The organism is Streptomyces sp. E11-3 (assembly GCF_046540415.1).
Classification (GTDB): Bacteria; Actinomycetota; Actinomycetes; order Streptomycetales; family Streptomycetaceae; genus Streptomyces.
The window spans coordinates 1,307,589-1,361,044 of the sequence record NZ_JAZGRL010000002.1; the positions used below are offsets into that span (position 1 = coordinate 1,307,589).

Below are 53,456 nucleotides of genomic sequence, written 5' to 3' on the forward strand. Positions count from 1 at the left end.
GAAGTCTTTTTCGCCGAGCCAGGCGACGAGTTGGCGCAGGGCGGATGCGCCCTTGGCGTAGGAGATGCCGTCGAAGTTGAGTTGTGCGGCGGCGGTGTCGGGGACGAGTTCGGGGTCGGGGGCGACGGGGTGGGTGGAGGGTCGCTGGTCGGCGTCGTAGCCCCAGCCCTTGCGGGTGACTCCGAAGTCGGTCCAGGTGTCGTGGAAGCGGGTGGCTTCGGAGGTGACCTGGTAGCCCATGTATTCGGCGAAGGACTCGTTGAGCCAGATGTCGTCCCACCACTGGAGGGTGACGAGGTCGCCGAACCACATGTGGGCCATTTCGTGGGCGATGACCATGGCGCGGGTCTGGCGTTCGGTGTCGGTGACGGCGGAGCGGTAGACGAATTCGTCGCGGAAGGTGACGAGGCCGGGGTTTTCCATGGCGCCGGCGTTGAATTCGGGGACGAAGGCCTGGTCGTAGGAGTCGAAGGGGTAGGGCTCGTCGAATTTTTCGTGGTAGCGGTCGAAGCAGGCGCGGGTGACGGTGAGGATTTCGTCGGCGTCGGCGTCGAGGTGGGGGGCGAGGGAGCGGCGGCAGTGGAGGGCGAAGGGCAGGCCGCGGTGCTGGGTGCGTACGGAGTGGTAGGGGCCGGCGGCGATGGCGGCGAGGTAGGTGGAGATGCGGGGGGTGTCGGCGATGGTCCATTGGCCGTTGCCGAGGGGGGTGGCGATGCCGTTGCCGAGGACGGTCCACTCGGGTGGTGCGGTGACGGTGAAGGCGAAGACGGCCTTGAGGTCGGGCTGGTCGAAGGCGGCGAAGACGCGTTGGGCGTCGTCCATGCAGAGCTGGGTGTAGAGGTACGTTTCGCCGTCGGTGGGGTCGGTGAAGCGGTGCATGCCTTCGCCGGTGCGGGAGTAGCGCATGTCGGCGTCGATGTGCAGTTCGTGGGGTCCGGCGGTGAGGTTCTTGAGGGGGAGGCGGGCGCCGTCGAGGGTGTGGGGGTCGAGTGGTTGTCCGTCGAGGGTGGCGGAGCGCAGGGTGGCGGGCTTGAGCTCGACGAAGGTGTCGGTGTCCGCGCGGGCCGTGAAGTGGATCGCGGTGCGGGAGGCGAAGGTGTCGTCGCCACCGGTGAGGTCGAGGTCGACCTCGTACCGGTGGATGTCGAGGTGCCGGGCTCGGGTCTGCGCTTCGTCGCGCGTCAGAACGGACATGGGGCCATGCTGCCTGATGGGTGGGGTGCGGCACAGTCCCGGGGCGCTGCTCGGCTACTCGCTGGTGGCCTTGGGTGCTGCTTCGACGGCGATGGTCTCGTGGTGCCGGATGACCTCGGCGATGATGAAGTTCAGGAGTTTTCTGAGGCTGCGTAGTGCGGCAGTTGACCTGGCGTTAGAGTCAAGAGTTCGCAGGTAGGCGACGAGGTATGGGCGATGCCACGAATGTCCGCCCGCTCTGCCTACACAGTGCCTACAGTCCACCGACATACCCCCTGCGGCATTCAATCCCCTAAATCCCTCCTAAACGATCTTCGGATCACCGCAGGTCAGGCAAGCAATGTGCCGCCCCTCCCCCGCACGCGAGGGAGGGGCGGTTAAGCGCCGGGGATCACCAGGGGGCCACCTAGGACACCCCGGCGCGCCTAGGGTGCGCACGAACGTCGAGCACGCTCGGGAACACGCGTTCGAAATTGGAGCCTACGCGGCTCCCTGCGGCGGCACCACATGTGAGGGGCGAGATTCCGGTTACGACTCTCCCCTGGTCTACCACTCGCAGCAACAAGATCACAAAATGTATCGTTGACAGTACAGCCATTCGATCTTGATGCCGCGAGCGTGGACAGGTGCCGCGCTCGTCTTCCTCGCCAGACTGGGTGGTCGCCAGGCGACGACGCATCGGCGATCAGATCCGAGCAACGCGGATACGGGCGAACCTGACTCAGGAAGCCGTCGCTAACCGTGTCCCCATGGAGCGGCCGAACTATGTCCGCATCGAGCAGGGCCATTCCGCAGCGACGATCGACACCCTGATCCGCATTGCCGACGCGCTCGGCGTGCCCCTTCGCGACCTCATTCCGTGAGCCTCGGCACTCGATTGGGCGCCTGCGCCCCAACTCGGGCCGTCACGCAGGCGCCCGCCCCGAGGCTTAACCTCGGGGAGTCTCAGCGGCGCTCCGTCGGGCACACGACGTGTCGGTACACAGTGATGCCACCGCCAGACGCGGAGTCAATCGGGAATGACTGGTATGCCTCACCGGGCTTGATGCCCCGGTCACAGCGGCAGCAGATCACGAGGCGCGCCCCTCGACCCACGCCGTACGCCAGACGCCCTTCAGCCGCTCGCCGTCCGGGCAGAGGACGGGCTCAGTACGGCACGCCGTGCAGCCCGCGCAGTGGTCGAGGTAGACGCGGTACGCGTCTCGGCTGCGGCTGTGTCTGGCGTTGGCGGCGATGCGTTGCAGGTGACCGGGTCCGCTGCCGGTGTCGCGCCATTGCCAGTCGGGGCTTGTCACTTCCGCCTCCGGTGTCGTCGATGGTGGTTGCGGATCTCGGCGTTGCAGTCCGTCACCGCAGACTGGTCGCCGCGGGCGTCGGCCTCGGCGCGCTGCTTGGACAGCGCGGTGCAGACATCGCAGTCAGCTTCGGGCTCGGGTTCCTCGAGTTCCTCGAGTTCCTCGAGGGGCAGGCCGGGGGCGATTGGCTGGTCCATGGCCGTCGTCATCCGAATGCCTCCGCAGGCAGTCGAGGGCCTCGGCCAGGCCCGAACACGGCGCCCAGCGTCGCGGGGTTGGTGAGCCGTCCTGACCCGTCGGGCCGGTCGAGCCAGACCCGGCCGCACACGGGCCAGCCCGTCGGCGGGCAGTGCAGCGGCCAGTCCGGCGGGTGCACGGTCAGGGCCCGGACGTCGGCCAGCTGCTCGGCCGCGTCGAGGGGAACAAGCCACCATGCGGCACCGATCATGGGGTCGGCGAGCAGCGGTCCGCGCCGGGTACGCGGGAGGTCCCGCAGCACGGACATCGCAGCGTCGAGGCGGGCCTCGGCGGCGAGCCAGTGTGTGCCGGTGTGGATGGGCGCGAGCCCGTCCATATCCCAGACGTCGCGGACGAGGTTCGGCCGTAACGAGCAGCTGGCGAGCCACGCATCTCCGGACTCACATCGCGCGGCGTGTGTGTTTGTGGCCATGACCAGCACCGTAAGGAGACCGGAGAATCAACGCGCGGTCTGATTCGCGAATATTCGCTCAGCACCGGGGATGATTCGCCGTGATGTTCACGCGAGGTCGGAGAAGTGAGCGCGGGCCCGCGCTATCAGCCGCCGCGCCTGGGTGCCGTAGACCGCCGACTGATCCAGCGTCTCCCACACGCGCCCGTACAGGGCCACGTTGTCGCCGTCGTTGAGCCACAGCTCAGCGTGCCACTCCTCGACGATCGCGAGCCGGTCGTCGTACAGCCAGAACCCGTTGCCGGGCGGGATAGCGAGAGGCGCGGTGAGAGGGATGATTCCCAGGCGCACACTGTCCAGGCCGATCACGCTAGCCAGGCGGTCCAGTTGAGCCGCGAGGACATCGGGCGGGGCCACCCCGGCGTGCAGGGCGGCCTCTGACAGGAGGATGTGGAACGTCCGGCCCGGTCGGTAGAGCAGCTCCTGGCGGCGCATGCGGGCCCGTACGGCGTCCTCGACATCCCGCGGGGACTGCTGAAGCTCAGCGAACCGGGCGAAGACGTGCCGGGCGTAGTCCGGGGTCTGGAGCAGCCCGACGACCATGGCACCCTGCCACGCGCGCAGCACAGTCGACTGCTCGTACTCGACCATGAGGACGTCCTGAACGGGGCGGTGACCGGAGCTGAGCTGGCGCCGCCAGGACCGCGTCCGGGCCTCCAGCCCCTGGAGACGGGTCACCAGCTCTTCAGCAACCTGAGGATTCCCGGTGGCTGCTGCCCATGCTTTCAGGTCGTCAGGGGTGGCCGTCTGGCGTCCGGTCTCTAGCTTGGACACCTTCGCCTGAGGCCACCCCAGCACCGCGGCCAGGGCCCGTTGAGTCGTTCCGGCGCGCAGCTCACGGAGCCGTCTGCCGAGCGCCTCGCGGGCCTGCTGGAAGTCCGTGGTCACATAGCGAAGTTACCGTCAGACCTGGTCGTAGGGCACGGCATGATGCCACGCCGCCTCGCGGACCCGCGCGTAACGGAGGACGTCCACCGGGTTGGTGATCAGCTCGATGTCACCCATCTCGTCGGCATCGTCGAAGTGGAGCAGGGCGACGACACGGGAATCGAAGATCCAGAAGTCCTCTTCCGGGAGGTTGAGCTCATCGGCCTTGCTGCGGGTCAGGACGCGGATGGTCTCCCCAGCCGCAGTGTTCCTGCGGGCGTTGTCCAGGAGGTACAGCTGTCCGGGCGTGGGCGGTTCGTCGAGGACGCGGACACGCTCGAACCGCTTGCCGAGGGCACTCTGCTCGCGGCGCCCACGGCACCAAGCGTCGTCGAGGTCCCACGCCACGGGCTCACCCGCGGCGAACTGACCGTAGGTGTCCTGGGTCTCGTCCCAGGCGTAGCGGCGACGGGTCTCCAGGCGCCACGCGGAGAACTTCAGCGTGGTGAACATGCGGCCGAACTCTTCGGCGCTGACGGTCTGGCGCACGTGCACGGGCTCCTTCGGGCCGAAGTTGGCGAGCAGTTCACGCGGCACGGTGACGGCGCCCTCGTCGGCGGTGAGGTTCTCCAGCTGGGCGAGTTCAGCGGGGTCGGTGACGCGGTCGCCCTGGACGACGTAGCGGTCTGTGCCGGGGAGTTCGTAGAGGGTTGGGCATCCGTCGTTGCCGCTGTTGGTGCCGACCTTCCATAGCTTGCGGGCCATCTTGGCCCCCCTTCTGGTCGTGGTCGGCGGTGGCCGACGCGCGCACGGTAGCGGGAGGCCCGTACGCCGCAACAGGGCGCCTGGGCTTAGGCATGATGAATGGCCCCCTGCCCGGCCCGAAGGCCAGACAGGGGGCAGGATCGTTTCAGCGGGTGGTTGGGTCACGCGGCCGTGGTGAGTCGGTCGCGGGCGATGGTGGCGTAGGCGGGCGACTGTTCGATGCCAACGAAGTTGCGGCCCTCGGCGAGTGCGGCCGCGCCGGTGGTGCCGGACCCGGTGAACGGGTCGAGCACGGTCCCGCCAGGTGGGCAGATACGGACCAGCTGCCGCATCACTTCCAGGGGCTTCTGGGTGATGTGGCGGCGGTTGTCGCCGCGGGGCTGGCTGCCGGTGAAGTGGCCGGGTAGATACACCGGATCGTTTCCGGGAACCATCGCTCCCCGGCTGCCCCAGACGATGAACTCGCAGTCCTGCTTGAGGCGTCCGGGCTGCGGGCGGGCGGTGGCCTTGTGCCAGACGGCGATGCCGCGCCAGGTGTAGCCAGCGGCCTGGACGGCGTCGGTGGTGGCGGGCAGCTGGCGCCAGTCGGTGAAGACGAGAGCGGCACCACCAGGGCGGGTGAGCCGGTGGCAATGGGCCAGGATCTGGGAGAGCCAGGAGGTGTAGGAGCGCTGGTCTCGGTTGTCACCGGTGAAGTCGCCGAGGTCGAAGCCGTGGTTGCGGCCGCCTTCGGTGAGGTACTTCTGGCGTGCGGTACGGCTGGTGCGTGCGGTCATGGTGCGGCCACCGGAGTTGTACGGCGGATCGCAGATCACTGCGTCGACGGGGTCAGTGAGGTCCGGGAGGAGGGTCAGGGCGTCTCCGGTGTGGAGTGTCCAGGCGGCCATGGTGCTCACAATCCGTGTGGTGGACGGGCAGTCGGTATGGCGCGTGTGCACAGGAAGCCCCCGCCGCCTTCGGGCGGCGGGGGATGTCACGTCAGGATGTGGATCAGAAACCAGGCCGCGAACCCGCACCATGCGACCGCGAAGACCGCGCGGCCCGGCCGGGTGCGGACCCGGAACCAGGCGCGCGTCCGCTCCGACAGGGTGTCTCCCTCCCGGCCGTTGCGCAGCGCGTACACCTCGAACCCGGCGCCCGCGGCGAGCAGGCCGCCCCAGATGATGTCGGCCGTGCTCATGATGTGCTGCGATCGTCGAGTACTGCCCTGACTCCGTCCTCGATGCGCTTAGTCAGGACGCCGTTGGTGTTCTCGTGGATCTCTCCCAGTACCTTGTCCTGCCCGCGCAGGTGCGTCATCAGGAACGCCGCCCCCAGCACCGGCCCGACCAGGGTCACGTACTCGGCGGTCGCCTCGCCCTTGATCGACAACGCTACGTATCCGGCCACGGAGATCGCGAATATCGCGACCTGCGCCATGAGCTGTGCCGCCTTGTCTCCCAAGACTCAGCCCTCCACGTCTGCGGCCAGCGCGATCGCCAGCCGGTCCAGTGCCGCGGTCGCGCCTGCCTCCGCGGCCCGCTGCGCGTCCGCAGCGCTCAACCCGCCGCCCTCAGCGAGCCGGGCCAGCACCGCGTCACGGGCAGCGCCCCGCGCCGCCAGCTCGGTCACCGCGGCCTGCAAGGCGCGCAGTCGGGCGCCGGTGTCGACGAGGATCGACTTGGCCATCCACTGCCCGTTGGTCTCAGTGCCCCAGGGCACGTTGATGAAGTGGTCCTTCTCCCAGACGCGCTGGGCGATCCTCTCGACGTCTTCCTTCGACAGGGCCATGTCGTCGTCCTCCTCGGGGTTCCAGTCGGCGGGGTGGCGCAGGCGTGCGGCGACGTCAGCGCGGAAGGTGTTCATGTCGAAGCTGGGGTCGATCTTGCGGCGGGTGCCTTCCCCGTGGCCGATCACCGAGTGCTCGGTCCAGCCATGGGCGCGGCAGATCGCCGCCGCCCAGCGCACCGCCTGGTCGTACTGGACAGCCGGATACGGGTCGCGGCCGTCGCCGAGGTTCTCGATCTCGATGCCGTACAGATGCCGGTTGCCGTCGATCGGCTCCGCCGCGTCCGGGCGCGGGTGGTTCGGCGACTCGTCGACCATCGCGTCGTAGGCGTTGCGGGCCATCGTGCCGAAGTGGTTGGCTCGGCCCGCGCTGATCATCGTCGCGGTGCCGTTCTTGGCCAGGTGCGTGTGGCACAGCGGGCCCGGGAGCGACGCCATGCCCGACCACACGAAGTTCAGGCTGCTTGCCCCGGCCGTGTGGTGGATGGCGACGCCGTTCACGCCGCCCCATGGGCCCTTGTGGTTACGGTGGTGCGTACGCCAGCCTGAGCGCTCCACCGCGCGTACGCCCTCGGCCCTCAGCGCTGCCAGGAGCGCCGCGGCGGAGAGTGGAGTGGCCATGAGGTCTCCAGACATGAGGAAGGCCCCGGCCGGGCGGCGCGGGGCGTGTGGGGTGCAGAGGGCTATGCGGTCTCGTACTGGCCCTGGAGGCGGATCGAGAAGCCATTGCCCCACGCGGTCGACCCCGACGAGCCCGCACCGAACGGGGTCGCCGCATCGACCAGGCCAGAGGAGTTGCCGGTCATGTTGTTGTACGCCCCGCCCGACAGCTCCAACTCCAGATCCGTGGTCGTGGTCAGGCGGGCCCGGACCGGGAACCGCTCCGCAGAGTTGGCGCCCTGGATCTCTCCGTACCCGGCGATGAGCTGCGACTCGTTCGACGTGACGGGAATCGAGAACCGCCAGTTGTCGGACGCCCCGCCACCGCCGAAGTCGGTCGTTGCACCGAAGGCGATCTGCAGCCGCCAGAGCACAACGTGCGCCGTCTGGGCGTAGCGGGCGATGATCGCGGCGTCCCCGAAGGACGGCGTGTTGGCACCGGTGGAGGTGGTCCACACCGGCGTCCAGTCCTGCCACGTCGGCGAGATTGCAAGCAGCCGGTTCGCGGTGATCCGCAGGCCGGGCTGCCACGGGTCGTACGCCACAGCGATACCTCCTTACAGGGCGACGATGGTCGGCTGCGCGAGCCGCAGATCCGCACCCGCCGCATGCGGCTTGCTGACGCCGTTGATCGAGCGGGTCACGGTGAACGCCTGCTCCGCGTCGGCGGTGAGGCGGATGTCCCACGCGTACCAGGTGTCCGCCAGGGACGGTGTGTCGCCGTGGCGGGCGCGGATCACCGCCCGCGACGCAGACGCCGGAGCGGTGAACGTCGCTTCCACCAACGTCCACACCCCGGCCGACACCGCCGTTCCGCCGAAATCCGCCGAGAGGAACGCGCCGCCCGCGTCGTACCAGCTGACCGCCGGACCCAAGTCCGACCAGCCGCCAGCCGTGTACGCCCACAGTGCGGCGGTGTACGAGGCGCCGGAGGTGACGGTGCCGGTCGCGGACTGATCGGACCGGGCCCCGCCCGCAGACGCGACACCGTCAGGCTCGATGAACAGGCTGGCGATGCCGTCGGGGTGGACCTGCGCCGTCGACCGGCTGATCGTCGCGTCCTCCCCCGTCCAACCGGCCGTGTCGACAACGATCTGCGGATTGGTGTTCAGCAGCCGAGGTTCAATCGCGGTCACCCGCGCCACCTCCCCGCCGAACTTCACGGCGAACGGGAACTCGGCAGGCAGCGCCCCGACGAGCGCGGGGCGCAGGGTCAGCTGATCGCAGATCAGCACGTCCTCGGGCGGCGGGAAATCGGGCACGGTCGGGGCGAGGTTCGCTGTTGTTGCGGTAGCTGGCGCGGTCGCGGTCAGCTCGAAGTAGGTCCAGACCTCTGCTTCTACCGGCTGGTCGTTGGAGCTGGTGGACAGATAGCTCCCTCCGGTGAACCAGTTCAGGTTCAAGGCGACCGAGCGTGTGGTGGTGCAGCGCAGCCATCCGGAGACCGTGTACTGCAGGCCCTCGATGACGGGGACCTGGTCGCTGCCCGCGTTGGGGAACTCGGCGATGCCATCGGGCGTGAGCTCCAACGACCATGCCCCGTCAACCGGGGCGGACTGGGGGGTAGGGACGCGGGCCAGGGTGCACCCGAACCCGGTCCACCCATCCAGGGCGGCCTCGAAGTCCGGATTGGGGTTCATCACTGGCGTCGCGGTGATCCACAGTGGGCCGTCCGTGACCACCACATACAGCGTCGTGTCGTCCGCCCCGGCCGCGTCTGCCAGCTGGGTGCCGTCAGTATCGACGCGCGCCACCTCGCCGGACGTCCCGCCTGCAGGTTCACCGCTGTTGATGCCGGTGACGCCCGTCTGCCACGGCCCGGCTGGGGTGGTGTTGCCGGTGACGGTCCAGCGGGTGGGCGACAGGGTCTCGCTGTAGCCGCGCAGGATCAGGTCCACCGTGTCGACCGGATGCTGCGGCCGCGGCAGATTCCTGACCTGGACGCGGTCCCCGTCGTTCAGCGTCAGCCACTGGGCGATCAGCTGCGGCGCGATCGCCAGCTCGGTCGTTACGGCCGGGTACCGCATGCCGGGCCAGGTGCCCAGGTGCAGCCGCCACCCGGCCAGGCCAGGCAGCTGCTCGTCCGTGTAGGCGTTGACGGTGATCTGTTCGTCGTAGCGGCCGTGCCGGGCCACCGAGGCGTCATCGACCGCAGGCGCCGCCGAGCCGCCGTCACGCGAGACCAGGACGTCGTTGCGGATGCGCTGGTCGTCCAGGACCGGAGAGAACGGGTTGGTGATCTCGTTCGCGCTGGCGTCCAGGACCAGCGCCGGGGCCTGGTTGTAGAGGCTGGCGCGGGTGCGGTAGCGCAGGCCCCGCGCCGAGCGCTGCTCGCCGAGCATGCCGCCGTCCACGGCCGCGGCCTCGGCCAGAAGCGCCAGCAGCGTCGCGGGGCGTTGCGGTCCTACCGGCTGGGTATCGGCCGTGTCGCCGACAACGGCGAGCGGTACGCCCTCTTCCTGGCACAGGCGCACCATGCGCGCGCCAGCGGTCTCCCCGGCCCATGCGTCGATCGCGCCGAGGTAGGCGGTGGTGGTGGCGGTGGGCCACACCGAGATGTGGCCGATGGCCATGCCGTCCAGCAGCGGGCTGTAGCCGTCGGGCGGGGAGGCGACACCGATGGGGCGGCCGAGGGTCCCGGCGACGCTGCCGTTGACCGCCCCGGCGTCGCCGCCGACGTCGGTCCACCGCAGCACCCAATCGACGTTGCCGCCGTTCTGTGTGGCCCGGAACTCCACCAGCATCCACTGGTTGAACAGGTCGTTGCCGGTGCCGATGGGGTGGTCGACGATGGTGGCGCCGTCCTCGTCCCGGCCGAGCAGGCGGCTCAGGTTGTCCTGACTCTGGATGTACCACTCCGCGACCGTGCCGCTCGTACGGATACGCAAGAACGTCCGCAGCGCTGAGGGGATGGAGTCGAGACGGTAGACGTACTGCACACTCCACGACGTCAACGCGCTGGCGGGAGCGGGAACAGTACCGTGCATCATGGGCAGGTCGCTGCCGCTGGAGGCCAGAGCCGGAAGCGCCCTCGAGGAGGCCAGCGAGTCTACGGAGCCCCAGTTGGCATGCGTCAGGGTCAGCGGGGATACGCCCTCGATGGGGCTGTACGCCTGGGTCGCGGACTGGCCGTCTTCCATCGGCCAGTACGCCAACGGGGCGAAGGACGGGATGCGGCGGCGCAGCGTCGACGCCAGCTCGGACTCTCCCTGCCCGAGGCGCTGCAGAACCCCGGAGGCGCGCACGTCGACCTGGGACTCGCCCTGATACCCGGTGTCCTCGTTGGAGAGGTCGCCGTACGGCCACGCGGGTTCCCAGCTGGTGGCGTGTCCGATGAACCGGTGCTGCCAGGGGGTGATCTCGGCGCTGCCCTGGAGAGTCCACGTGCGTCCCGCACTGTCCTCGAAAGACGTGGCTCCGGGCTCCTGTACGCCGAAGTCGGGGTCAGCCACCACGGTGCCGTTGATGCCGTCGCGCAGCTCGAATCCGTGCAGCTGCCCGGAAGGAGTCTGGAAGCCGATCCCGCCCACATCGCCGACGTGAAGCGGCGCGGAACTCGCGAACACCGCACTGGCCCCGGCACCGGTGAACGGGTCCCCGAGCTGGCTCCATGGCCCGGCCAGAGACGGCGCGGTGTAGAAGGTCACGGTGTGGCCACCCTCGCCGTTGTCGACGTCGAGCGTGGCACGCACCGCGAGGCGCCCCGAGCCCGGTACCGACAGCGGCACCGTAGACGACGGGGAGGGAATCGTCACGCCGTCGGGGGACCAGCGGAACGTCAGGTGTCCGTCAGGGCTGGTCAGCAGCAGCCAGGACCGCTGATCTCCCGCGATGACGTACTTGCCTGCCAGCTCCCGGAACGTGCCCTGCCCCGCCCAGGCGTCCAGGGTCGCGTCCAGGCGCACGTCGATGTCGCCGGTGACGTCCAGCGGCGCGGCGTCCGGGGTAGCGGCACGACCGGGGCCGTCGAGCTCCAGGTACGGGGTCGCGCCTTCCACGGAGTACCGCAGCGGCACCCCCAGGTCCACATTCGGGTAGTACGTGCTGAGGGGGTTGTCGGGGGTGTAGTTGCCGTGCTGGTTGTCCAGCGTCAGCGAGATGCTGGTCGGCTGCGCGGCGCTGGCCTCGTTGGCCTGTCCGCGGTTGATCGTGACCTGCTGGGCGTGGATGTCCGCGGTGATATCGGTCCACGTCCAAGTGGACGGGTCCGTGTCCACGTCGGCGCCGAACGCGGCCTGTAGCCGATGCGCGAGCCGGTCGGCGGGGAACGCCACGGGGCACCTCCTCGTCAGCGGGCAGGCTTGAAGAACCGCTCAGCGGAGCCGCCGGCCTCGGTGCGGATCGCGTTGCGCAGCCACTCGACCAGCGCGCGCGGCATGCCGTGCGCGTCCAGGACGACGGTCGGAGTAGCGGCCGCGGCTGAGGTGCGCTGGCCGACGGCCGCAGCGGGCAGCGCGGCGCGCGCGGTGGCGGGCCCCATCGCGGTGACGTCGCCCATGCCGGACTCCCAGCCCTCAGCGATGCCTGCGGGAATCCACCGGCCCACTTGCTTGGCCATCACCTTCGACGGCGAACTGATGCCGAGGGCCTTGGCGATGGGGCCAGGGACGATCCGCTTGGCCCAGCCGACCAGGGTGGACCGCAGCCAGCGACCCATCCCTTTGATGCCGTTCCACAGCCCGCGCACGACATCGCGGCCCTTGTCGTAGAGCAGCCGATGCAGCGACCCAATCGCGCGACCGATCATGCCGGGCAAGCCCTTGACCCACGCGACCGCCTCCAGCGCCTTGGACACGATCGCCTTCTTGATCGCCGACCAGTGTTTGATCATCAGTCCGATGGGCGTGAAGTTCAGGAAGGCGTTGTAGATCATGCGCGGGACGCCCTTGAGCCAGTCGACGATCCCCCGCCAGGCCGCTGACGTCTTCTCTCGGATCGCCGACCAGTGCTTGATCACCAGGCCGACGATCGTCCAGTTCAGGAAGAGATCCAGCAGCATTCGGCCGATGCCCTTGATGAAATCCCAGACAGCGGCCCAGGCGGTCTTCGTGAAAGAGACGATCTCGTCCCAGTAGGTGATGACGAGCACGACCAGGGCGCCGATCGCCAGACCGATCCATCCGATCGGCCCCAGCGCGACCACCCAGGCCGCGGCCATCTGCAGCCCGGTCCACATCGCCCGCCCGGCCAGCAGCAGCAGCGCAGGCACGACCACGGCGGTGATGACCGACGCGAACAGCTTCAGCTCGTCCTGGTTGTCCCGGAGGAACCCGACGAAGGTCTGTACGCGCGGGATGACCTCGGAGCCGAGGAACTCCACGAACCCCTGCTGCAGCGTGCGCTTGAACTGCTCGACCTTCACGCCCGCGTTGTCACGAAGGCTGTCGCCGAGGCCATCAGCAGCCCCTGCGGTCCTGCCCAACTCTGCTGTGGCCTTGGACGGGTCGAGCGCCAGGAGCGCCTTCTGCATGTCCTCGGACTTGGTGCCGAACAACTCGACCGCGGCCGCGTCCCGCTTGACCGGGTCCTCCATGTCCCGCAGCGTGTCCAGCGTGATCTGCAGCGCCTCGGAGGCCTTCGGGCCACCCTCACTGATCATCCCGACCATCTTGTCGGCGTTCAGCCCGATGGCCTTGAACCCGCCAACGATCTTGTCCGAGCCCTGGACGCCCTCGAGGGTGAACTCCTTCAAGGCGTCGGCGACCACGTCCGTGTCACGGGCACCAGCCTTGAGCCCCTGAGAGAGCAGGCCCGTTGCGGTGGTGGCGTCCAGGCCCAGGCGCTGGAACTGCACGCTGTACTCGTTGAACGTGTCGGCCAGGTCATCGGCCCGGGGGCCCATGCCCTGCAGGCCCTTGGCCATGACGTCGAGCGCAGTCTTGGCGTTGGGCGCCAGGCCGGTCTTCATGATCTGGCCGACCGCGTTCGCCGACTGCCCCAGGTCCAGCTCGAACGTGTTGCTGAGGTCGGTGACCTTGGTGGCGATCGACTCGATCTGCTTGTTCGTCGCGCCCGGGGGCACCAGCCCCGCGCGCATCGTCGCCGAGATCGCGTCGGCCGCGCCCTGGAAGTCCTGGGTGACGGCGTTGGAGTAGAGGCTGCCTGCGATCTTGCCGTACTTCTCGGCCTCGGCCGGAGTCGCGCCGAGCTGGGCCCGCAGCTTGCCGATGATGCGCCCCTGGTCCAGGGCCTCCGTGACCCCGCCGATGAGCGCGGCCCCGGCGACGACGCCAGCACCGAGCAGGGCGGTCTTGAACGCCCCGCCGAACCGGCCGCCCGCCTGTTGCCCCGCCGCCGCAGCAGGGCCCCGGGTGGCGTCGTTCAGCGCCCGCTGAGCCTCCGGCCCGAACCCCCGCATGGACGGGACCAGGCGTACGAACGCGACGCCGACTTCCTCGGCCATGACGGGCCCCCTCTATGCAGTTGTGGGTGCGGCCCCCACGGTGTTCAGCAGCCGCATCACGTCGGCCGGGTCCCGGTCGGTACGGCCCGTGCGCACGCCCGGCTTCTTCGCCAGCGGGCTGATGGGCTTGGGCCGGTTGCGGCCCTTCTGACCATCCTTCGACCGCTGCCAGTTGGCCGTCCGCAACTCGTCAACCAGCAGGTACAGCAGGTGCTCGGCGCGAGCGTGTCCGTCCCCGCCAGCGACCTGCGCGGTGATGCTGGACGGGTCGTGACGCAGCGCCTCGTACAGGCCGGAGATGCGGCCTACCGTGAGCGATTCGACCTGGTGCGGCGAGCCGCGGAGGACGAGGTCGAGCGCGAGGGCTTCGCGGGCTTGCGGCGCCCCGATGACCGCGAGGCCGCTTTTCCCGGCTGGCCTCCGTGCTCGACCCAGGCTCGCGACATCTGGCCCTGGACACCGACAGGCATCTCGTCGATGGCGTCCAGGACGTCATCGTCGGCGAGCTCCTCGAGGACGGACTCGTCGCCTTCGCGGAAGCGGCGGGCCTGCTCCCCGGACAGGGTGTTGATGTTGGGCAGTTCGTACTCCTCGCCGTCCATGCCGGTGAAGACGAACGGGTCGGTGTTCTGCTCTGCTGCGATCTTGCGGGCGTCGAAGGCCATGCGCGGATCTCCCTTGCTGGTGCGCGCGGACAGGTGGGTACGCCCCGGGGACACTCCGCGCGAGATGCCCCCGGGACGCGATCAGGTGAGCGTCCCCCACGCAGCGCTGTTGCTGAACTTCTGCATGAGGTTGCCGTTGGCGTCCGGGTAGGCGGTGATCGTCACCGGGTACATGACGGCCTCGCCGTTCTGGTACGGAACTTCACCGCGCTCGGTGAGCTCGCCGTTGCCGATGTAGATCCGGATCAGCTCCGTACCGTCAACGACGTTGAGGACGAAGGCGCGTGGGTCCGCCGTGGCGGGCTTGACGTCGATCTGCCACTCGGCGAGGTTCGCGACCACGCTCGAACCTGGGTAGAAGAGTTCGAGGTTGGAGCCGCGGGTCTGGATCAGCGTGCAGGCGAGGGTGAGCGTCGACTCGGTGCGCGCCGCGCGCACGGTGACGGCGTTCTGCCAGGCCACAATGTTGTCGACGCTGTCGTCCCAGTTCTCGGTCACGCCGTCTTCAGACACGTAGCCGTGCCCGATGAACGCGGCGTCCAGCGCGGTGGCTGCGTCGGTGGGGGCGGTGCTGCCGGGCGGCGCGGAGAACAGCTCCCCCGTGATCGCTACCCGGACTTCGTCGGCCGCAAGTGCCATGGTGATCTCCTTCGCAAGGGCATAGGGGGTCACCCGGGCGCGCGGACATCACCGGGAGAACAAGAGGTCAAGGGGCTGGTTCGATCGCCTCGTCGGCGCGGACCAGGAGTTGGTAGGTGGCCCACGCGCGTGGGCGATTGGTGACGGGGTCCTCGTCGAGACGGGGGCCGAGGAACTCGCTTACGCGGTAGCAGGGAAAGCCCAGCAGGGCGGTGCCGGACAGTGCCCATATGGCGGTGCGGACCTGCAGCGCAAGGGCCATGGCCGACCGGTCGTCGGCCTCCCAGCACCAGATGTCGACGCGGGCCGCATCCCGTACCGGGGGTGTGGCCGGACCGCCGACCCGGCGAACCTGCACCAGCCCGGTCGGGCGCGGGTCGGGCACACGGGACACCACTCGCACCGGCGCCACGATCGAACTCAGGTAGGCGATCAGGGATTCGTTGACGTCAGGGAACGCCATGTCACAAGGCCTCGATCTCAATCGGGCCGGTAACGGTGTGCAGGGGCACCCACAGCAGCCGGTCCGGGGCGGGCTTGAGGATCAGGCAGCCCTCGTCAACCCGCGGCGGCTCGATGACCTCAACCTCTGTGCTGCCGGACCACTTGGGCCAGCGGGCCCGGAACGACGGCGCCGGGGACTTAGTCCCTCGCTGCATCGATGGCACCCCCCAAGATCCGCCGCTCCCGCTCGATCCGCAAAGACGAGGGGTGGATCGCGATGACGGTGGCGCCAGCACGGCCGCTGCCGATGTACGTGTCGGCGATCACCCGCACCGGGTCCGGCGCGTGGCTGTCTGCCGTGGCGTCCTGGAACTGCGGCTCGGCCACGGCCTTGACGTTGTCTGCCCGGCGCTGCAGCTCGGCGCGGACACCGGACGACTTCAGCAGCGCGCGGGCGCCTCGGGAGCTGAGGCGGAAGGATTCGATCGCACGGGCCACGGCCAGCTCCTATCCATCGACGATCTTCAAGGTCAGTTCGGTGTGATGGGGGTCCGTGCTCGCCGCGGCCGCCATGGCGAGCGGGTTGTAGAAGGGGCCCGGCTGCCCGTCCAGCTCGAACACCATCGCCCCAGCCGGACCGCTCCACTCGATGCGGGCCCGACGGTCCACCGGCGAGCGGTTGGTGACCATCAGCCACCGCTCCTGCAGCGGGTCGGCCCCGACCGCGGTGACCAGAGTCCGCTGGTCCTGCTGCAGCCACGCCGCCGCCACGGTCCGGGTCGCCCCTGGCCCGTAGTCGTAGACGGTGTTCCCGTACGAATCCGTCGACGCGGCCGGGGTGACGACGGTGACCAGGTGCGGCAGCAGCCTGCCCGGCACCCCGGCGCTCATCCCGCCTCCACCTGGATCGTGCCGAACCGGCGCGGCCCGTACCGGGCGAGCGCCTTCTCATCGGCCTTCGTCATCGTGACCGTGGCTCCGGCTGCGCCCGCGCCCTGCTGCAGCTGGTAGTTGTAGGCGCCGATCCGCTCGGCCACCATGCCCGCCGTCATCGACGGCGACAGCAGCGTGCGCAGCACCATCGCGCACACCGTGGCCACCACGATCGGCCGGGCCACCGCGTACCCGTGGTCGTAGGTCACCTGGTAGGTGTCCGGCGCCATCCGGTCCCGCCAGGCCGGAGAGGTGAAGTCGACGCTGTACGTGGTGTACGTGAGATCGACCTTGTCCCGGCCGTCCCACGACCAGCCCGACAGTACGGCCGTCGAGGTCCCGTCCGGAGCGATCGCCTCCACCAAGGTGACTGCGGTGACCGGGCGCTGGGGTAGGCGCAGCAGGGAGCCGACCGGCCGCAGCACGATCACGTCACCCGCTACAGCCTCCAGCTGCTGGCCGGTGAACTCCCGTACTAGCGCGGAAGCGTCGGCCAGCAGCGCCGGAGCACGCGCGGCCTCGTCGGCGGTGAGCGACCGGCCAAGCCGGTTCTCCAGGTCGGTTACGGTCGCCAGATCCGCCATCACTCACCCCCCGTACTGGTCGATCAGCTCGGCCTTCGTCATGGCGCTGTGATCGGCCGGGTCCTGGTGGTCGGCGTAGGCCAGCCATTCCGCCTTGGGGGCCTGCGGCGACGGACGCTGCAGGGCGTAGGCGCCCGGTTCCTGCTCGGTGCTGACAGTGATGCCGTGCTTGGCCGACAGGCCAAGGATGCTCTCAGCCTGCTCCGAGGTGGCGTGGGCGAGACCGTCGCGGAACTGGACGGCCCCGGTCGGAGTCACGACGCGTAGTTGGGGATAGCGGGTGCAGTGCAGGGTTGCCACGAGGCCATCTCCTACGGGGCGGTCGTCGTCAGGTTGGTGATCTTCCCGTGGGACATCTCGTTGCCGTACTTCAGGCCGATCTCGCCGTAGATCTGCGCCTTCTGTGACGCGCCGTCCTTGGCGAGCGGCTCGACGAACAGGAAGCCCTTGTCGGGGATGAGCATGAACACTGGCGCGCACTGGTCCAGCGAGACGACCGCGATCGTGTCGGCGGGCATGTACCGGTTGAGCATGATGTTCAGCTCGCCGAAGTCGGTGATGATCGTGGTCACGGCGACGCCGCCGATGTTCCGGGTCATCTCCTGGTAGTTGGCGTCTGTCACGAACAGCTTGGTCAGCTGCCGCTTCTGGAAGCCGTTGCACATCAGGGCCGCGGTCTCGGAGACCTGGATGCCGCCGTTCTCCCACACCATCTGCAGCAGGTCCAGGACCAGCTCCGTGGTGAGCGGACCCGCGGCACCTGCGCCCGCGTCGACGAGGATGGCGTTGGTGGTGATCGCCTCCAGGATGCCGCGCGTCTTGCGCGGGGTGAGGTTGTCCGCCGGGTTCTGGAACGTTCCGGTGATGAACGTCTTCTCCACGTCCCGTGCGATCTGTGTCAGGTGCTGACGGATCTGCCACTGATACTCGTCCATGACCGGGTTGGCCCCGGTGATGCCCACGCTGCCGGGGTGTGTAGAGCCGGTGGAGTTGAACTGCCCGGTCGCCGCGAGCTTGGTGTAGGAGATCGACACGGCCTCCTGGTGGATCTCCACGACGTTGGTCACGTTGAACCGGGTCCGCTCCTCCGCGGTTGGGGCTGCCGCGCCCTCGAGGCGCTGGCGGTCATCGGCCGCGTCGCGCAGGTCGTAGCCCTGCCACTGGACCAGCGTGGCGGCGGACATCTCGCCGCCGGACAGGCCGCCGATCGATGACAGGAACGGCGTGTCGGTCGGGGACTGCGCGAAAAGTTCCCCGACGTAGTTGGGCATGTTGAACGTCGTGCCCATTCCCGTGATACCGGGCATGAGTGTCTCCCTTCAGGGCCTGGGCGCGACGGCCCGGCCGTTACTGATTCGGGTTGGCCAGCTGCATGAGCTGCTGGGCCTTGAGCTGCTGGGCGTCCGCCCACTTGCCCGCCTTCTCCGCGTCGGCGATCCGCTGCGCGAGGCTGGGTTCGGGCGGGTTGGGAGCGCCCCCTGGCCGCAGGTGCTCGACCGGCTTCTTGCCGCCCTTGCCCTTACCGCCGCCGCTGTCCCCGCCGAAGCTGGCCAGGAGCTCGTCGGCGTCAGCCTCCAACTCCTCCTTCGACGCGCCGACCAGCCGCTTGGCCTGAGCTGGTGTGAGCCCCTTCGCGGTGGCCACCTCCAGGCGCAGCGCACGCTCCTCGGACGCAGCAGCGCGCTTCTCGGCCGCGGTGAGCTTCTCCGTGAGCTTCTCGGACTCGGACTTCTTCGAGTCCTCAAGCTGCTTCGCCTTCGCGGCGAGCGGCTCCAGCTCCTTGAGCCGGGCCTCCAGCTCCTTGCGCGTCTTCTCGGCCGCGCGCCGTGCCTCGCGTTCCTCGGCGATCGCCTTCTTCCCGGCGTCGCCCAGCTCGCTGCCGCCTTGATCACCCGTGGGCGTGCTGGCAGGCGGCTCGTTGTTCGGCTCGCCCGTCGCGGGCGGCTGGGGGTTCTGGTCGTCGTCAGCCATCGCGGCCGACCTCCTTCGGATGGAACATCCGCCGTCGCGGCGGCACCCCCGCACAAGCGCGGGGAAGTCATGAAGTCGCCCGGCCGTCGACGAATCGGCGCCAGGCCTCGATCGCGGCCGCGCCAGAATGCCCGGCCGTCGCCGTAGCCCACTGCTCCTGGAGTCGCCGAACCTCGGGTGGTTCCGGCTCGCGTCGGTAGAGCAGTTCCGGCTTGCAGCTGCACCGGTCGTGCGACTGGAACCGCACGGTCTCCTTGGAGTACACGCCGCCGCGGCCGATCAGCATCTGGCAGAACGCACACGGCCTCGACCGCCCGGCCTTACGCCGGTACCCGGCGACCTCGTCCCGCTCGCGGAAGGTGCGCATCGTCGTCTGCCGGTCGCCCTCCAGTACCAGGCGCGCCGCCGAGCCCTGCAGCTGCGAGGCCATCACCCGCGTGGCCGCGGTCTCGCTGCCAGAGATGGCCATCTGCGTCTTGAACGCCACCGGGCCGGTCACCCGCAGTGCTGTGGCGATCTGCTGCGGGTCTGGCTCGATGACGACCGGCGCCAGCCGTACGCCCTCCAACAGCGCGTGTTGGCGCAGGTAGCCGCGGGCCATCCGCGCGAGCGCGGACTGGCCGGTGAGGATCTCCTGCTGAATCTGCGGGGAGATCTGGTCCCACCAGCCGTCGATGTCGTTCACGTCCGCGCGCAGCGCCGTGACCCGCAGGCGACGGGCCAGCAGCGTGGCGACGTTAAGTACCTGCTGCTGGTACTCCCTCGTCAGGGCCTCCGCCTGTGGGCTCGGCATCCGGGTCCCCTTCCTCTGCGCCCGGCACCTGCGGCGCCTCGGCGCCCGGCTCCGGTTGGGCCAGCAGCGCGGCGACATCGCCGAGCGCGTCCCGGTCCCCGGCCATCGACTCCCACCGCTGAATGTCGGTATCTGTCACCCCGGGGATGCGCTCCCACAGCGCCCGCGGCGGGATGTCCAGCTGGGTGGCGAGCTTGCCGAGCGCGTCGGCGACCTGCGCCAGCGACCGCGGCGTGGTGTCACGCCACACCACCTGAGCGGAGGTGTCTTCCCAGGTCGTCTCGTCGCCCATGGCCTTGCCGCCCAGGCGCAGCAGCTGCTCGACGCTCTCGCCGAAGCTCGTCTTGTGCTCGCCGATGTCGAGCTGGTGGCCAGCCTCCAACGCCGCCAGCGCCTCGGCGGAGACGTTGGAGACGGCGTTGCCGACGACCAGGGTGTGCGGCGGGATCTGCCGCGCGCTCGCCACGTAGAGCAGCGTCTTGTCCCGGCTGTCGAGATACCCGCCGAGGTCGGTCTGCCCGAACTCCCCGAACTTCGTGTCAGGTGAATCGGACTGCCACACCCGGTTGACTGCGGCATTCCACGGCTCCACGGGGTTGCCGTCCGCGTCCTCCGCGATCGCCATCCCCGTCACCCAGCGCTGCTTGAACGCCGCGTACTGCTGCGCCATCAGCAGCCCGAACGTGGTCTGATTCAGCTGCCGCTGCGCTGGGAGCATCGGGTAGACGATGCCCTGCGGCCCGTCGTCCAGGTCATCGTGCGATTCCAGGAACCGCACCACAGGGCACACCCCGAGCCCGTGCGTCTCCACCTTGACCTTGGCGTAGTCGATGGCCAGGCCCTCGAACGGCAACGGGTCCGCGTACTCGCGATTGGTCTGCGGCATCACCACCGCCGCGGGCACGTCCACCGTGTACGTGAACTCGTCGTCCAACACGGTGATCGTGACGACCATCTCCGTCGGCGACGCCGCATCGATGACCGGCCGCGGAGTCCCGATCGACACCGCGTACTCCGGCCACTCGTCGTTGATCGGGTCCGCGTACAGCGCCGTCAGCCGACGCGGCGAATACGGCGTGATCACCGGTGGCTTGCCGTCCTCCCCCGGCAGCACCACCGCATACGACAGCCCGTACTGAAGCGCTGCCCGGTACAGGCCTGTCTGTCGCGCGTCCATCCGGTTCGGCTGCCAGAACGCATCCCACACCGGAGAGTTGTCCACGCTGCCCGACGGCCGATAGCCATCCACGAACAGCCCCTGCGCCACCGAGGACACCAGCAGCGGCAGGATATTGAACCGGGCCTGCTCCACCAGCTTCCGGTACTCCGCCGTCGCCGACTTCGGCACGTAGATGTCACAGACCCGGTTCTTCAGGTACTCATGCACGAGCGTCAGCCGCCCGGTCTCAGCACGACGGCCTGCCAGCAGCCACTGCACCACCTTGGTCAGCTCGTTGCCGTTCATCGCAGCCACCGCACCGTCACCCCCATGCCACCACCCGGCCCGGCCGCTTCTTCGGCCCGGCGTTCCATTTCGCCCACGCTGGTGACGCGAGCAGCATCCGCCTGGCCAGCCGCGCGCCGATCGCGCAGACCGCCAGGTCGATCTTCTTCGGGGACTCGCGCCCCTCCTTGCTGATGGACACGCCGTACCGGTTCGGACGGCGGCGCGCGTTCAGGACGTGCCGCTGCAGCCGGGAATCCCCGTCGTGCGTGAGGGTCTGCTCCCGGATGTCGATCTCGGCGCGCTCGCAGGCCTCGGTGAAGTCCCGCACATGCCCGCGCATGTCCCACGCCACCGGATGCGCCGACCGGCCGAGCGTGGCCTGGATGACCAGCCGCTCGCCGAAGTCGGTAGCCCAGTCGTCGATGTAGGACTCGAACTCGGCGACGTCGCCGAAGAACGCCACCACTTGGCGCTCCGCGAACGTCTGGCGCACCACCCGGTCCACGTCCGCTCGGTCGACCAGCCAACCCTCACCGGCCGGGCCCCGCGGGCGCTCCCAGCAGTCGATGACGAACACATGCCCGTCGGAGACGCGGCAGCCGACCAGGGCCGTAGCGTCGTCGGACTTGGAGCCGTCGAAGAACATCACGATCGGCTCGTCGTCGGCGACCACCACACCCGGCCGCGCGCACGCCGCCCAGTCCGGATGCGTTGTCCAGGCGTCTCGGGCCGCGGTCGGTTGATTGAAGAAGTACCGGCGCGACTCTTCCGGGTCCTTCTCGACGTTCCAGAACTCGGACTCGATGATGCTGTCCAGGTCCAGAACGTCAGCGAACGGCCCGTACACCTCACGCAGCGCACCGCGCATCTGCTCCAGATCCGCCATGTCTACTTCGGCTGGTGCCTCACGGTGGTCAAGCATCAGCCGCCGCTCCCGCGTCTTCCCCTCCGCGATGAGCTTGGCCCGCTCGTGCAGCTTCTCCAGCACACTGTTCTCACCCGGCTGGTACATCGTGCTGGTGAGCAGCGCCCACGGCGCGGCCTCACGCCGCTTGCGCAGGTTCCGGTCCACCGTGCGGTACATCTGGCGCAGTTCCGGCAGCACGTACAAGTGCGGCTCGTCGAAGACAGCCAAGGTCTCCTTGCCGCCATCCCGCGATGCCGCCGCCGCAGTCGACGGCCGGACCTCTCCGCCCTGCGGCAAGAAGATCCGGGTCATACCCGCAGTGCCCGACGGTAGATCCTCCGACAGAGGGCCGTGCTCCAGGTTGTAGAGGATGTTGTCGTAGGTGTTGCCGGACTGGCTCTCCTCTGTGGCCAGGCAGCGGATGAACGGGTACGTCACCGGTCGGCCCATCGGCTCACCAGGCTCGTACTCGTACACGAAGTCGCGCCAGGTGTACCGCTCGCCACCCTGGGCCCAGCCCGCGAACCGCACTGGAGCGAACGCCTCGGCCAGCCCGACGAACCCAGCCAGCTCCGACTTCGCCCGGCCCTTCGCCCGGGATATCGCCACCGTGTCGTACAGGCGGCGGCCGTTCTCGTCGTGCGTGTAGCAGTCCAGGATCAGGCCAGCGAACTCGTCATCGAGTGGCAGCGCCTCGCCATGGCGCGGGTGCAGCGGGACGCCCTGCACGTCGCCAGGGCCGTGGACACAGAACCATTCGATCCACGCCAGCGCCACGCCGAGAGACCGGGCCCGGGAGTGCTCGGGGTGGCGGACCAATTCACGAGGCATCGGTCAACCGCCGCCTGCGCGACGTCAGATCCGCCACGCCCGCTGGCGCCTGGGCCCTCTCCGGCTTTGGCTGCTCTATCTTGATCCGTGCGCGTAGCCGGTCCGCGTGCGTCGCCCCCAGAAGGCCCTCGTTCAGCCGGATCTCCGCCAGCAGTTTCGTGGACGGCTCCAGCCAGTACGCGTCCACCAGCGGGGCCAGCATCTGCAGGCGCTGCCAGTCCGTACCGACGAACGCCGCGGCCTGCGGGGCACGCCGCCACGTCTCGTACCAGGCCCGTGTCCGCGGCCCGTACAGCTTCGCGTGCTCCAGCTCCGGGCCGTGCAGCTCACTGTCCGCTTCGACGGTGACCGCCTGGTCCTCGAAGGCGTCCGCGTTGCGGCGTACCTTGCGCTCCGACGGCGGGGGACCGTGACCAGCCATCCTGATCACCCCCGCCTGTCAGGTCAGCGAGGCAACCACCTCGGACAGATCAGCCAGCCGCACCGGGCAGTCCTCGAAGCGGCGTCCCGTCACGGCCACGTAGCGGCCCTGCCCGTACAGCTCGATGGCCTCGCCGCCGTGGCGGATACGGCGGCCGCGCTCCAACTGGCCGCGGCCCCAGATGTGCAGGCCATCGCCAGACGGCGACACCTCCACGAACGTCGGCGGGCAGCGGTCCAGAATCGCCCGCGCCCACGGCGCCAACACCTCGCCCTCGAAGCAGTGGTCGAGGTCGATGCACACGACGCCGTCTCCGTCCGCCAGGACGTAGCCGAGCCCAACACCGACCGGCGACGCCTTGGCCGCAGAGTGCATGGACCAGGAGCTGGGCGACGTCACCGAAGCGAACCCGCCGTCCAGCGTCCGCGGCGCCTTCCGCTCGTCGCGGCGTACCCACCGCCGCCGACTGGTCAACTCCCTGGGGAGCGCGACCTTCGAACGGCTGGCCCGGTGCGCAGCCACCCGGCAGCGGGTCGAGCAGAAGCGGGGAACGGGACCGCGGCCAGCGATCGGCAGCGGAACTGCGCACCCCTCGCGCTCGCACACCGTGTTCGCCATGCCTCCAGTCTACCGGGAACGTGTAACGAGTAGAAGTCTCTACCAGGCAGAATGCCACAGAGATGCCAGGGAGGTTCACCACCCCGCGTGATCGTCGCAGGTCACAGACCCGTACGCGCCGCGCCTTGCTATGCCGCACCGTGGGCCAAAATCGGGGGCAGTCGGGGGTACCCGGGAGGGGTGTGGCGGCTCAGAAGAGCATGGGCTGGGCTGTCGTGATCCGGTGGCCCTTGATCGAGTTGCAGAGGAAGTGTGCGCACTGCGTGTTGCCTGGTTCGTGCGTGCCGCCTTGCGCGAGCGGGACGATGTGATCCAGCACGGGGGCCATCGGCTGCGGCACCTGCTGTGCGCGGTCGACTGGCCGACTGCAGAGCTGGCATATCCATCCGTCTCGTTCGAACGTGCGTCGGGGGCTCACGGGGGAGACGAACGCCTCGCGCTTGAGGGCTCGCCGCTTGTGCTTTGCCAGTAGCTTCTGGCACCGGGGGCTGCAGGTACGGGTCTGGGGCTGGTCGTGCACCCAGGGGGTTCCGCATGCGGGGCAGTGTCCGGCGTACCACCGGCGTCGTGGGGGGCGTTGGGTGGGCATGAGCCGGGCCTGCGTGGTCTTCCAGTGCAGGGTGGCCTGGGGCGTGTGGTGATCGCGCAGCGCGATCTGCGTGCGGACGGCTCGGCGCACGGCCTGAGCGCAGACGCGCGAGCATGTTCGGGTCGGCTTCCACCGGTACACGGTGAACGAGGTCTGACACCAGGAGCAGGTGCGTGGCTCCTTTGCTCGCTCGCGGCGCGCCTGGTCGGCGGCGCGGTACTTCTCGCTGGCTCTGTATCGGGCTCTAGCTCGCTCCTGGGCGGGGGTCATCTGGCCTCCCCCGACATGAAGAGACCCCCAGTCCGAAGGGCTGGGGGTGCGTTGAGTCAGAAGGGAGGCGGGTCCCGCTCCGGCAGGATGCCGGGATGGCCGGTGGGCTTCGGCCGTCGCCTGGTTGGCAGCGGTCCGCGCGTGGCTCGGGCCTGCAGCGCGGTGCGCTTGCGGTGGTGATGGCCACACAGCGTGCGGAGGTTGTCGAGGGTGTGGTCCTCGGGGTCGCCGATGTGGTCGGCGTCGGTGCCAGGCTCGGGGCATCGCTGCCCGTCCTCAACCCAGGTGCACTGATGGCCGTCCCGGGTGAGGGTCTGGGCCCGGAGGGTCTTCCACCCCCGGGGGCGGGGTGTTGTGCGCCAGGCCCCGGGGGCTTCTTTCCAGTGGGTGCTGTCCGGGGAGGGGGGTGCCATCGTCGCCCCCGTCCTGTGTGTGCTGGCTACTGCTCGGTGGCGGCGAGGCTGTCGAGTTGGCGGTTGACCTTGTTCATGAAGTCGTCGCTGGAGGGGACGTCGTCGGTCCTCCAGCTGAGGACGAAGCGCCCTGCGGCGTGCTGCGGACGAGCGTCCGAGACAGAGCTCATGGTCTTGGCGCGTGCGGTGGCGGCCTTCGGGGTCTTCATCTCGTAGATGATCACTCGGTCGGTGTCGATGCGGCCGATCTCGGCGTTGGGGTGGTCCGACTTCTCGACTGTGGCTTCGCGCTGCTCGCCCAGGCTGTTGCCTTGGCTGAGCTTCTGCGCCACGCGCTGGACGCTGAGCTGGCTGCTATCGCTCGACTGCGCCGTACTGGACTGGCTGGCGCTGGGCTTGGCCTTCGCGTTGTCGCTGTTGTCGTCGGTTTCGGTGGAGCAGCCGACGAGGGCAAGTGCGAGCAGGCTGGTGGCAAGTGCGGTGGTGGCGCGGGTGCGCATGAGTCCCCTTGGGTGGTCCGGGCCGGAAGGGGAAGTCTGCTGGGTGATCACGCGCGGTGTGTGGGGTGTTGCTGGTCTGTGACACACGTAAGCCCCGCGCGGTGGCGGGGCTTCTGTGCCCGGGCACGCCGGACTTGGGGCCAAGGATGCACGATCTTGGGGCCGTGCTGCAAGTGAGGTGGTGTGGTCAGTGGCCGCAGTGGGGTTTGGTCCACCAGCCGCAGTGGGCGCAGTACTCGGGGCCGAGGCCTGTGAGGAGGCGTCGAATCATGGGTTGTTCACCTCCTCCTCACGGACTGGGTGGAGGATGCACATAACCCCTTCTGGGCTCTGGACCACTCTCGCGATGTCGCCGGTCTCACCTGCGTAGACGTCGCCGGAAGGGACAACCCCTCTCGGTGGGGGAGTGGCGGACGAATCGGACATGCGGCGGCGCACGGTCCACCACAGGACCGCCGTACTGACGCTCCACACCGCGAGCACCCCGGCCACGTACGACAGAGCGAACACGATCGTGAACGCCACCCCCGTCAGCAGGGCAAGCACGCACCCGCCCGCTAGGCGGCTCGGTTCCGGGCCCTCGGCGGGCTGCTTCTCCGCGGCCATCACAGCGCCCCGTAGACGTGCTCGCCGAGCCAGTTGACGGCGATGGCGAGGGGGACGGCCGCGAATCCGGCGACGCCCGCGCTCGTGCCGAGGCAGATGCCGCACCAGGCGCCGAGCTTGATGTCGCTGCCGTACCGGGACTTCTTCACAGCGGCGATCAAGGCGACGGTGAGGATCAGCACGACGGCGCCGCCGGTCTGGGTGAGCGGGAGGTAGCCGGTGCCGCTGGCGGACTGTCCGGCTGTGCCACCGACGCCCCAGACAAGGGCGGCGTCGCCGAGCCAGTTGGAGATCCACAGAACGCCGTCTGCGATCCAGCCGATGGCGCCGCCGACGGTGAGGCTGGCGAGGACGCCGTACGCCCAGGCGATCAGGAAGGGCAGCAGGCGGCCGAGTTGACGCAGTGGGTCCTTGCGGAGGGTTTTCAGGCCGGGCCACCAGCTGACGAGGTGGTAGATCAGGATGCAGATGCCGACAGTGACACCGCCGATGGTCACGTACGTCACGGTGGGGTCCTAGCGGAGGACGGCCACGACGTAGGCCGTGGCGGCGGTCATGAGGGCGACGGTGCGCACGGCGGGGAGTACGTACCGCCCCGGGGCGTGGGTGGGCGCGAGGGCGACCAGGGCGGCTGCGGCGAGCATCGCGAGCATGGGGAAGACGATCAGGGCGATGAGCATTAGGCGCTCCTGCGGAGGCCGCGGAGGTAGCGCTCGACGGTGGAGAGCTTGGCGTCCGGGTCGGCGACTTGGCGGACGTAGCGGAGGACGGCGTCCTCGTCCCGGATTCCGGAGTCCACGGCGTTCCGGACGGCATCCCGAGTGGTCATCGTGCCGGGGCGGATCGGGTGGACTTCTGCGTCCGGGTGTTCCGGATTACTGTCCGGATCGTCCGTGACCTGTCCGGATGGCTCCGGATTGGTGTCCGGACTGGTGCCGAGGGCGAGCGCCTCGGCGCTCACGAGGCCCCGAGCCCGGGTCAGCTCGCGGTTGATGGAGACCATGGCCAGTTCTCCACCGGCCTCGGCGCGCTGCTTGTCGACCCACTGTTGCGTCTTGTCGTCCAGGGGCTTGGCGTGGTGGCGCAGGACGACGGTCCATAGGGCCTTGACGATGCCGGAGACGACGGCGCCGATGATGCCGATGGCTTCCTGTCCGGCGAGCCAGCCGTGCGTACCGACGGCGACCATGGCGACGGCGAGCGCGCCGTGGCCCATGTTGCGGGGCAGCGCGGCGCGGGCGGGGTCGTAACGGGCCAGCCACTCGACGGCCATGCACAGAATCCAGGCGAGGTCGAAGGCGACCGCGGCGGCGTACGCGGCGGGGGCGATGGTGACGCGGGAGAGGAGGTCGCCGATGGACGCGGTGGACCAGACGACGGCGATGGCAACGAGCAGCCCAGCCACGGCGGTGACGGCGGTGAGGACGGTGCGGTCCCAGTCCCGGGGTGGTACGGGGACCTCGACGGTGTAGCGGTCGAGGACCATCTCGGTCTTGCCGTTGACGGTGTGGGGTACGAGGCGGCTGCGCTGGACGGGGCGGGTCTTCACCGGGCACCCCCAGCGTCCTCGGCTGCGCGGGCGATCAGGAACGCGTCGTCGCGGCTGTCCTGTGCCGCGCGTCGCTCCTGAGCCTCGGCGTAGTCGGCGGCGGCTTCGGCCTGGAGGAGGCGGACGCGGGCTGTCTCGTCGGGGTCCTCGGCGGGGCCGTTAGATGCGATGATGCGGTTAGCCATAGGGAGCTCACGTCTCCTGAGGTGAGAGCCCCGTTCGGTGTTACAGCACCTGCGGGGCTCGTTCGTTTGGTGTCCGGACTCGATCCGGATGATGAGAGGGGTACCCCTCTTTCGAGAAGGGTACCCCTCTCAGGCTCGTTTGGGGGGCCTTACTGTCCGGACAGGAGGTGCGGATCATGGCGGGCGAGGTCGAGGCGGTACGCGAGGCAATCCGGGCGCTGGAGGGCATCAGCGACCCGAGCGCCCGCGCGAAGGCCACAACGGAGCTGCTGAGGGAGTGGCCGGACCTCCACAGGGAGCTTCGGGAGGTCCGGCAGCACGCGGTCCAGACGTGGCACGAGCAGGGCGCCACGTTCGACGAGATCGGACCCCAGCTCGGTACCTCGGGGTACCGGGCCTCTCAGATCAGCCGCGGCAAGTAGCACCCCATCCGGATCGGTCCGGATTTCGTCCGGACCGATCCGGATCGGCTACGCCGCGGCGGCGTCTCGCTGGCCCCATGTGGTGCCGCATCCGGTGCAGTGGGCGACGGGCGGGGCTCCGGAGCCGCCGTGCATTTCGATGACGCCCTGGCAGTCGGGGCACGGGTCGGCGAGCGGGGCTCTGCACGCGGCGAGGTCGAGGGCGCGTTCGACCCGCTCGGCGGCGCCCTGGGCGACGCGGGCGATGTGTCGGTGCTGCTCCTCGTCCAGCGGCCGGAACGGGCCCCCAGCACCCTGTACACGAGCGAGGAGCCATGCTGCGGCGTACGGAGCAGTGCGCGTCCCGACGTATCGCCAGCGACGCCGGTCGGTGGCGTCCTCGCGGGCGAGCTGGTCGCGGCGCGCGCGGTCGGTGGCCGGCCACCAGCGCGGCGCCAGGGGCATGGGCGAGCGCTGCACCACGGCAGCGGTGACGTCGGCGCACTCGACCAGGGCGGCCTCGATGGCGCGCATGGCGTCGGCGGTGTCGATGTGGATGGGTGCGGCGGTCCAGCCGATCTGATCCGGTGAGCGCTCGAGGACACGGAGGGCGGCAGCGTGGTCGGCGCGATCTTGGTCGTCGATGAGGCGGGCGATGCCCATGGTGGGCGGCCAGGTGGGGTGTTGGCGTGCTCCGACGGCGTCGGCGAGGTCGGGCCAGTGGCGGATGCAGGTCAGCAGGTGGCGGGCGGTGTCGGTGGTCATCGTCGGCTCCTGTGGCGGTGGGCGTACCGTGATCTCCACCTGGGGGCGTGCGTCGGTCCGGCCAGACGTGTGGCGCGCGCCCCTTCGTCATACTCAGGCGCGGGTATCTGGGGTGAGTGGCTGCTTGCGTGTGGCGCGTGCGAGGGCGCGGCGGGTGGCTCGGTTGGGTGGTGTGGGGTCGGGGGTGTCGTCGTCGACGAGCTGCTCGGTGCGGACGAGGACGCGGTCCCAGGTGTTGCCGGGCCGGGGCGTGTGCTCCGGCCGGGGGCTGGATGACGGGCCGGTCATGCGGCGTCGCTCCTGGGCTGCTGGACGGGACAGGTGGGGTCGTGGTCGGTGCCGAGTGCGGTCCACCAGCGTTCGCAGCACGCGTTGTCGAGGTCGCGTACGGCGTCGTCCAGGAGCGCGGCCTGGTCCTCGGCCTCGGCGGCGGGGGCGTGGTGGCGTGCGGCGTACGCGCGGTCGCCTGCGTCCATCTCGCGGATGACGGCGATGACGGACATGAGGCTGGCCGCGGCGAAGAGGATCGCGGCCCAGGCGGCGCCGTAGCGGGCGGTGGTGATGGTGCAGTAGGCGAGCCAGACGAGTGCGGCGCTGTGGAGGCTGCATAGGGCGCGGGCGAGGCGTGTCAACGGGGCCTCCGGGGTGGGAAGTCGAGCCAGTGGGCGAGTGGGAGGCCTGTGGTGATGACGACGAGGGCGACGTACGCGACTACGGCGGTCATGTGGCGGCCCCGAACAGGTCGAGCTGCTCGCCGCCGACGAGCACCAGGGACTGGTCCGGGGCCGAGGCAGGGGCGGGCTCAGCATCGGGCCGGTGGCAGTCGCAGGTGCACAGCTCCCGGCACGGGTGCCCGGCGAGCCATACCCACGCGAGGCCGGTGTGGTTGTACGCGTCACGGCGGCCGTTGTGTCCGGCGGGAGGACGGTGCTGGTGCGGCTCGGGGAACTGGGCGGCGCGGCGTGTGCTGGTCTGTACGACGGTCTCGCGGACCGGGTGGGCGTCGTGGTCGCACCTGCTGTGCGCGCCCGCCTGGCAGGGCAGCGACGGCGGTTGCTGGCAGGCGCAGTGTTCGAACGTGCCGGGGATCTCCTGGTAGGCGCTCAGCCACGAGGTGGGCCACACGTTCTCGCGGACCCAGGCGGCTTGGTCGGGGGTCACGACGCGGCTCCGTCCTGCTGCGCCTTGGCGGTGCGCCGGTCGATGGCCTGGATGTAGTTCGTGGCGACGGCGGCGACTTGGACCAGCTCGGCGCGCAGCCGGGCCGGGTCGGACTCAGCGAGGGCCTCATAGACCTCCTCGAGGAGGACGCCGTCCCACGCCGTGTGCGTGTGCGGCTCTTCAGAGCACCCCGAGCAGCGGCCCGCAGTGACGGTGGGCGTGGCCCGCTCCGTGTTGATCTCCTGCCAGCGGGTGGCGCGGAAGGCGTACTCGTTGCGAGTGACGATGCCGATGTCGCGGCGGTCGAGGTCGGGGTGGCTCTGCTCGCCCCACTTCGCGTCCTGGCGGGCGCGCTCGGCGGCGATCTCGGCGAGCACCTGGGAGAGGTGGTTGGTGGGCTGCTCCTCGTCGGCCATGCGGCGCAGCCGGTGGGCGAGTCCTGTGGCGATGTCGAGGGATCGGGCGCGGGCGTTCGGGTGGAAGTCGATCCCGGCGATCTCGTCGGCGGCCTCGCGCAGTACGGCGGCTCGGTGTTCAGCGCGCTCCTGAGCCTTCAACTCGCGCACCTTCGCCTCGATTGGGGCGAGGAGCGCCGCGGCGCGGTCGGTGGCGGTGCGCTCTTGGTCTGCGAGGTGTGTGCGTACGGCGGCGGTCTCGGCGAGGAACACCTTGCGGGCGAGGCCGTTGGGGTCGGTCATCGGGTGGTCCTGTCTGCGGGTGGTGGGCAGTGGGCGTGGGTGGTGCGGCCGGGTCTGGGGATCATGCGTTCGTGGCAGTGGGCGCAGCGGGTGAAGTCGGCGAGCGGCGGTGGCTCGGCGTCGGCGGGCGCGGGTTCGGTGTCGGCCGGTGGGGTGTGGGGTTGTTCTTGGGGAGAGTCGATCTTTGGGAGTTCGGGAGCCCCACCTACCTGAGGTTGAGAACCGACCTCGGCCACCTCTTGGGAGATCTCTTGGGTACTCCCTGGGTTGTTCGGGGGGCGGTCCCCCGAACCGTTCGGGGGTCGGTCCCCCGAACTCAATCGGGGGTCGGTCCCCCGAACTTCCTCGGCCGTACCGCCGGTAAGTTCCGGGGTCGGTCCCCCGAACTCTGAGTCGGCAAGTTCAGGGGACCGACCCCCGAACTTTTCGCCGTCCTCCACGTCCCATGGAGCGGCCTTACGGTCGGCCCGCTTCTGCTTCGCCGCCTCCCGCTTCTGCTTCACGTCGTCGAGGAAGGCCACCGCGGCAGCCCAGTTCGGACAGGGCGAGACGGCGAGCGAGTACAGGGTCGACTTGCCGCGGCGACGCTCGCCCTTGACCACGACGACCCCGGCGACGATGGCGGCCTCCATACGGTCACGGGCGTCCTTCTCATCGGCGCCAGCGGCCTTGGCGATGTCCTGGATACGAATCGGCTTGTGGTCGCCGTGGAACCGCAGCTCGCCGTTCGCGTTGGCCATCGAGCGCAGGGCGTAGAGCAGGGTGAGCACGCCGGGCTTGAGGGCCCTGGGCATCTCGCGCGACCACTTCCACGCGATGGCGTTCCCGTACGCGTGCGGGACGCTGCCGCTGGCTTTGGTGGCCTGCTCGTCAGTGCTCAACTGGCTCTTTCCTCAGTGATGTTGCGGAACCGATACGGCAAGATCCCGGGCGGGAGGTCCGCGAGGGACCGCCCCAGACCGGCTATTCGCGGGCGTGTGTGAGAGCGCTGTTCGCGAGGCTGGCAGCGGTGGCCAGGAGCTGGGCCACCGAGGACACGTACTCCTCGTCGCTGGACTCCAGCGCGGCTCTGAAGAGGGCGATGGCCGTGTCCTTGTCGTCGTTGGCGTAGGCGACGATGAAGCGGGTGGCGAACACCTCGGCGGGGTCGGCCTTGGCCGGGTCGAGGATCGTCATGCCCCAGGAGTCGCCGTTGGCAGTGCTCGGGGCCTTGGCGCCGTAGAACTTGATCAGGGCGCGCTTGCCGACTTCGGCGAAGGCGCAGCACGAGCCGTACACGTCGTGCCAGGTGCCGTTCTGGCCGATCTCCAGCATCGCGGTGGTGGCGCCCTCGGAATCGCCCTCCAGCGCGTGGCCGATGGCCTGCATGGTCAGGTCGTACAGACGGGCGTGGTCCATCACAGGTATCCGATCTATGCGCGGGACGGGCATGCGGCCCGGTGGATGCGGTGGATGGTGCTGACGAACGCGGCGACGGCGTCGCCGGAGGCGGACTCGATGTCGCCGCAGCGACCGCATCGGTAGTCCGCGGTCGGGAAGCGGGCCCACCTGGCGGCCTTGGTGTTCCACTGGCCCATGTCGACGTGCAGGCCGGGAAGGGTGGCAGGCGGCCATAGCGCGGCCATCACGCCGCGGCCTTGCGGGAAGCGCGGGTGCTCCGGGCGGCCAGGTACTCGTCGTACGCGGCCTGGCACGCGTCATCGACCGGCTCGCGCTTGCGCTTGTGCCGCTCGTACGCACCTCGGGTACCGCACGGGGCCAGGGGTTTCCCGCCGTACCGCGGTACGTTCTTGCGCTTCTCGGACCGAGCGCGGACGTCAGGGTCGAGGCGGGCGCGCTGCTTCGGGTCGAGGCCGCCCCAGACTCCGAACCGGAAGTCGTGGGCCAGGCCGGACTCCAGCCGCATGGCCTGGTCGAGGCACTGTTGCCGGACCGGGCACGACCCGCAGACCCTGCGGGCGATGTCGACCAGGCCGCCCGCCCCGAAGAAGATCTTGGCGTCGCCGCGGCAGGCGGCGCGGGCGTGCCACTCGTACCGGCCGAGCAGCGTGTCCGGGGCGTAATGCGAGGCGGTCATCAGGCATGCACCGCCTTGAGCTGCCGCTTGCACTCACCGCAGTACGCACGACCGTCGCTCTCGTACAGCCCGTGCACACTCTGATCGTGGCCACGGCAGCACAGCTCCGGACGGGCGCGGCCGCCGGTGAGGTAGCGGAGCTGCTCGCGGGTGCGCGCACGCCCCGGCTGGTCATCGACGTGGTCCGGGGCGACGCAGTGGTTCAGGCCGCACTCGGCGAACGCGTAGCCCTCAGGCTCTCGGCCGTGCCTGATGCGGAAGGCGATGGCCGCGGGGCTGTAGGACTCCTCCTTGTACCGCATGACGGGGGTGCCAGCCGAGGCGCCTCGTTCCCCAGTCCATCGCAGGTGTCCGCCCTTGACCGGCTGAGTGTTCGCGGCCCATTTCTGTTCCAGCGTGAGGGGCTGGCGGGTGGCGTTGGGCAGGCCGAGTTCACGTCGGATGTTGGCGACTCGGTGCTTGTCGACGCGCAGGCGGCGGGTGATTTCGGCGTTGCTGTGTCCTTCGCGGAGGAGCTCCACGATGTCCGTGCGGGTGGCGTTCATCGGCGGGTCACCGCCTCGCGGTCGGGCCACTGGCAGCCCACCAGCGCCGTGAGCGGCCAGACGCGGATCACGCAGCCCGGCACCGCGAGGACATCCGCCGTTCCCGTGCCCGCGTACCACTTCCCGAGTCGCATGTACTCGACGACCCGCGCGTCGTCCTTCCACACGACGCCGGTCAGCGCGTCCTCCGTGGAGCGGGCCAGCTTCGACAGGTCGGGCATCCCAGCCGGACGCGAAGGTGCCGCGTCCCGTAGAAGGTGCGCGTTTCGGCCGGTGCGGTAGTGGCCTTTGGGCCGGTCGAAGGTGAACGTCATCGCGACGGCGAGCGGGCCGTCCAGGACCGTCCAGTCCGGCAGTGCGCCGGTGACGTCGAGGGCGGCATGCTTGACGTCCTGCCGCCAAGGCTTGACCTTCTTCGACGACTCGACCATGACGCCCTTGCCGACGTGACGCTTCGAGCCCTGCGGGGCGGGCAGGCCGACGACGGTGATGGTGATGGCAGGTTTGGGCCGGGGCCCGGCCGCCAGGGTGGCGGCCGGAACCTCGGGAGCTGGGGCGTTCACTGGGCGCCTCCGTCGGCAGGAGGCGTGACGGCCAGGCATTCGCCGCAGGTCCAGCCGTCCTTGTGCAGCACCCCGGCGGTCGCTCGGCCGCAGGGCCGGCAGTCGTCCCATGCCTGGACGAGGACGCCGTGGATGGGCGGCTCGGGGAAGTACGGGGGCGGGCCGAGGAGGTCGTCGAGCGGCACCTGGATGCGCTCCGGCTGGGGTGCCGAGCGGTGGCGGCCGGGGCCGGGGCGGACGAGCTGGCGCAGGGTGTCGAGCGGGCTCACGAGATCACCTCGCCCGGCTCGCCAACCTCGTCCATCTCGGGTACGGCGACGCCCATCATCTTCAGGGCCGCGTCCGTGTAGCCGAGGCTGCCGAGCAACTGGTCGGAGAGGTGGTCGGCCACGCGCTGCTGCCCGGCGAGCTCGTACCGGTAGCGGGCGCACGCGACGACCAGGCGGCGGATGCGCCGCTCGTACCGGCCGCGGGCCGCGTCGTCGAGCTCGGTGGTCCTCAGCTTGGCGCCATGTCGCTGTGCCATGCGGGCCAGGTTGTTGACCGCAGCGACGCGCTGCTTGTGCTCCTCGGCGCGCTGCTCAACCAGCCTCTCGACACGGGCCTCCAGCGCGCGGATACGGCGGGATCGGATGCCGAACATCAGGCATTCCCCGATCCGGCGTCAGCGGTGGGCGCCTGGTCGGCCTGCTGCTGGATCTCCTCGACCGTGACCCGCGACGGCGGGAACTCCTCGTCCGCCGTAACCTCGCCACGGGTGATGGACTGGAACGCGATCTGCAGCTGGGCGACGTCGTGGTCCGTCCACTTCCCGGACGGGCGGCCGAGCTTGGTCTCGATCCGGTCCTGCGTGATCCCGAGGCCCTCGAACGCCCGGATGGCGTCGGCGATCCGCTGGGGAAGCGGCTTCCCGCCGCCGTCGCGGATCGTCTTGTTGCACAGCTCTTTGGCCTCTTCCACGAACCACGGGGGGAGGATCGCGAAGATCGCCTCACGTACGCGGCGGGCGCCGTTGTTGGCGTTGTTCTCGTAGATGTCCCGCATGTCGGTGAGCTGCTTCGGGCCGCCCTTCTGGTCCCGCTTGTGCGGGACGATGAACGTCGAGCTGGTGCGGGAGTTCTTCTCGACGTCCCAGGCGAACGCCTGCATCTCGGACTGCCCGAACTCGTCGTCGCGGCGCAGCTCGGTCAGACCGTACTGGACGTTGCCCCAGCAGCGGGCCAGCTCACGGGCGAGGTGCACGGAGGCGCCGGTGATGTTCCCGGAGCCGCGGTTGTAGCGGAAGAACGCGCGCTCGGCGAGGAACGGCTGAGCGCAGGACTGGCGCATCTCGGCAATGGCGGCGTTGATGTCGCGCGGCACCTGCTGCGCGACGACGATCGCGGCCTGGACCTCGGCGACCGCGCGGGACTGCTCAACCGCGGTGCCCTGCCCGACCCGCGCGGGTACGGCAGCCGCATTGATGCGTTCGACAGGCTGGTTCACAGGTACTCCTCGGTGTCACGGATCTCGGCCCACGCGGGCAGGGAGAGGTAGGCGAGTTCGTCGCTGTAGCCAGGCCAGCGGCCGGTCGCGGTGCACTCGGCGTAGATGTCCAGGGCGCGGCGGTTGCGGGCCGCGCCGATCCGCATCGCGGCCGCGTCCAGCTCGACGACGCTCACCAGGTGCGGCGCGGTCTTCTCCTGGCAGACGAAGACGAACGCCGCGCTGTCGTCGGCTAGGCCGAGAGCCTTGGCGCCGGAGCGGTACCAGTCCGCCTGCTGGTGGTAGCCGTACTCCTCAACGGCCTTGGCCAGCGCGCTCGGTGCAGCGGAGCGACACGTCTTGTAGTCCGGGATGATCAGCCGCCCCGACCGGGCATCGGGCAGCCAGTCGAAGCGGGCTCGCCGCATGACACCGGTCGGCCGGTCGCGCCAGAACAGGGACTGCTCCGGACGGCCGCGCGCCGGATCGAACAGCACGGCCGCGACGGGATGCTGACGCAGGGCGTCGGCCATCGCGTGGACCTGCTCGTACTCGGCGGGCTTCAACGGGACGCCGCCCTCGGCGCGGACGGCGGCGACCTCCTCCTTCACAGCCTTCGAGCGCCACTCATCGGCGTCGATCCGTACGAGGTCGGGGCCGTCGCCGAGCACCAGGCGGTGGGCAGCATGCCCGAGGTCGAACGTCTTCTTCGGCTCGGCCGGGTTGTCCTGCTCGTGCCGGAACAGCGCCGGGCAGCCGGTCGGCGGGAGCAGGCGGCGGGCGCCGCTGGAGGAGAGAGAGACGCGGTCGGCGTGGTACTCCTCCGCGGTCATGTCGTAGATGCCAGGCTCGGTGATGCCACCGGCCACGGCGGCCGGGGCCGAAGCCCCGGCCAGCGCGGTATTCGTCACGCGGCACCGCCCTTGGGCTGGGGCTTGACCCCGGCCGCGCTATACCAGGCCGCGAACTCCGGCGAGCCCATGCCTGGCTCGGAGCCGTCGACAGCGGCCTGCATGGCGGTCGCTGCGGCCAAGGCGAGCGTCGCGTGCACCTGCGCCTCAGCAGCAAGCGCGGCACCGACGACCGGGTCCCCGCCGTCCCCGTACGTGAAGTGGTGAGCGCGTTCGGCGAGCCACTCGGCCTCGCGATAGTGGTGCGGTCCGGTCGCCATCAGGCACCGCCCGTCTCGGGCAGGTCACGCCCGACGCGGTAGTCGTGGTGCAGTGGCGAGTCATGCGGGTCCTCTACGGCGTTGCGCTGCCCGCTGAGGAGCGCCCGCAGCTTTCGCACCTGCGGCGTCACGTCCTCGTCCGAGGCGGGCCACCCGAAGTGGCCTCCTGCGCCATCGGCCATGCCGTGGTCGCCGTCGTGCCCTGCCAGTTGGTCGCAGCGGCGGCCGTACGGGCTCTTGTTCCGGCAGAACCCCGCAGTCGCCGAGGCACGCTCGATCAGCGCGTACGCGATCGGGTCCTCATCCACCGGCCGCTCGTACTCGGCGATCCGGGCCTCCAGCTCGGCCAGCCGCTGCGCCGTATCCGGCGCCTGGAGCAGCTGCGCAGACTCCAGCGCCATAGCGATCCCGGCCGGGGTGACCGTGCCGTTCTTCTGCGCGCGGCAGATCACATCTGCTGCCGCGTTCACCAGCCGCGCGTTCACTCGGCCACCGCCTGCGCGGCCTCGACGACGGCGGGGGACAGGGCCAGTCCGTAGCCGGTCAGCTCCACGGGGACGCCGTCGAAGACGCCGTTGGCCGCGAGCCAGACGGTGCCCTCGAAGCTCTTCAAGACGACGGTGTCCGGGGCGATCTGGAGCGCCGTACGCCAGGCCTCGAAGCCTTCGGGGGACTGAAGCTGAAGGGGCAAGTGTGGAGCGCCGACGGAGTAGAGGGACACGTGCGGGCTCGGCAGATCGCCGAACGTCTCGACCAGGGCGCTCAGCGCGTGCACGGCGGGCGCCTGCTCGCCGAGCGTCCGGGGCTTCGGCGCGCTGACCTGCGCGGCCAGATGAGTAGTCTTTGTGATCACGGTGCCTCTTCTTTCTGAGTGGTTGAGGTGCCGAGGGGTCGCGCCGGTGCCAGCCGGTTAGCGGCCCCGATTTCGTGTGGCTCTTCAGACGGCGCGGGCTTGCGGCTTGCCCTTGTCGAAGGGGCGAACGGCGAACTGCGCCGAGATCTCGCGCACGTCGGTGGCCGTGAAGGTGACGCGTCGGCCGAGGCGGTTGTGAGGGATGCGGCGCTCGTACGCCCACTCACGGAGCATTCGTGCCGTGGTGGGGAGCCGGATCTGGCCATCCGGGTCGACCAGCTCCTCGGGCGTGTAGTGCCGGAGCGAGTCGTCGTTCAGGGAAGCGGTCGGGGGGCGCTCTTTGGTCGCGGTGACAGTCACGCGTGGTCCTTCCTGGGATCGATCACGTCAGGCGGCACCCGCAGTGCGGCCGCGATGCGCTCGACCTTGTCGGGCGATGGCTTGCTGACTAGGCCTCGTTCGAGGCGGGACAGATAGCCGCGGTCCAGGCCGGTGCTGGCCGCGAGGCTTCTTAGCCCTAGGTTCTGGGCCTCTCTGATGGCGCGTACTGCGGGGCCGTTCCAAGTCACACCTAGAAACTAGGGGTCAAGGTCTCACTTGGCAAGCATTCCACCAACACTTTGGGCACAGTTTCTATGGGTTCACGTTCCGAGGGGGCGCGCAGGGGGCGCACTTCTGCAACCCGAACACCTCGAATTTGCGCCTACTTACCAGGTGGCGTGCCCGAATCCCGCCTACGTGGTTGCACGGGAGTGCGGCATGATGTGGAGACATGACGTGGGACTGGAAGCGGCTCGGTCGCGAACTTCGGGCCGCTCGCAAGGCCAAGGGCCTGAAGCAGACGGACCTGGTGCAGGTCACCAGGGTCTCGCTGGCGACCGTGCAGAACATCGAGGCAGGGAAGGAGTACACCCGGATCACGCCCACCATCCGCGCTGTGGCGCGCGCGGTCGGCTGGACAGACAGCTCCCCCGAGGCCGTACTCAACGGAGAGCAGCCAACGCTGGTCGACGCAGATGAGCGAGGACAGTCCCCGCCGCCGCAGTCAGACCTCCCTCTGCCGCCGTTCATCCAGGAGGAGCTCCGCGAAGGGCAGGTTCTCGCGAGCGGTGTCTACGACCTCTCCCCGGAGGACTCGGACGCTCAGATGATCATCGTCGTTAAGGGGAAGAAGGGCGCGTCCGTGGATGAGATCCGGCAATGGCGGGATCGGTGGCGCCGGGCCGAGCGGGACCTGCGTCGCCTCAGCGACGAGGAGACGCAGACAAGGTCTCCCGATGATGCCTAACAGGGCATCAGTTCTTTACTTAGGCTCCACATTCAACAAGAGACGTGGTTGCATGTCAGGACACCATCGAGGGGGCCACCACGTTAGGTGTCAGCATTGGGGGGACCGATGCATGTTCGTGTCCTGCGCAAGAAGCGAGTGCCACTCGGTGCAGTGGCAATCGAAGACATGTACAACGGAGATGATCTATTTCAGATCCGCATCACCTTCAACCCGAAAGACCTCAAGAAGTCCTGGGTGAAGAATCTCTCCCAAGCCTTTACTGCAGAAGCCCTGCGGTGGGCCGAGCGCAGGACCGGGCAAACAGTCGGCGGCCCGCCCACCACTGTCAGGGTGCGCCGCGAAAAGTCCCTCCCCAATGGCCTGTGCGTATACATCGAGGATGGTGTCGACCTCGTCGTCTACGTCTTCGACGAAGACCTAATCAGCGAAGCTGGCGCGCATGCCCTGCAACGCATGCTGACCAGTCGAGCTCTCACCTGGTCCCACCGAAGCGAGCCCGGAGCAAGCCGTGGCCTACGCTGAACGGGTATACAAAGTCCGCAACGGGAAGAAGACCAAGCAGTTCACTTGGCGGTCCTGCTACAAGCTGCCGAGCGGCGGCAAGGGCACCGAGCCTGGATTCCCGACGAAGAAGCTCGCCGAGGACTGGGGGAACCAGCAAGAGGCAGCGATCCGGGACGGCCGGTGGGTAGACCCTGACCTGTCGCGTAAGAAGTTCGGTGACTTCACCCGCGAGTGGATGGCTGCGCAGAGGCCACGCGGCAGGACCACGATGAACCGGTGGGAGCGTCTGGAGACGCACATCCTTCCTAGATGGCAAGACACTGCGCTGATTGCCGTCACCTGGTTCGATGTCGAAGCGTGGGCACGCGACCTAGCCCTCCGCGTCGCACGCAGCACCGTCAGGGACTGCGTGCAGCTGATGAGCCGCATGATGAACGGCGCCGTCGATGCCCGACGGCTGACCGTGAACCCGCTCGCCGGTCGACGCCTTACGGGGCTCCCCGCGGATACGGCGAAGAAGAAGGCGGACGAGGACCAGGTGGCCGAACCCGAGATCGTGCTCCAGCTCGGTCGGCGCCTGGGCCCGGTGTATGGGCTGCATGTCATCACCGCGGCCTGGACGGGCCTGCGGTGGGAGGAGCTTGTCGGACTTCATCGCCGGAACACGCTGCTGGAGCGGCGGCAGAAGCACGATGGTGGCGTGTTCACCTGCCCGGTGGTCCGTGTCGACGAGGACGATGGCGTGCTCGCCGAGTACTACGTGCGGGATGAGGAAGGCAAGCGGCGCTGCCACCGGGCGCTGGAGCCACCGAAGAACGAGAAGTCCGCACGAGACGTAGATGTGCCGCCGTTCCTGGCCGAGCTGCTGGAGAAGCATCTGGCGTCTTGGCCGCACGAGTTCGTGTTCACCACCAAGAGCGGGAAGTGGTGGTGGCGAAGCTATTGGCACGAGGTGTTGCGGCCAGCTGCGGACGGGCGCGATGCGCGGCCGAAGGCACGCGGCACTGCAGTGAAGGAAGCGTGGGAGCCGATCATGCCGGGGATAACGATGCGGGATCTGCGGCACACGCATGACTCGTGGCAGGAGCAGATCGACGTGAGCCCAGTGCTGGGGTATGAGCAGATGGGACACAAGTATCCTGGGATCAAAGGCACGTACCGGCACCCAACGCCTCCGATGCGCCGGGAGCGACTAGAAGGCCTTCAGGGGATCTTCGAGCGGGCGATGTCGAATCTCGGGTGGCACGCCATCTGGGAGAGTTGATCTCCTAAATTTCCCCTAAACGATCACCGTGGAGCCGCGCCAGAAGCGTCTGGTGCGGCTCCACTGCTGTTCAGGGGGACTTCAGCAATCTGTTCATGGTGCCTGATCACTTCAGCGATGATGAAGTTCAGCAGTTTCTCGGCGAAGGCGGGGTCGAGTTTGGCGTTTTCGGCGAGGCGGCGCAGGCGGGCGATCTGTTCGGATTCGCGGGTCGGGTCGGCGGGCGGGAGCCGGTGTTCGGCTTTGAGGTGGCCGACCTGCTGGGTGCATTTGAAGCGTTCGGCGAGCATGTGGACGACGGCGGCGTCGATGTTGTCGATGCTGTCGCGCAGCCGGGCGAGTTCGGCGCGTACGGAGGGGTCCACAGGGGCGGCGGGTGCGCTGTTGCCGGGGGCGGCGGCGGGTTCGGTGTTGCTGGTCGTCATGGTTGTCGAGCCTACGTTGCCGGTGGGGTGGGGAGTACCGGTCAGCGCGGGGTCGGGGGAACGTCGGCTGAGGAGTGCAGCATCGGTGGGTGTTCGGGGTCGGGTATCTGCTGGGACCAGCCGCCGGGGACGCTGCGTCCTTGCTGGGCGCGGAAGCGTACGGGGGCGGTGCCGACGCGGCGGGTGAAGAGGCGGGAGAAGTAGGCGGGGTCGTCGTAGCCGACGCGGCGGGCGACGGCGGCGACGGGGAGTTCGGTGGCGGCGAGGAGTTCCTTGGCGCGGCCGAGGCGGATGCCGAGGAGGTAGTCCTTGGGGCTGCAGCCGGCGCCGCGGCGGACGGCGGTGCGGAGTTCGGCGGGGGTCATGCCGTGCCGGGCGGCGTGTTCGGCGACGGACAGGGGCTGGCAGGCGTCGCGGGCGAGGGCTTGGAGTACGGGGTCGCCGTCGGGGGCGATGTCGGTGCGGGCGCGGCGCAGGGCGACGAGGAGTTCGTGGACGGCTGCGGCGGTCTCGACTTCGAGGAGGGGGTTGCCGCGGCGTGCGGCGCGGGCGATGCGGCTGACGGCGGCGCGGGGGCCCGCGGTATCGGAGAGGGGGACGACGGGCCGGTCGGGTTCGATGTAGCCGAGTTCGGTGTAGGTGGTGGTGGCGGGTCCGGTGAAGTCGACGAAGGATTCGTCCCAGCCGGTGCCGGGGTCGGGTCCGTAGTGGTGGGGTACGCCGGGGGTGAGCCAGATGAGGGCGGGTGCGGTGATGGTGGTGCGGTGGCCGTCGGGGCGCTGGTACCAGCCGCCGCCCGCGCTGATGACGACGGCGACGTGGTGGTCGAGGGTGCGGGGTCCGACGGTGGGCAGGGCGCCGTGTTGGAGGCCGACGCCGAGGCAGACGAGGCCGAGGCGGTGGTGGGTCGGACTGGGGGTGAAATAGCGCATCCACGTGTGATACATGCGGTTTTGCCCCTTCCGTTCGGGCCGCGGCCGGTGGGTTGCTGGATCGGGTGAGGTGCTGCTGAGTTGCGTCCAATCAGGGGTGATCTTTGTCCATGGACGGGCGGCCCGCCAGAGGGCGAGGGTGGGCCCGTGGGTGACTTTCGCGTAGGTGAGAACGACTTCGAGCTGGACGGGCGGCCGGTGCGGCTGCTGTCCGGGGCGCTGCACTACTTCCGGGTGCACGAGGAGCAGTGGGGGCACCGTCTGGCGATGCTGCGGGCGATGGGCCTCAACTGCGTGGAGACGTACGTACCGTGGAATCTGCACGAGCCGGCGCGCGGGGTGTTCCACGACGTGGGGGCGCTGGGCCGGTTCCTGGACGCGGCGCGGGAGGCCGGGCTGTGGGCGATCGTGCGGCCGGGCCCGTATATCTGCGCGGAGTGGGAGAACGGGGGTCTGCCGCACTGGCTGACCGGGGAGCTGGGGGCGCGTGCGCGGACCCGTGATCCGGAGTTCCTGCGGGAGGTGGGGCGCTGGTTCCGGCTGCTGCTGAGGGAGGTGGTGCCGCGCCAGATCGACCGGGGCGGTCCGGTGCTGCTGGTGCAGGTGGAGAACGAGTACGGCTCGTACGGCTCCGACCAGGTCTATCTGCGGCAGCTGGCCGAGCTGCTGCGGGACTGCGGGGTGCGGGTGCCGCTGTTCACCTCAGACGGTCCTGAGGATCACATGCTGACCGGCGGTTCGGTGCCGAGTGTGCTGGCCACGGTGAACTTCGGCTCGCGGGCGCGGGATGCGTTCACGACGCTGCGCCGCCATCAGCCTCGGGGGCCGCTGATGTGCATGGAGTTCTGGTGCGGGTGGTTCGACCACTGGGGTGCGGATCATGTCGTACGGGAGGCAGGGGACGCGGCGGCGGTGCTGCGGGAGATCTTGGAGTGCGGTGCGTCGGTCAACCTCTATATGGCGCACGGCGGCACGAACTTCGGTGGCTGGGCGGGCGCGAACCGGGGTGGTGAGCTGCACGACGGGGCCCTGGAGCCGGATGTGACGTCGTACGACTACAACGCGCCGATCGACGAGTTCGGCAGGCCTACGGAGAAGTTCTGGGCGTTCCGTGAGGTGCTGGCCTCGTACGCGGACGGGCCGCTGCCGGAGGTGCCGCCCGCGCCTGCCCGCCTTGGCTCGCCGGTGGTGGCGCGCCCTGATCAGTGGGTGCCGCTGGGCGAGGTGATGTCGGCGCTGGGCGGCGCGGAGGGTGAGTTCGGCGTGCCGCCGACGTTCGAGGAGCTCGGTGTGGATCGGGGTGTGGTGCGCTATCGGATCGATGTGCCGGGGCCGCGGCAGCCGTATCCGCTGCGGTTGCGAGGGTTGCGTGATGTGGCGGTGGTGTATGTGGACGGGGTGCGGGCGGGGGTCCTGACGGAGGACGAGGCGGTGCTGGCGGAGCCGGTGCCGGGGCCTGCGGCGCTGGAGGTGTGGGTGGAGTCGCTGGGGCGGGTCAACTATGGGCCTCGGGTGGGTGAGGCGAAGGGGATCACGGGGGGTGTGCTGCATGAGCGGCAGTTCTTGCACGGGGTGCGGGCGTGTGGGCTGCGGCTGGATTCTTTCGCTGACGCGGCGGTTCGGGACCTGCCCTGGGACACGGCTTCGTCCGGCGCGCCGGGGCTGTACCGGGGGTCCTTGGAGGTACGCGGCGCGGGCGACGCGAAACTGGAACTCCCCGGCTGGACGCGGGGGTTCGTGTGGGTGAACGGGTTCAACCTGGGCCGGTACTGGGCGGCGGGCCCGCAGACGTCGTTGTACGTGCCGGGGCCGGTGCTGCGCGAGGGCGTGAACGAGGTGTGGGTGCTGGAGTTGGAGGGGGTGGGGGCGTCGGACGGGCTCAAACTGAACCCGTCCGGCGCTTGAGGGCGACGGGGTCTACACCTCCCGCACCTCGAACGCGTCCAGTACGAACTCCGCCTTCCCGTCACCTCCCACCTTCCGCAACCCCACCCACGCCTCGCCCTCGCCCGGCGCCGTGAACTCGTAGGAGTGCGTGGTCGGCGAGACCGCCACCGGTAGCGGCGTGCGGGTCAGTTCGCGGGAGGCCGGGGAGTCCACTCCCGTCACCCACGCGTACTGGCCCGCCTTCTCGTTCTCGTAGCGGAAGGAGACCCGGTAGCGCTTCCCGGCCTCGAAGCGCACCGTCTGCGGCACCGTCCGGTACACGAGCCCGCTGCGCTCGCCCCGTGACTTCAGCGATTCCGATCCGTCGATGACGTCGTCGATCCCCTTGCCGTTCCAGCCGCGCTGGGTGAACGGCGCGTGTCGTTGGGCGATATGGGTGCGCGGGTCGGTGGCGCCGCCCGCGTCGCCCTTGACGAAGGGGCCCCAGCCCTGCGGGACGTGCTCGAAGTCCTCGAAGACGAGGGCGCCATCCGCCGCGCTGCGTTGCGCGGCGACGATGCGGACGTTGTCGAAGCGGACGCGCGCGTCGCCCGCCGCGGCGTGCAGGGTCAGTTCGACCGGTCCGCCGCCCTCCGGCACGGTGAACCAGGTGAACATCCGCTGGAAGCGGGTGGAGTGCTTGCGGTCGGCGGCGACGAAGTTGCCCGCGGTGGAGGTGTCGGTCCAGTTCGACGCGGTGATGCCGTCGGCGGTCCGTACCCGCAGGGCGGCCCGGCGCCGCTCCCCCGCCTTCGCGCCCACCTCGACCTGGACGGATGCGGCGTAGCTGCCGGGCGTCAGGCGGGTCAGGCGCTGGGAGACGGTGGCCGCGCCGCCCGCGCCGATCACCAGCTCGTAGTCGCCGAGCGGGCTGAGTCGTACGGAGGCGGGTCCTGTGGTCTGCCAGCCGTCCAGGGAGCCGGAGTTGAAGCCGGGGTCGTGGAGGGGGGTGGCCTGGCCCCAGTCCGGGTCGCCGGGGGCCGGGACCTTCGCGCGGTAGAGGACGTACGGCTGTGCGGCGTCCGCCTTGAGCCGGACCTCGCCGCGGCGCACGGGGACGTCGGCGACATGGACCCGGCCCTGGTCGGTGAGCCGGTACAGGGCGACTTTGGCGAGGCCCGCCCAGCCGCGCGGGAGCTGCCAGGTGCTGGTGCCGCCGCGCGCCGAGTAGTGGTAGAGCTTGTCGGGGTCGGTGGCCTTGCGGGGTTCCCAGGGCAGCAGATAGCGCCCGTCGGAGTAGACGACGCGGCCGTCGGTGGTGATGACCCGCTTGCCTCCGGTGTCGGTCACCGAGGTCGGTACCGGGCCGAAGAAGGTGATCTCGTGGTCGGCCCAGGTCTTGATGGGGTAGGCCTGGAGGTACTTGGCGGGCAGCGACTCGGTCCAGATCAGGTCGTAGAACGTCGCCCAGTCGGTCTTGCCGACCCAGCCCTCGAAGTTGCCGGTGCGGGGGATGCCGAGCAGCGTGGGCCACTTGTCGGCGAAGACGTCCTTGTGGTGGTTGCGGATGAAGCGGATCAGCCGGGAGTTGATTCCGCGGGCGGTGTCGGGGCCGTAGTCGGTCTCGGTGGCCCAGTGCGCCCAGAGGGCGGACCGCTCCAGGCCGTGGCCCCATTCGGTGGTGATGAGCCAGCCCTGGTCGCGCAGGGCGCGCTGGAGGCGGTCGGAGTTCCAGCCGGACTCGCGGAAGACGTCGATGTAGAGCGTGTTCAGGGCGGGGTCACTCTCGCGGCGCAGGTCGGCGAAGCGGCCGATGATGTCGCCGGAGACCAGGTCGCGGCGGGGGTCGATGCGGTAGCTCTGGTCGAGCCAGTCCCACTGCGGGTTGTTCTTGTCGACGAGGGTCTCGGAGAAGGCGTGGGCGACCGGGTAGGACTCGGTGGCGTTGACGTGTACGCCGAAGTCGCTGCCCCACTTTCTGCCTTCTCTGAGCAGGGTGTTGAGGTCGTCGAGGCCGCCCGCGCGTTTGTTGTGGTTGCCCGCGTAGTCGGGGTGGGCGGAGTCGTGGCCTTCTGACTGGTAGCCCTTGAGGAGGGTGTACTGGCGTAGCCCGTCGGTGGCGAGGGAGATCCGTTTGACCTGGTCGAGGGTGGCGAGGAAGGGGTTGGTGGCCTGGGAGGCGAAGTTGAAGGGGATGTGCGGGACGACCCGCAGGTGCTGTTCGTCGGCGCCGAGCGGCGTGACCATGATGTCGCGGAAGGCGATCGCGGCGTCCTGCCAGCCGACCTTTCCGTCGCCGGAGCCGTCGCCGGAGCGGTCGCCCGCGCGGTCGCCCGTGCGGTCGCCCGTGCGGTCGCCCGTGCGGTCGCCGGTGACGATGACGGTGGCGTAGGGCAGGGGCTCGGTGGCGTCCACGGGTGAGGTCGCGGCGCGGTGGGTCCACTGGCCGGGGGCGAGCTGGGCGGTGACCTGGCCGTCCTTGCGGACGGTGGTGTGCCACAGGCGGCCGTTCTCCCAGGTGGTGCCGTCGGCCGTGGTGGGTTTGTCGTAGACGGTGTTGGTCTCGATCGCGCCGCCGAGTGTGTCGTGGGCGAGTACGGCGTACGCGCAGCCGGTGGCGGTCGCGGCGGGGGTGTCGGCGGTGACCTTCAGGAGGGTGTCGCCGCTCTCGTTCTTGTCGAGTTCGATGCGTGCGGCGAGCAGGGTGGCGCCGGGTTGGTCGGCGCGAACGGAGAGCAGGGCGAGTGACGGGATCTGGAGGGTGCCGACGCGGAGCTCGGCGGTGTCGGCGATCTTGGTGATCCGCCAGTGGATCTGTCTGCCGTCGACGTGGATCTCGGCGTCGATCGCGGTGCCGCCGTCCAGGGCGAGGGTGTACGTGATGCGGTCGGTGCCGTGGGTGGCGGCGGTGACGTGGGGGGTGTGCGCGGTGCCGTCGACGAGGAGGGTGGTGACCGGGTCGGGCTGGCCGTGCAGCAGGGCGCCGGTGGCGCGGTCGGTGTAGGAGACGATGCGGGGGAAGCCGGTGTCGACGCGTACGTCGAGCTCCGTCGAGCGCAGCACGGCGTCGCCTTGACGGGCCACGGCTGGGGTGGCGGCCGAGGCGAGGCCGGGCAGTCCGACGGCTGCGCCGATCCCGGCCGCGGCTCCGGCGGCGACGATGGCGCGACGGCTGGGCGGACAGGTGGCTGAACGGCTGGGCGGACAGGTGTCTGACGGCTGCACGGCACTCCTCCTCAGGGCGGCGTTCGGTGCCCGTCACCTTGCGTCGGGTGGGGTCAACGCGCCCATGGACAAAGGAGTTTCAGCTGTTGGACTAACGCTCGTGTGTGCCATGCCGGGGGCGTGGCCGGTCCGTACGGCCCGTACCGGCACGCGCCCTCGTAGAGTGGAAGGTCCTTGGCCGACCTTGAGACGAGCTTCAGGGGGTGTACGGGTGGCGAACGGCGGACCGGTCGAGCACGGATACCCACATCTGGACACGGTGCGGTCGGCGATCACCGCGCTGTACAAGCGGCTGTCGTACGACACGATCCACACGTTCGCCACCAGTGTCGCCCCGGCCGATGTGGCCTTCTCCGATGTCGACGACCTGCATCTGGGGGTGCAGCGGGTGGCCAGGGTGATGGTGCAGCATCTGCGGCTGCCGGACGCCCGGATGATCGTCAGCTTCCGGGAGATGGAGCATGCGGCGAATGTCGAGCTGGCGGCGGGTCCTGAGTACTTCATCGAGCTGAACGACCGCTTCCGGCGCCATCGCCGGGACATCGGCGCGGCGCTGGCGCACGAGGTGATGCACGTCTATCTGCACCGCCTGGACCTCGCCTTCCCCGGCACCCGCGACAACGAGATCCTCACGGACACCGCGACCACGTATCTGGGTGCGGGCTGGCTGCTGCTCGACGCGTTCCGTGAGGACGGCGCCTCCTCGCAGAAGCTGGGCTACCTGACGCCGGAGGAGTTCGGGTATGTGCTGGCCAAGCGGGCGCAGGCGTTCGGTGAGGACCCGGCGATCTGGTTCACCAGTCCGCAGGCGTACACCGCGTACACGAAGGGTGCGGCGATGGCCCGCCGCGATGAGCAGCAGCCGCCGCTGATCGCCGCGGGCTGGTCGGGGCGGCGGCGGTACGCGAAGGACCGCCGGTACGCGCAGGACCACCGGGCGCCTGGTCCGGCGGCCGGGTCGCCTGGGCGGTACGCGTTCGACGGTCGGACTCCGCTGCGGGTGTCGTTTCCGTGCCCCACCTGTCAGCAGCGGATCAGGGTGCCGGTGCGCGGGCGGGTGCGGGCCCGGTGCGCGCTGTGCCGGACGGTCCTGGACTGCGACACGTAAGACACGTACGGGATGTAGGTCATGTACGGGATGTAGGACACGTACAGCATGTAAGACACGTACGGCACGTAGAGCGCGTACGAACAGTCATCCGGTGGCCCGTAGCGACTGAAGCATCCGGGAGAGGGCGAGCCGGGTGTCGGCGAGGTCGGCGGGGTCCTCCGACGAGGCCAGCCACAGCGCGGCCTCGTTCATCGCGCCGGACAGGAGGTGGGTCAGCGGCGCGACCGGCTGCGGTGTGATCACGCCTTGGTCGATCAGGGTGGTGAGCTGGTCGGTCAGATGCCGGGCGGACGCGGCCTCGTCCAGGGCGCGCCAGGCGGTCCAGCCGAGGACGGCGGGGCCGTCGATGAGCATGATCTGCTGGATGTCCGGGGCGGTGCAGACGGTGAGGAACGCCTGGCAGCCGGCGATGAGTTGGTCCCAGGGGTCGTCTTGGGCGTCGGCTGCGCGCGCGACCTGGTCGCCGACCTCCTGTTGCACCTCCTCCAGGACGCTGCGGTACAGGTCCGCCTTGCCGTCGAAGTGGTGGTAGAGCGCGCCCTTGGTGACCCCGGCGGCGCGGACGATCTCCGCGAGGCCGACGTCGCCGTAGCCGAGTGCCGCGAACAGGCGGCGGCTCTCGCGCAACAGAACCCGTCTGGTGTGTTCGCGTTGCTCTGCCCTGCTGCCGGTGCTCCGCGTCATCGCCTGCCCTCTGCGCCGCAATCCCTTGACCTACCAACGGTATGCGAATAGCGTAGCGGCACATTCACATACCGACGGTATGCGTAGGGGGTTTCCATGAACGCTTCCATGAACACTTCTATGAACGCTTCCATGAGACTGACCAGCCTGTATCCCGTGATCTGCACGCCGCGCCTGCGGGAGTCCCGCGACTTCTACACCGGACTGCTGGGGTTCGAGACGACCTTCGAGGCCGACTGGTACGTCAGCCTGCGGCGCCCCGGCCCACCCGATTACGAGCTCGCCCTGCTCGACCACACCCACCCGACCCTGCCCGAGGGCTATCGCACCCCCGTCCAGGGCCTGCTCCTGAACTTCGAGGTGGCGGATGTGGACGCGGAGTGGGAGCGGCTCGTGGTGCGCGGCCCGCTACGGGCCGAGCTCGAGCTCCGCAGCGAGGACTTCGGGCAGCGCCACTTCATCGTGGCCGACCCGAGCGGCGTACTCATCGACATCATCACCCCCATCGAGCCGACCGAGGAGTTCGCGGAGCAGTTCACGCCCTCCGCCCCATAACGTTTTGCGTCGGCGGCCCGTCCCGAGCGAGGGTCGAACCATGCGCAACGACCAGACAGCGGACCAATCCGGGCTCGTATCCGGGCTCGTATCCGAGCTCTTCGGTGCCGTGTACGACGGCGCCGACGACGAGGTCGTACGGCTGCTGCGTGCCGGGGTGAGCGCCGAGGCGATGGACGCGGACGGGGTGACCGCGCTGTACGTTGCGGCGGTCACCGACGAGCCCGGCATCGTACGGCTGCTGCTGGCGGCCGGGGCGCATCCCGACCGGCTCAGCGAGGGGACGGACCTACCGCTGTGCGGGGCGGCGTGCGGCGGTCACACCGAGGTCGTACGGTCTCTGCTGGCGGCCGGGGCGCGGGCCGACCTGGCCGAGGAGTTCGGGTTCACCGCGCTGAGCTGGGCCGTGCAACTGGGGCGCGCCGCGGTGGCCGAAGCCCTGCTCAGCGGTGGCGCGGACCCCGGGCTGCCGGGCCCCGACGGCAGGCCGCCGCTGGTCGCGGCCGCCTGCCGGGGCTCGGTGGATACGGTGCGGGCGCTGCTGCGGCACGGGGCGACCGAGCGCAGGGCGGCGCTGGACGAGGCACGGCGGTGGTTGGGCCGGGACATACCGGGCGAGCTGCGGCGCACGCTGGCGGAGGGCGAGAGGGACGAGATCGTCGTACGCGAGGTACCCGAGGGCGAGGGCGTCACCCTGATCGCCGAACTATTCCGCGACGACGAGTCCTGCGCCGGCCGGGAGCAGCAGACCGGACACGGCGCGATCGCCACGCTCCTGGAACGCGACCTGGGCCTCCGCTCTCCCTTCGGTGAACTCCTGGACCGCGCCCTGCCGTTCCAGGACCCGCAGAACGAGAACTGGACGGAGTCGGTCGCCGAACTCCAGCGCCGCGGCGACGAACCCACCTACCGAGCGGCGGCCGCCCTGACCCGCTCCCCCGAGCCCTGGCGCCGGGTGTTCGCCGTGGACGTCCTGGCCCAACTGGGCTTCACCGAGGGCGAGCACCCGTTCGCGGCGCGGGCACTGCCCCTGCTGCGGGATGCGGCGGCCACGATTCCCGGCCCCGACTCGACCGACACCGACACCGACTCGACCGACGCGGACGCCGACGCCGCCCAGTCGCAGCTGATCCAGGCCCTGTTGCTGGCGTTCGCGCACTACGGCGACCCCGTCGCGCTCGACGACGTACTGCGGTACGCCGGGCATCCGGACGCGGCCGTGCGTCGCCGTGTCGCCTTCGCGCTAGACGGGCTGCTGCCCGCTGGGCACAGCGCGGGGACCGAGGTGCTGATCGCACTGTCGCGGGACGCGGATGCGGAGGTGCGCGACTGGGCAACCTCCGCCCTGGCCGGGGCCGACACGGCGTCCGACGCAGAGCCCGACGCGGGGTCCGACGCAGAGCCCGACGCCGTGCGCGACGCGTTGGCCGCGCGGCTGGCCGACCGCGATCCGACCGTTCGCGCCGAGGCGGCCAGGGGACTGGCGCTACGGGGTGACCCACGGGCCCCCGACGCGCTGCTGCGGCTGCTCGAAGGCGCGGACCCCGGCGGATACGCGTACGCCACGGCGCAGGAGGCCGTGGACGCCATCGGGGATCCGGGGCTGCGGCGCCGACTGCGCCAGACCGTGTCCCGCTACCGCGGCTGAGGCCGCCTGCCGTAAGAGCCTGTCTTTGAACCCCCGCCTGCGCCCGCGCTCCGCGCGGACGACGGGGGTTCAAAGACAGGCTCTAAGGTCCCGCGAGCGCGCCTCTCCCCTCCTCGGGCAAGGGCTGCTATCTTCCCGGCCTAACAAACGTTAGGTCGGATTTCGGCCTGGCCAGCCCCACCCCGCACGTGCGACGCACCCTGCCGACACCAGGGTGATTCCCCTCTCCCGCATGGGAGTTCAGCGATGCACCTTTCCCGACGCGCTCTGCTGAGCACCGCGGCCACCACCGTCGCCGCGGCGGCACTCGCCCCGCAAGCGGTGGCCCACTCGCGACGGCCGCCCGTCTCACCGGCCCCGAAGTCCGTACGGCACATCCCCCTGGAGGGTGCGGTCAATGTCCGTGACCTGGGCGGCTACTGGACCATCGACGGCAGCCGGGTGCGGTACGGGAAGGCGCTGCGCGGCGATGAGCTCGGCAAGCTGACCGACGCCGACGTGCGCACGATCGGCGACCTTGGCCTGGAGCGGGTGGTGGACTTCCGCGTCCCCTTCGAGGTCGACCGCAACGGGCCCGACCGGCTGCCGCCGGATGTCACCCCGGTGGCCAGACCGGTCAGCGACCTGGGGCTCTACGCCCATCTGCTGTCCGTGATCAGCTCGGCCGACCCGGTACGGCAGGAGGAGGCGCTCGGCGGCGATCGCGGCGCGGAGCTGATGCGCGGGATCTACCGCGCGTTCGTCACCGATCCGGACAACCGCGCCCGGTTCGCCGAGACCCTACGGGATCTGGCGGGTGGTGTGCGCGGGCCGCTGCTGTACCACTGCACCTCGGGCAAGGACCGTACGGGTTGGGCGAGTTACGTCCTGCTGCGGGTGCTGGGCGTGCCGGGCGCGCTGGCCGAGAAGGACTTCCTGCTCTCGAACGTCTTCCGCGCGGAGGCGGATCGGCGCACGCGTGAGGCGTTGCGCGAGCTCGGCCTGATGCAGAACCCGGATCTGCTGATTCCGGTCCAAGAGGTGCGCATGACGTACCTGGAGGCGGCGCTCGACCAGGCCTCGCGGGACTTCGGCGGCCTGCGCGGCTACGTCAGGGACGGCCTGTCCCTGGACACCCGGACGCTACTCGGCCTCCGGTACCGCCTGGTGGATTGAATCTCCGCCATCCCGCCCCGGACCCCGGTCCTCAAGTGCCGGACGGGCTGAATTTCAGCCCGTCCGGCGCTTGAGGACGAGCCCGGAGGGCGTTCCGGGGGTCTGGGGGCTTGCCCCCCGATTCGGGAAGGGGCGGGATCGGGGAANCGGCCCGGCGCTTGCGGACGAGCCCGGAGGGCGTTCCGGGGGTCTGGGGGCTTGCCCCCAGTTACGGGAAGGGGCGGGATGGGGGAAGAAAAACCCCCGTCACGCAGCCGTGCGCCGACCGCCGCCCTGCGCCCCGCCCGCGGGACGCCCACGCCGCGCCCGGCTCTGGCCGCCACCCTGCCCCGAACCCTGCGCGCGACCCTGGCCGCCCTGACCGCCGCCAGCGCCACCGCCACCGCTGCGCCGCCCCCGCGACCGCCGCGACGCCGAAGCCGAGGACGACGACCCCGACTTCGACCGCTGCTGCGGCTGCGCGGGCTGCGGAACCTCGACCGTCACCGGCACACCAGACGGCTCCCGCGCGCCCGTGATCCGGCTGAGCTCCTCGTCGCTCGACTTGACCCGCGCCGTCTGCGGAGTGATCCCCGCATGCGACATCAGCCGAGTCATCTCCCGCTTCTCCTCGGGGAGTACGAGCGTGACGACGCTGCCGGACTCCCCGGCGCGCGCGGTGCGCCCACCGCGGTGCAGATAGTCCTTGTGGTCCATCGGCGGGTCGACGTTCACCACGAGGTCCAGGTCGTCGACGTGGATGCCGCGCGCCGCGACGTTCGTGGCGACCAGTGCGGTGACCTGCCCGTTCTTGAACTGGTCCAGGGTCCGGTTGCGCTGCGGCTGCGAGCGTCCGCCGTGCAGCGCGGCCGCCCGTACCCCACTGGCGAGCAGCCGCTTGGCGAACCGGTCGGCCGCCCGCTTGGTGTCCACGAACATGATCACGCGGCCGTCGCGGGCCGCGATCCGCGTGGCGACGGCCTTCTTGTCGGTCTCGTCGGCGACGTGCAGGACGTGGTGGTCCATGGTGACGACCGCGCCCGCGGACGGGTCGACGGAGTGGACGACCGGGTCGTCGAGGAACATCCGGACCA

The 53,456-nt window shown here is 69.9% G+C and carries 71 protein-coding genes and 1 pseudogene (1 of these 72 only partly in view); 10 read left to right on the forward strand and 62 right to left on the reverse strand.

Going from position 1 to position 53,456, the window contains the following annotated elements; all coding sequences use genetic code 11:
• Positions 1–1,194 (reverse strand): annotated as a pseudogene (gene pepN / locus U9R90_RS24885) (aminopeptidase N); the annotation flags it as partial.
• A 656-nt stretch (positions 1,195–1,850) separates the two neighbouring features.
• Between pepN and U9R90_RS24890 the strand changes: the two are divergent.
• On the forward strand, positions 1,851–2,057 hold the full coding sequence (locus U9R90_RS24890) for a helix-turn-helix domain-containing protein (RefSeq protein ID WP_411059796.1): 207 nt from the start codon (positions 1,851–1,853) through the stop codon (positions 2,055–2,057).
• A gap of 207 nt (positions 2,058–2,264) precedes the next feature.
• Here U9R90_RS24890 and U9R90_RS24895 read toward each other — a convergent pair whose 3' ends face one another.
• The 36 genes from U9R90_RS24895 to U9R90_RS25070 form a co-directional block, all read right to left on the reverse strand.
• The gene (locus U9R90_RS24895) at positions 2,265–2,489 is read right to left on the reverse strand and encodes a hypothetical protein (RefSeq protein WP_411058891.1); all 225 of its coding nucleotides are present in this window, start codon (positions 2,487–2,489) and stop codon (positions 2,265–2,267) included.
• Positions 2,486–2,686 carry a hypothetical protein gene (locus U9R90_RS24900; RefSeq protein ID WP_411058892.1) on the reverse strand — a complete coding sequence of 67 codons (201 nt, stop codon included), beginning with the start codon at positions 2,684–2,686 and terminating at the stop codon, positions 2,486–2,488. Before U9R90_RS24900 ends, U9R90_RS24895 begins: the two co-directional genes overlap by 4 nt.
• 8 nt (positions 2,687–2,694) lie before the next feature.
• The gene (locus U9R90_RS24905; protein WP_411058893.1) at positions 2,695–3,159 is read right to left on the reverse strand and encodes a hypothetical protein; all 465 of its coding nucleotides are present in this window, start codon (positions 3,157–3,159) and stop codon (positions 2,695–2,697) included.
• Positions 3,160–3,246: 87 nt separating this feature from the next.
• Positions 3,247–4,086: a helix-turn-helix domain-containing protein gene (locus U9R90_RS24910; RefSeq protein WP_411058894.1), complete on the reverse strand. Its 840-nt coding sequence runs from the start codon at positions 4,084–4,086 to the stop codon at positions 3,247–3,249.
• Positions 4,087–4,101: 15 nt separating this feature from the next.
• Positions 4,102–4,830: a DUF6879 family protein gene (locus U9R90_RS24915; RefSeq protein WP_411058895.1), complete on the reverse strand. Its 729-nt coding sequence runs from the start codon at positions 4,828–4,830 to the stop codon at positions 4,102–4,104.
• A 161-nt stretch (positions 4,831–4,991) separates the two neighbouring features.
• Positions 4,992–5,717, reverse strand: a complete 726-nt coding sequence (locus U9R90_RS24920) for a DNA-methyltransferase (RefSeq protein ID WP_411058896.1) — start codon at positions 5,715–5,717, stop codon at positions 4,992–4,994.
• Between the two features lie 86 nt (positions 5,718–5,803).
• Positions 5,804–6,010, reverse strand: coding sequence for a hypothetical protein (locus tag U9R90_RS24925; protein WP_411058897.1), 207 nt, complete (start codon positions 6,008–6,010; stop codon positions 5,804–5,806).
• Positions 6,007–6,273 (reverse strand): hypothetical protein, encoded by a 267-nt coding sequence (locus U9R90_RS24930; RefSeq protein WP_411058898.1) that lies wholly within the window; start codon positions 6,271–6,273, stop codon positions 6,007–6,009. The genes U9R90_RS24925 and U9R90_RS24930 overlap by 4 nt, the downstream gene beginning before the upstream one ends.
• Before the next feature lie 3 nt (positions 6,274–6,276).
• Complete coding sequence (locus U9R90_RS24935; RefSeq protein ID WP_411058899.1) at positions 6,277–7,218, reverse strand: N-acetylmuramoyl-L-alanine amidase; 942 nt, start codon at positions 7,216–7,218, stop codon at positions 6,277–6,279.
• A 62-nt stretch (positions 7,219–7,280) separates the two neighbouring features.
• On the reverse strand, positions 7,281–7,802 hold the full coding sequence (locus U9R90_RS24940) for a hypothetical protein (protein WP_411058900.1): 522 nt from the start codon (positions 7,800–7,802) through the stop codon (positions 7,281–7,283).
• Between the two features lie 12 nt (positions 7,803–7,814).
• Positions 7,815–11,531: a hypothetical protein gene (locus tag U9R90_RS24945; RefSeq protein WP_411058901.1), complete on the reverse strand. Its 3,717-nt coding sequence runs from the start codon at positions 11,529–11,531 to the stop codon at positions 7,815–7,817.
• A 14-nt stretch (positions 11,532–11,545) separates the two neighbouring features.
• Entirely contained in the window at positions 11,546–13,660 is a 2,115-nt protein-coding gene (locus tag U9R90_RS24950) for a phage tail tape measure protein (RefSeq protein ID WP_411058902.1), read from the reverse strand.
• A gap of 12 nt (positions 13,661–13,672) precedes the next feature.
• Positions 13,673–14,050, reverse strand: coding sequence for a DUF5361 domain-containing protein (locus tag U9R90_RS24955; RefSeq protein ID WP_411059797.1), 378 nt, complete (start codon positions 14,048–14,050; stop codon positions 13,673–13,675).
• Positions 13,966–14,325: a hypothetical protein gene (locus U9R90_RS24960; RefSeq protein WP_411058903.1), complete on the reverse strand. Its 360-nt coding sequence runs from the start codon at positions 14,323–14,325 to the stop codon at positions 13,966–13,968. The genes U9R90_RS24955 and U9R90_RS24960 overlap by 85 nt, the downstream gene beginning before the upstream one ends.
• A gap of 81 nt (positions 14,326–14,406) precedes the next feature.
• A complete protein-coding gene (locus tag U9R90_RS24965) occupies positions 14,407–14,964 on the reverse strand; it encodes a hypothetical protein (RefSeq protein ID WP_411058904.1) in 558 nt (185 codons plus the stop codon).
• A 67-nt stretch (positions 14,965–15,031) separates the two neighbouring features.
• Positions 15,032–15,427 carry a hypothetical protein gene (locus U9R90_RS24970; RefSeq protein ID WP_411058905.1) on the reverse strand — a complete coding sequence of 132 codons (396 nt, stop codon included), beginning with the start codon at positions 15,425–15,427 and terminating at the stop codon, positions 15,032–15,034.
• A 1-nt stretch (position 15,428) separates the two neighbouring features.
• Entirely contained in the window at positions 15,429–15,623 is a 195-nt protein-coding gene (locus U9R90_RS24975) for a hypothetical protein (protein WP_411058906.1), read from the reverse strand.
• Entirely contained in the window at positions 15,607–15,906 is a 300-nt protein-coding gene (locus U9R90_RS24980; protein WP_411058907.1) for a hypothetical protein, read from the reverse strand. Before U9R90_RS24980 ends, U9R90_RS24975 begins: the two co-directional genes overlap by 17 nt.
• A 9-nt stretch (positions 15,907–15,915) precedes the next feature.
• A complete protein-coding gene (locus U9R90_RS24985) occupies positions 15,916–16,299 on the reverse strand; it encodes a hypothetical protein (RefSeq protein ID WP_411058908.1) in 384 nt (127 codons plus the stop codon).
• Positions 16,296–16,925: a hypothetical protein gene (locus U9R90_RS24990; protein WP_411058909.1), complete on the reverse strand. Its 630-nt coding sequence runs from the start codon at positions 16,923–16,925 to the stop codon at positions 16,296–16,298. Before U9R90_RS24990 ends, U9R90_RS24985 begins: the two co-directional genes overlap by 4 nt.
• Before the next feature lie 3 nt (positions 16,926–16,928).
• The gene (locus tag U9R90_RS24995; RefSeq protein ID WP_411058910.1) at positions 16,929–17,225 is read right to left on the reverse strand and encodes a hypothetical protein; all 297 of its coding nucleotides are present in this window, start codon (positions 17,223–17,225) and stop codon (positions 16,929–16,931) included.
• Positions 17,226–17,236: 11 nt separating this feature from the next.
• Positions 17,237–18,232 carry a DUF5309 family protein gene (locus tag U9R90_RS25000; RefSeq protein WP_411058911.1) on the reverse strand — a complete coding sequence of 332 codons (996 nt, stop codon included), beginning with the start codon at positions 18,230–18,232 and terminating at the stop codon, positions 17,237–17,239.
• A gap of 40 nt (positions 18,233–18,272) precedes the next feature.
• Entirely contained in the window at positions 18,273–18,896 is a 624-nt protein-coding gene (locus U9R90_RS25005) for a hypothetical protein (protein WP_411058912.1), read from the reverse strand.
• A gap of 67 nt (positions 18,897–18,963) precedes the next feature.
• Positions 18,964–19,689: a hypothetical protein gene (locus U9R90_RS25010; RefSeq protein ID WP_411058913.1), complete on the reverse strand. Its 726-nt coding sequence runs from the start codon at positions 19,687–19,689 to the stop codon at positions 18,964–18,966.
• On the reverse strand, positions 19,634–21,154 hold the full coding sequence (locus U9R90_RS25015; protein ID WP_411058914.1) for a phage portal protein: 1,521 nt from the start codon (positions 21,152–21,154) through the stop codon (positions 19,634–19,636). Before U9R90_RS25015 ends, U9R90_RS25010 begins: the two co-directional genes overlap by 56 nt.
• A 16-nt stretch (positions 21,155–21,170) precedes the next feature.
• Positions 21,171–22,874, reverse strand: coding sequence for a Terminase (locus U9R90_RS25020; RefSeq protein WP_411058915.1), 1,704 nt, complete (start codon positions 22,872–22,874; stop codon positions 21,171–21,173).
• Positions 22,864–23,295: a hypothetical protein gene (locus U9R90_RS25025; protein ID WP_411058916.1), complete on the reverse strand. Its 432-nt coding sequence runs from the start codon at positions 23,293–23,295 to the stop codon at positions 22,864–22,866. The genes U9R90_RS25020 and U9R90_RS25025 overlap by 11 nt, the downstream gene beginning before the upstream one ends.
• An 18-nt stretch (positions 23,296–23,313) precedes the next feature.
• A complete protein-coding gene (locus U9R90_RS25030) occupies positions 23,314–23,913 on the reverse strand; it encodes a bifunctional DNA primase/polymerase (protein ID WP_411058917.1) in 600 nt (199 codons plus the stop codon).
• Between the two features lie 190 nt (positions 23,914–24,103).
• A complete protein-coding gene (locus tag U9R90_RS25035; protein ID WP_411058918.1) occupies positions 24,104–24,772 on the reverse strand; it encodes an HNH endonuclease in 669 nt (222 codons plus the stop codon).
• A 56-nt stretch (positions 24,773–24,828) separates the two neighbouring features.
• On the reverse strand, positions 24,829–25,185 hold the full coding sequence (locus U9R90_RS25040) for an HNH endonuclease (RefSeq protein WP_411058919.1): 357 nt from the start codon (positions 25,183–25,185) through the stop codon (positions 24,829–24,831).
• A gap of 26 nt (positions 25,186–25,211) precedes the next feature.
• Positions 25,212–25,685, reverse strand: a complete 474-nt coding sequence (locus U9R90_RS25045) for a hypothetical protein (protein ID WP_411058920.1) — start codon at positions 25,683–25,685, stop codon at positions 25,212–25,214.
• Between the two features lie 267 nt (positions 25,686–25,952).
• Positions 25,953–26,291 carry a hypothetical protein gene (locus U9R90_RS25050; protein ID WP_411058921.1) on the reverse strand — a complete coding sequence of 113 codons (339 nt, stop codon included), beginning with the start codon at positions 26,289–26,291 and terminating at the stop codon, positions 25,953–25,955.
• A complete protein-coding gene (locus U9R90_RS25055; protein WP_411058922.1) occupies positions 26,291–26,797 on the reverse strand; it encodes a hypothetical protein in 507 nt (168 codons plus the stop codon). The genes U9R90_RS25050 and U9R90_RS25055 overlap by 1 nt, the downstream gene beginning before the upstream one ends.
• 9 nt (positions 26,798–26,806) lie before the next feature.
• A complete protein-coding gene (locus U9R90_RS25060) occupies positions 26,807–26,971 on the reverse strand; it encodes a hypothetical protein (protein WP_411058923.1) in 165 nt (54 codons plus the stop codon).
• Entirely contained in the window at positions 26,971–27,840 is an 870-nt protein-coding gene (locus U9R90_RS25065; RefSeq protein ID WP_411058924.1) for a protein transporter Sec31, read from the reverse strand. Before U9R90_RS25065 ends, U9R90_RS25060 begins: the two co-directional genes overlap by 1 nt.
• Positions 27,837–28,025: a hypothetical protein gene (locus tag U9R90_RS25070; RefSeq protein ID WP_411058925.1), complete on the reverse strand. Its 189-nt coding sequence runs from the start codon at positions 28,023–28,025 to the stop codon at positions 27,837–27,839. Before U9R90_RS25070 ends, U9R90_RS25065 begins: the two co-directional genes overlap by 4 nt.
• 176 nt (positions 28,026–28,201) lie before the next feature.
• Between U9R90_RS25070 and U9R90_RS25075 the strand changes: the two genes are divergently transcribed.
• Entirely contained in the window at positions 28,202–28,447 is a 246-nt protein-coding gene (locus tag U9R90_RS25075; protein WP_411058926.1) for a hypothetical protein, read from the forward strand.
• Positions 28,448–28,495: 48 nt separating this feature from the next.
• Here U9R90_RS25075 and U9R90_RS25080 read toward each other — a convergent pair whose 3' ends face one another.
• From U9R90_RS25080 to U9R90_RS25175, 20 genes are all read right to left on the reverse strand, one after another.
• Complete coding sequence (locus U9R90_RS25080; protein WP_411058927.1) at positions 28,496–29,191, reverse strand: hypothetical protein; 696 nt, start codon at positions 29,189–29,191, stop codon at positions 28,496–28,498.
• Between the two features lie 93 nt (positions 29,192–29,284).
• Entirely contained in the window at positions 29,285–29,479 is a 195-nt protein-coding gene (locus U9R90_RS25085; RefSeq protein ID WP_411058928.1) for a hypothetical protein, read from the reverse strand.
• A complete protein-coding gene (locus U9R90_RS25090; protein WP_411058929.1) occupies positions 29,476–29,823 on the reverse strand; it encodes a hypothetical protein in 348 nt (115 codons plus the stop codon). Before U9R90_RS25090 ends, U9R90_RS25085 begins: the two co-directional genes overlap by 4 nt.
• A gap of 88 nt (positions 29,824–29,911) precedes the next feature.
• Entirely contained in the window at positions 29,912–30,352 is a 441-nt protein-coding gene (locus U9R90_RS25095) for a hypothetical protein (protein ID WP_411058930.1), read from the reverse strand.
• The gene (locus U9R90_RS25100; protein WP_411058931.1) at positions 30,349–31,050 is read right to left on the reverse strand and encodes a hypothetical protein; all 702 of its coding nucleotides are present in this window, start codon (positions 31,048–31,050) and stop codon (positions 30,349–30,351) included. Before U9R90_RS25100 ends, U9R90_RS25095 begins: the two co-directional genes overlap by 4 nt.
• Positions 31,047–31,931 (reverse strand): hypothetical protein, encoded by an 885-nt coding sequence (locus U9R90_RS25105; RefSeq protein ID WP_411058932.1) that lies wholly within the window; start codon positions 31,929–31,931, stop codon positions 31,047–31,049. Before U9R90_RS25105 ends, U9R90_RS25100 begins: the two co-directional genes overlap by 4 nt.
• Positions 31,932–32,013: 82 nt before the next feature.
• A complete protein-coding gene (locus tag U9R90_RS25110) occupies positions 32,014–32,448 on the reverse strand; it encodes a hypothetical protein (protein ID WP_411058933.1) in 435 nt (144 codons plus the stop codon).
• Between the two features lie 14 nt (positions 32,449–32,462).
• Entirely contained in the window at positions 32,463–32,675 is a 213-nt protein-coding gene (locus U9R90_RS25115; RefSeq protein WP_411058934.1) for a hypothetical protein, read from the reverse strand.
• The gene (locus tag U9R90_RS25120; protein ID WP_411058935.1) at positions 32,675–33,127 is read right to left on the reverse strand and encodes a WhiB family transcriptional regulator; all 453 of its coding nucleotides are present in this window, start codon (positions 33,125–33,127) and stop codon (positions 32,675–32,677) included. Before U9R90_RS25120 ends, U9R90_RS25115 begins: the two co-directional genes overlap by 1 nt.
• On the reverse strand, positions 33,127–33,672 hold the full coding sequence (locus U9R90_RS25125) for a hypothetical protein (protein WP_411058936.1): 546 nt from the start codon (positions 33,670–33,672) through the stop codon (positions 33,127–33,129). Before U9R90_RS25125 ends, U9R90_RS25120 begins: the two co-directional genes overlap by 1 nt.
• Positions 33,669–34,235 (reverse strand): RusA family crossover junction endodeoxyribonuclease, encoded by a 567-nt coding sequence (locus tag U9R90_RS25130; protein ID WP_411058937.1) that lies wholly within the window; start codon positions 34,233–34,235, stop codon positions 33,669–33,671. The genes U9R90_RS25125 and U9R90_RS25130 overlap by 4 nt, the downstream gene beginning before the upstream one ends.
• Positions 34,232–34,504 carry a hypothetical protein gene (locus tag U9R90_RS25135; RefSeq protein ID WP_411058938.1) on the reverse strand — a complete coding sequence of 91 codons (273 nt, stop codon included), beginning with the start codon at positions 34,502–34,504 and terminating at the stop codon, positions 34,232–34,234. Before U9R90_RS25135 ends, U9R90_RS25130 begins: the two co-directional genes overlap by 4 nt.
• Positions 34,501–34,878 (reverse strand): hypothetical protein, encoded by a 378-nt coding sequence (locus tag U9R90_RS25140; RefSeq protein WP_411058939.1) that lies wholly within the window; start codon positions 34,876–34,878, stop codon positions 34,501–34,503. Before U9R90_RS25140 ends, U9R90_RS25135 begins: the two co-directional genes overlap by 4 nt.
• Positions 34,878–35,720, reverse strand: a complete 843-nt coding sequence (locus tag U9R90_RS25145) for a hypothetical protein (RefSeq protein WP_411058940.1) — start codon at positions 35,718–35,720, stop codon at positions 34,878–34,880. The genes U9R90_RS25140 and U9R90_RS25145 overlap by 1 nt, the downstream gene beginning before the upstream one ends.
• A complete protein-coding gene (locus tag U9R90_RS25150) occupies positions 35,717–36,610 on the reverse strand; it encodes a PD-(D/E)XK nuclease-like domain-containing protein (protein ID WP_411058941.1) in 894 nt (297 codons plus the stop codon). Before U9R90_RS25150 ends, U9R90_RS25145 begins: the two co-directional genes overlap by 4 nt.
• The gene (locus U9R90_RS25155; RefSeq protein WP_411058942.1) at positions 36,607–36,870 is read right to left on the reverse strand and encodes a hypothetical protein; all 264 of its coding nucleotides are present in this window, start codon (positions 36,868–36,870) and stop codon (positions 36,607–36,609) included. Before U9R90_RS25155 ends, U9R90_RS25150 begins: the two co-directional genes overlap by 4 nt.
• The gene (locus tag U9R90_RS25160; RefSeq protein WP_411058943.1) at positions 36,870–37,340 is read right to left on the reverse strand and encodes a hypothetical protein; all 471 of its coding nucleotides are present in this window, start codon (positions 37,338–37,340) and stop codon (positions 36,870–36,872) included. The genes U9R90_RS25155 and U9R90_RS25160 overlap by 1 nt, the downstream gene beginning before the upstream one ends.
• Before the next feature lie 11 nt (positions 37,341–37,351).
• Positions 37,352–37,723 (reverse strand): hypothetical protein, encoded by a 372-nt coding sequence (locus U9R90_RS25165; protein WP_411058944.1) that lies wholly within the window; start codon positions 37,721–37,723, stop codon positions 37,352–37,354.
• Positions 37,724–37,807: 84 nt separating this feature from the next.
• Positions 37,808–38,083: a hypothetical protein gene (locus U9R90_RS25170; RefSeq protein ID WP_411058945.1), complete on the reverse strand. Its 276-nt coding sequence runs from the start codon at positions 38,081–38,083 to the stop codon at positions 37,808–37,810.
• Positions 38,080–38,292: a helix-turn-helix domain-containing protein gene (locus U9R90_RS25175; protein WP_411058946.1), complete on the reverse strand. Its 213-nt coding sequence runs from the start codon at positions 38,290–38,292 to the stop codon at positions 38,080–38,082. The genes U9R90_RS25170 and U9R90_RS25175 overlap by 4 nt, the downstream gene beginning before the upstream one ends.
• 203 nt (positions 38,293–38,495) lie before the next feature.
• On the opposite strand from U9R90_RS25175, the gene U9R90_RS25180 reads away from it, so the two are divergent.
• The 3 genes from U9R90_RS25180 to U9R90_RS25190 all read left to right on the forward strand — a co-directional run bounded on the left by U9R90_RS25180 (position 38,496) and on the right by U9R90_RS25190 (position 40,782).
• A complete protein-coding gene (locus tag U9R90_RS25180) occupies positions 38,496–39,011 on the forward strand; it encodes a helix-turn-helix domain-containing protein (RefSeq protein ID WP_411058947.1) in 516 nt (171 codons plus the stop codon).
• Between the two features lie 153 nt (positions 39,012–39,164).
• Positions 39,165–39,536 carry a hypothetical protein gene (locus U9R90_RS25185; RefSeq protein ID WP_411058948.1) on the forward strand — a complete coding sequence of 124 codons (372 nt, stop codon included), beginning with the start codon at positions 39,165–39,167 and terminating at the stop codon, positions 39,534–39,536.
• Positions 39,523–40,782 (forward strand): tyrosine-type recombinase/integrase, encoded by a 1,260-nt coding sequence (locus U9R90_RS25190; RefSeq protein ID WP_411058949.1) that lies wholly within the window; start codon positions 39,523–39,525, stop codon positions 40,780–40,782. The genes U9R90_RS25185 and U9R90_RS25190 overlap by 14 nt, the downstream gene beginning before the upstream one ends.
• Positions 40,783–40,805: 23 nt before the next feature.
• On the opposite strand, the gene U9R90_RS25195 is transcribed toward U9R90_RS25190, so the two are convergent.
• Positions 40,806–41,207 (reverse strand): chorismate mutase, encoded by a 402-nt coding sequence (locus tag U9R90_RS25195; protein WP_411058950.1) that lies wholly within the window; start codon positions 41,205–41,207, stop codon positions 40,806–40,808.
• Between the two features lie 41 nt (positions 41,208–41,248).
• Positions 41,249–42,154: a helix-turn-helix domain-containing protein gene (locus tag U9R90_RS25200; RefSeq protein WP_411058951.1), complete on the reverse strand. Its 906-nt coding sequence runs from the start codon at positions 42,152–42,154 to the stop codon at positions 41,249–41,251.
• 132 nt (positions 42,155–42,286) lie between these two features.
• On the opposite strand from U9R90_RS25200, the gene U9R90_RS25205 reads away from it, so the two are divergent.
• On the forward strand, positions 42,287–44,044 hold the full coding sequence (locus U9R90_RS25205; protein ID WP_411058952.1) for a glycoside hydrolase family 35 protein: 1,758 nt from the start codon (positions 42,287–42,289) through the stop codon (positions 44,042–44,044).
• A gap of 12 nt (positions 44,045–44,056) precedes the next feature.
• Here the strand turns inward: U9R90_RS25205 and U9R90_RS25210 are convergent, their stop codons facing one another.
• Positions 44,057–47,230, reverse strand: a complete 3,174-nt coding sequence (locus tag U9R90_RS25210; RefSeq protein ID WP_411058953.1) for an endo-alpha-N-acetylgalactosaminidase family protein — start codon at positions 47,228–47,230, stop codon at positions 44,057–44,059.
• A 211-nt stretch (positions 47,231–47,441) separates the two neighbouring features.
• On the opposite strand from U9R90_RS25210, the gene U9R90_RS25215 reads away from it, so the two are divergent.
• Complete coding sequence (locus tag U9R90_RS25215; RefSeq protein WP_411058954.1) at positions 47,442–48,338, forward strand: hypothetical protein; 897 nt, start codon at positions 47,442–47,444, stop codon at positions 48,336–48,338.
• An 87-nt stretch (positions 48,339–48,425) separates the two neighbouring features.
• Here U9R90_RS25215 and U9R90_RS25220 read toward each other — a convergent pair whose 3' ends face one another.
• A complete protein-coding gene (locus tag U9R90_RS25220; protein WP_411058955.1) occupies positions 48,426–49,025 on the reverse strand; it encodes a TetR/AcrR family transcriptional regulator in 600 nt (199 codons plus the stop codon).
• Between the two features lie 132 nt (positions 49,026–49,157).
• Between U9R90_RS25220 and U9R90_RS25225 the strand changes: the two genes are divergently transcribed.
• The 3 genes from U9R90_RS25225 to U9R90_RS25235 all read left to right on the forward strand — a co-directional run bounded on the left by U9R90_RS25225 (position 49,158) and on the right by U9R90_RS25235 (position 52,383).
• Positions 49,158–49,580, forward strand: a complete 423-nt coding sequence (locus U9R90_RS25225; protein ID WP_411058956.1) for a VOC family protein — start codon at positions 49,158–49,160, stop codon at positions 49,578–49,580.
• 40 nt (positions 49,581–49,620) lie between these two features.
• The gene (locus U9R90_RS25230) at positions 49,621–51,228 is read left to right on the forward strand and encodes an ankyrin repeat domain-containing protein (RefSeq protein ID WP_411058957.1); all 1,608 of its coding nucleotides are present in this window, start codon (positions 49,621–49,623) and stop codon (positions 51,226–51,228) included.
• A 246-nt stretch (positions 51,229–51,474) separates the two neighbouring features.
• Positions 51,475–52,383, forward strand: a complete 909-nt coding sequence (locus tag U9R90_RS25235) for a tyrosine-protein phosphatase (protein WP_411058958.1) — start codon at positions 51,475–51,477, stop codon at positions 52,381–52,383.
• A gap of 246 nt (positions 52,384–52,629) precedes the next feature.
• On the opposite strand, the gene U9R90_RS25240 is transcribed toward U9R90_RS25235, so the two are convergent.
• Positions 52,630–53,456, reverse strand: the 3' portion of a protein-coding gene (locus U9R90_RS25240) for a DEAD/DEAH box helicase (protein WP_411058959.1). Its footprint extends 808 nt past the window's final position; only the last 827 of its 1,635 coding nucleotides appear in the window; its start codon lies off the right edge, out of view — the gene reads right to left on this strand; it ends in the stop codon at positions 52,630–52,632.

Coding starts and splice junctions, on each gene's coding strand:
- U9R90_RS25110 (WP_411058933.1), bottom strand. CDS start 32,448: ATGGACCACGCCCGTCTGTACGACCTGACCATGCAGGCCATCGGCCAC.
- U9R90_RS25100 (WP_411058931.1), bottom strand. CDS start 31,050: ATGACCGACCCCAACGGCCTCGCCCGCAAGGTGTTCCTCGCCGAGACC.
- U9R90_RS24960 (WP_411058903.1), bottom strand. CDS start 14,325: ATGGCCTTCGACGCCCGCAAGATCGCAGCAGAGCAGAACACCGACCCG.
- U9R90_RS25025 (WP_411058916.1), bottom strand. CDS start 23,295: ATGGCTGGTCACGGTCCCCCGCCGTCGGAGCGCAAGGTACGCCGCAAC.
- U9R90_RS25155 (WP_411058942.1), bottom strand. CDS start 36,870: ATGGCGACCGGACCGCACCACTATCGCGAGGCCGAGTGGCTCGCCGAA.
- U9R90_RS25005 (WP_411058912.1), bottom strand. CDS start 18,896: ATGGCTGACGACGACCAGAACCCCCAGCCGCCCGCGACGGGCGAGCCG.
- U9R90_RS25225 (WP_411058956.1), top strand. CDS start 49,158: ATGAGACTGACCAGCCTGTATCCCGTGATCTGCACGCCGCGCCTGCGG.
- U9R90_RS25115 (WP_411058934.1), bottom strand. CDS start 32,675: ATGGCCGCGCTATGGCCGCCTGCCACCCTTCCCGGCCTGCACGTCGAC.
- U9R90_RS24965 (WP_411058904.1), bottom strand. CDS start 14,964: ATGGCACTTGCGGCCGACGAAGTCCGGGTAGCGATCACGGGGGAGCTG.
- U9R90_RS25085 (WP_411058928.1), bottom strand. CDS start 29,479: ATGACCGGCCCGTCATCCAGCCCCCGGCCGGAGCACACGCCCCGGCCC.
- U9R90_RS24990 (WP_411058909.1), bottom strand. CDS start 16,925: ATGGCGGATCTGGCGACCGTAACCGACCTGGAGAACCGGCTTGGCCGG.
- U9R90_RS25080 (WP_411058927.1), bottom strand. CDS start 29,191: ATGACCACCGACACCGCCCGCCACCTGCTGACCTGCATCCGCCACTGG.
- U9R90_RS24985 (WP_411058908.1), bottom strand. CDS start 16,299: ATGAGCGCCGGGGTGCCGGGCAGGCTGCTGCCGCACCTGGTCACCGTC.
- U9R90_RS24900 (WP_411058892.1), bottom strand. CDS start 2,686: ATGGACCAGCCAATCGCCCCCGGCCTGCCCCTCGAGGAACTCGAGGAA.
- U9R90_RS25200 (WP_411058951.1), bottom strand. CDS start 42,154: ATGTATCACACGTGGATGCGCTATTTCACCCCCAGTCCGACCCACCAC.
- U9R90_RS25050 (WP_411058921.1), bottom strand. CDS start 26,291: ATGGCCGCGGAGAAGCAGCCCGCCGAGGGCCCGGAACCGAGCCGCCTA.
- U9R90_RS24950 (WP_411058902.1), bottom strand. CDS start 13,660: ATGGCCGAGGAAGTCGGCGTCGCGTTCGTACGCCTGGTCCCGTCCATG.
- U9R90_RS24975 (WP_411058906.1), bottom strand. CDS start 15,623: ATGCAGCGAGGGACTAAGTCCCCGGCGCCGTCGTTCCGGGCCCGCTGG.
- U9R90_RS25010 (WP_411058913.1), bottom strand. CDS start 19,689: ATGCCGAGCCCACAGGCGGAGGCCCTGACGAGGGAGTACCAGCAGCAG.
- U9R90_RS24935 (WP_411058899.1), bottom strand. CDS start 7,218: ATGGCCACTCCACTCTCCGCCGCGGCGCTCCTGGCAGCGCTGAGGGCC.
- U9R90_RS25040 (WP_411058919.1), bottom strand. CDS start 25,185: ATGGCACCCCCCTCCCCGGACAGCACCCACTGGAAAGAAGCCCCCGGG.
- U9R90_RS25180 (WP_411058947.1), top strand. CDS start 38,496: ATGACGTGGGACTGGAAGCGGCTCGGTCGCGAACTTCGGGCCGCTCGC.
- U9R90_RS24920 (WP_411058896.1), bottom strand. CDS start 5,717: ATGGCCGCCTGGACACTCCACACCGGAGACGCCCTGACCCTCCTCCCG.
- U9R90_RS25120 (WP_411058935.1), bottom strand. CDS start 33,127: ATGACCGCCTCGCATTACGCCCCGGACACGCTGCTCGGCCGGTACGAG.
- U9R90_RS25140 (WP_411058939.1), bottom strand. CDS start 34,878: ATGTTCGGCATCCGATCCCGCCGTATCCGCGCGCTGGAGGCCCGTGTC.
- U9R90_RS24925 (WP_411058897.1), bottom strand. CDS start 6,010: ATGAGCACGGCCGACATCATCTGGGGCGGCCTGCTCGCCGCGGGCGCC.
- U9R90_RS24905 (WP_411058893.1), bottom strand. CDS start 3,159: ATGGCCACAAACACACACGCCGCGCGATGTGAGTCCGGAGATGCGTGG.
- U9R90_RS25070 (WP_411058925.1), bottom strand. CDS start 28,025: ATGGCTAACCGCATCATCGCATCTAACGGCCCCGCCGAGGACCCCGAC.
- U9R90_RS25060 (WP_411058923.1), bottom strand. CDS start 26,971: ATGCTCATCGCCCTGATCGTCTTCCCCATGCTCGCGATGCTCGCCGCA.
- U9R90_RS24915 (WP_411058895.1), bottom strand. CDS start 4,830: ATGGCCCGCAAGCTATGGAAGGTCGGCACCAACAGCGGCAACGACGGA.
- U9R90_RS25235 (WP_411058958.1), top strand. CDS start 51,475: ATGCACCTTTCCCGACGCGCTCTGCTGAGCACCGCGGCCACCACCGTC.
- U9R90_RS25045 (WP_411058920.1), bottom strand. CDS start 25,685: ATGCGCACCCGCGCCACCACCGCACTTGCCACCAGCCTGCTCGCACTT.
- U9R90_RS25000 (WP_411058911.1), bottom strand. CDS start 18,232: ATGCCCGGTATCACGGGAATGGGCACGACGTTCAACATGCCCAACTAC.
- U9R90_RS25230 (WP_411058957.1), top strand. CDS start 49,621: ATGCGCAACGACCAGACAGCGGACCAATCCGGGCTCGTATCCGGGCTC.
- U9R90_RS24970 (WP_411058905.1), bottom strand. CDS start 15,427: ATGGCGTTCCCTGACGTCAACGAATCCCTGATCGCCTACCTGAGTTCG.
- U9R90_RS25220 (WP_411058955.1), bottom strand. CDS start 49,025: ATGACGCGGAGCACCGGCAGCAGGGCAGAGCAACGCGAACACACCAGA.
- U9R90_RS25125 (WP_411058936.1), bottom strand. CDS start 33,672: ATGAACGCCACCCGCACGGACATCGTGGAGCTCCTCCGCGAAGGACAC.
- U9R90_RS25195 (WP_411058950.1), bottom strand. CDS start 41,207: ATGACGACCAGCAACACCGAACCCGCCGCCGCCCCCGGCAACAGCGCA.
- U9R90_RS25030 (WP_411058917.1), bottom strand. CDS start 23,913: ATGGCGAACACGGTGTGCGAGCGCGAGGGGTGCGCAGTTCCGCTGCCG.
- U9R90_RS25075 (WP_411058926.1), top strand. CDS start 28,202: ATGGCGGGCGAGGTCGAGGCGGTACGCGAGGCAATCCGGGCGCTGGAG.
- U9R90_RS25020 (WP_411058915.1), bottom strand. CDS start 22,874: ATGCCTCGTGAATTGGTCCGCCACCCCGAGCACTCCCGGGCCCGGTCT.
- U9R90_RS25035 (WP_411058918.1), bottom strand. CDS start 24,772: ATGACCCCCGCCCAGGAGCGAGCTAGAGCCCGATACAGAGCCAGCGAG.
- U9R90_RS25015 (WP_411058914.1), bottom strand. CDS start 21,154: ATGAACGGCAACGAGCTGACCAAGGTGGTGCAGTGGCTGCTGGCAGGC.